The organism is Pseudomonas sp. LRF_L74 (genome assembly GCF_965644255.1).
Taxonomy (GTDB): domain Bacteria; phylum Pseudomonadota; class Gammaproteobacteria; order Pseudomonadales; family Pseudomonadaceae; genus Aquipseudomonas.
This window is the reverse complement of the sequence record NZ_CBFFRH010000012.1, coordinates 57399-113666: the sequence shown is the minus strand read 5'-3', so window position 1 is coordinate 113666 and position 56268 is coordinate 57399. Positions and strand designations below refer to the sequence as shown.

The window sequence follows — 56268 nt, the reverse complement described above, 5'->3', positions numbered from 1 at the left end:
TGCTCGCCCTGCCCGCTCAGCGGGATGTCCAGCACCTCGTCGACCTGGAAATCCTCGGCGCTCGCCTTCAGCACGGCACGTCCACAAGCCGGGCCATGGGCCCGTGGGCCCAGCAGTTCGAACTCGTCCATGCCACTCATGCCTTGAGCAACAGGGCCACGGCATGTACCGCGATACCTTCCTCGCGTCCGGTAAAGCCGAGTTTTTCGGTGGTGGTGGCTTTGACGTTGACCTGATCCAGCTCGACCTGCAGGTCGGCGGCGATCAGCTCACGCATGGCCTGGATGTACGGTGCCATTTTCGGTGCCTGGGCGATGATGGTCGCGTCGACGTTGCCAACCTGCCAGCCCTTGCCCTGGATCAGCCCCACGACGTGGCGCAACAGCACACGGCTGTCCGCGCCTTTGAAGGTCGGGTCGGTATCCGGGAAGTGCTTGCCGATATCGCCCAGGGCGACGGCCCCCAGCAGCGCATCGCTCAGTGCATGCAACACCACGTCGCCATCGGAATGAGCGACGAGGCCGAATCTATGGGCAATCCGTACCCCACCGAGCGTGATGAAATCGCCCTCGCCGAAGCGGTGGACGTCGTAGCCATGGCCAATACGCATGATCGTTTCCCTTTTGGACAGGGCGGCGATTCTACCCGAAAGGACAGCCGACGCGACTTGCTCGCAGATGGCGGCGACGAATAAGATGATAACCCTTCCTATTTGAGACGCTTTTGCCATGTCGAGCCAGGATGCCGACCTTCAGCAACAGGTCAGCCGGATCTACCGCGAGCACCACCTGTGGCTGCGTGGCTGGCTGCGCCCTCGGGTCGACTGCCGGGAGCTGGCTGCCGACCTGGTGCAGGACGTGTTCATCCGCGTGCTCAGCGCCGACGATGCAGCCGCACGCCTGGGCGCGGTGCGCGAACCCAAGGGCTACCTGGCGACCATCGCCCGACGCCTGATGATCGATCACTTTCGCCGCGCCCGATTGGAACGCGCCTGGTTGCAGGCCCTGGCCGAACAGCCTGAGTCTGAAGAGATTTCCGAGGAAACCCGGGCCATCCTCCTGGAAACCCTGTGCGAACTCGACGCCATGCTCGCCGGTCTTGGCGCCAAGGTGCGCCAGGCCTTCCTGCTCTCGCAACTGGACGGCATGCCTTACAAGAACATTGCCGAGCGCCTTGACGTCTCCCTGGTCACGGTCAACCGCTACATAGCCAAGGCTACGCAGCACTGCATGCTCTACAGCCTGCGCAACGGCCTATGAACAGCCTCGACGCACGCCGGCTTGCCGCCTTGGAACAAGCCGCCAACTGGTACAGCCAGCTCGCTTGCGAGGAAGCCAGCGATGCCGACCGAGCCGCCTGGCGCATCTGGCTAGATGCTTCGAGCGAAAACCACTGGGCATGGAGCCAGGCCGAACGCCTGCAGCAACGTATGCGCGGCATGCCGAGCCATCTGACAGGACGTACGCTGACCTTGGCCGAACGCGACAAGCTCAGCCGCCGCAGCGTACTCAAGGGCTTCGCGCTATTGATCGGCACAAGCGCAACAGTCTGGGGCGGTTACCGGCAAGCGCGGCAACAGGCCTGGCTGGCCGACTATCGCAGCGGCATCGGCGAACGCCTGGACCTGATCCTGGCCGACGGCTCGCTCCTGCAACTCGACACCGACAGCGCGGTGGACATCGCCTATGACACGAGCCAACGCCTGTTGATCCTGCGTCGGGGCGAGCTGATGCTGACCAGCGCCGTCGACCCGCTGGGTCGCCCGCTCTACGTGCAAACGCCGCAAGGTCGCGTGCAAGCACTGGGCACACGTTTCTCCGTGCGCATCACCGATGATTTCGCACAGGTCGCTGTATATGAACATCAGGTACGCATCACGCCCCAGCTCGGCCAACCACAGCTACTGAGTACCGGCGAACAATGCCGCTTCGATGCCTCGGGCGCAGCCCCCTCGCAAGCGCTGACACCAGGCCAGGACACCTGGAGCCGCGGCCTGCTGATCGCCAACGACCAGCGCCTGGACGACTTCATTGCCGAACTTGGCCGCTACCGCAGCGGCTGGCTGCGCTGCGACCCGAGCATCGCCCACCTGCGTATCAGCGGCACTTTCGCCCTCGACGACACCGACCAGGCATTGCGTGCGCTGACCAGCGCCCTGCCGGTGAAGATCGAACGACGTACACGCTACTGGGTGACGGTGACGGGACGCTGAAACCGTGCCCGCCGAAAAAACCTTGCATGCAGATGATATTTCTTCTCCTTCTCGTTCGACTCATTGGCAACGGGCTCACAACGCCCATCTGCCACTAGAAGAGAACGCATCGATGAAGACACCTTTCCCGGCTCGCCCGCTGTCGACCGGTATCCGCCGCGCCTTGCTCTGTTCGGTTTTTCTTGCGCCCATTGGCATGATCGATATCGCCGCTGCCGATAGCTCGCCACAGCGTGAGTACCATATTGCCCAGGGAGATCTAGGTCAGGCGCTGACGCGTTTTGCCGCCGAGGCGGGCGTGGTGCTGTCGTTCGATCCTGAACTGACTCGAGGGCACGGCACCTCGGGACTGCAGGGGCAATACGGGGTTATCGATGGCTTGGCCAAACTGCTCCAAGGCAGCGGCTTGCAAGCCGAGCCAGTGGGCGATGGACGTTACGCCCTGGTAACGCAAGCCACGCAATCCAGCGCCCTGGAGCTGGGCAGTACCAGCATCGTCAGCAACCAGCTCGGCACCATCACCGAGAACAGCGGTTCCTATACGCCCGGCACCATCGCAACGGCTACCCGCCTGGTGCTCACGCCACGGGAAACACCGCAGTCGATCACGGTAGTGACTCGCCAGGCGATGGACGATTTCGGTATGGAGAATATTGATGACGTGATGCGCCATACACCGGGCATCACCGTGTCGGCTTATGACACCGACCGTAACAACTACTATGCACGCGGCTTTGGTATCCAGAACTTCCAGTACGATGGCATTCCTACCACTCGCTCCGCACCTTATTCAGCGGGTCATACGCTGAGTGACATGGCCATCTACGACCGTGTCGAGATACTGAAGGGTGCCACCGGCCTGCTGACTGGGGCTGGAGCGCCGGGTGGCACCATTAACCTAGTGCGCAAGAAACCCACATCCGAGTTCAAAGGCCATGTCGAACTCGGCGCAGGAAGCTGGGACAATTACCGCTCCGAACTGGACGTAAGCGGACCACTTACCGAGTCAGGCAATGTACGCGGTAGGGCTGTGGCCGCGTATCAGGACAAACACTCCTACCTGGATCACTACGAACGCAAGACAACCGTCTACTACGGTGTCCTGGAATTCGACCTGGCTCCCGATACGCTGCTCAGCGTCGGCGCCGACTATCAGGATAACGATCCACGTGGTTCGAGCTGGTCGGGCGCAGTGCCTATCTACGACAGCCAGGGCAATCGCATCAGCACCTCGCGCTCGTTCAACAACGGTGCAGAATGGAGTCGCTGGGAGCAATACACCCGCACGGTATTCGCTACCCTGGAGCACAACTTCGCCAATGACTGGGTCAGCAAGGTCCAGCTTCACCATCAGATCAATGGCTATTACGCACCGCTGGGCTCGGCCCAAGGCAGGCCTAATGCAACGAGTGGCCTGACAAGCATCTATGGCAACAAGTACACCGGTGAAACAATCACCGACTCAGCGGACGTCTATTTCAGCGGCCCCTTTTCACTGTTCGGTCGTGAGCATCAGTTGGTGGTCGGCGCAGCAGCCTCCAAGGCGCACTGGAAGGGCAAGGATTACTGGAGCCCGACCTATCTCAATGGCAACGCCTACGACTTCTGGAGTTGGGATGGCGGAGACGGTATTGAGCCTGACTGGGGTACGGTCAATTACCGTACAGACCAGACCACCTGGCAGACCGGCGGCTACTTGACCTCGCGCTTCAGCCTGGCCGACGACCTGACCCTGATACTCGGTACGCGGCTGGCCAACTACAAGATCACCGGGACCAGTGACACTCGCGAAACCGGCCGCTTGGTACCTTACATCGGCGCCATCTACGACCTTACTGATGAACTGTCGCTGTATGCCAGCTACACCGATATCTTCCTGCCACAGACCGACTATCGCGATAGCTCCAACACAATGCTCGAACCCGATGAAGGCCAGAACTACGAATTGGGAATCAAAGGGGAGTTTTTCGATGGCCACGTCAACGCCAGCTTGGCGTATTTCGAAGTCCGCGAAGAAAACCGACCTGAGGAAGACAGCACCTATAACGCTGCCCCGACCAACCCGGCCATCAGCTACGCCTACAGAGGTATCAAGGCCACAACCAAAGGCGTTGAGGCAGAGCTGTCAGGCGAACTCACACCGGGCTGGAACCTGATGGGCGGCTATACCCACAAGATCGTGCGTGACGAGCATGGCGACAAGGTTTCGACCTGGGAGCCACAAGACCAATTCAATATCTACACCACTTATAAGCTGCAGGGACCACTGGAGCGTCTGACCGTTGGAGGTGGCGCGCGCTGGCAGGGTCAGGCCTGGCAAGTGCTGAGCAATCGGGCCAAGGGCACTCAGGAGAAATTCACCCAGGATGATTTCTGGCTGGTTGACCTGATGGCCCGCTACAAGATCACCGATAACCTGTCGGCCTCGGTCAATTTGAATAACCTGTTCGACAAGAAGTACTACACCAACGTCGGCTTCTATAACTCGGTGTCCTATGGCGATCCACGCAACGTAATGCTGAGCACACGCTGGGATTTCTGAGCTTATGAAGAAGGGCGCAGTTGGCGCCCTTCTTCATTTCTGTATCCACCGACCATGAAAATCCTGGAATGTTTTCCCTCCTTCGACGGTCGACAACAAGTACCGAAGCCAACGATGGAGATAACCATGGCCGTAGCACCCAAACCGAAGTCGAAAGCCGCACCGAAAAAGCTCAAGGGCGATGGCAAGTCCATCCATACCAGCGTCGATAACGCAGCGCGCGAGAAGGTCGGCGAAGCGCTGACCAAGGCGGTGGCGGACAGCTACACCCTCTATGTGAAAACCCTCGGTGTGCACTGGAACGTGCAGGGCGCCAACTTCTATGGCCTGCACAAGCTGACCGATGAGCAATACAACGAAATCCATCAGGCAGCCGACCAGATTGCCGAACGTATCCGCGCCCTGGGCAAGCTGGTGCCGACCGGCGGCGAGACCTTCCGTTCGCTGACCGTGATCGACAACGAAGCACCGCATGGAGCGACTCCGCAGATGATCAAGCAGTTGGTGCTGGACAACGAGACCGTCGCCCGGCGCATGAGCGAATTCGCCGTACTGGCCGATGAGGCGGGCGACCTGTTCACCCACGACATGCTGGTTGCGCGCATCGGTGTGCACGAGCAGAACGCCTGGATGCTGAGGTCCAGCCTGGGCGAATGACACTCGACAGCCGATAGATAAAAGGATGCTGCCGAGTTGATCGGCAGCACCCTTTTATTGCCCTAACCGTCTCATCGCGCCAACGATGCAAACGTCTCAGCCAACAAACGCCTCGGCATGGTGCCGCAGGTGATCCTCGATGAAGCTGGCGATGAAGTAGTAGCTGTGGTCATAGCCCGGCTGCAGACGCAGGGTCAGCGGATGGCCGGCAGCCTTGGCCGCGGCTTGCAGCGCCTGGGGCTTGAGCTGGCCGTCGAGGAAGTCGTCGCGGTCGCCTTGGTCGACCAGGATCGGCAGCTTTTCCGACGCCTCGGCGATCAACGCGCTGGCATCCCACTCGCGCCAGCGCGAACGGTCCTCGCCCAGGTAGTTGGAAAACGCCTTCTCGCCCCACGGGCAATTGAGCGGGTTGGTGATCGGCGAGAAGGCCGAAACCGACTGATAGCGACCCGGGTTCTTCAAGGCACAGACCAGCGCACCGTGGCCGCCCATGGAGTGACCGGCGATACCACGCTTGTCCGAGACCGGGAAATTGGCCTCGATCAGCGCCGGCAGCTCCTGCACCACATAGTCGTACATGCGGTAGTGACGGGCCCAGGGTTCCTGGGTGGCATTGACGTAGAAACCGGCACCCAGGCCGAAGTCGTAGGCGCCATTGGCGTCGTCCGGCACGCCTTCGCCACGCGGGCTGGTGTCCGGGGCGACGATGATGATCCCCAGTTCAGCGGCAATGCGCTGGGCACCGGCCTTCTGCATGAAGTTCTCGTCGGTGCAGGTCAGTCCGCTCAGCCAGTACAGCACCGGCAGCCTGGCGCCCTGCTCCGCCTGTGGCGGCAGGTAGACAGCGAACACCATGTCGCAGTTGAGGCTGCTGGAACGGTGCTTGTAGCGCTTGTGCCAGCCGCCGAAAGTCTTGTTGCTGGAAACGATTTCCAAGGTCATGACGAATCCTCACGGGCGGTGGATAAGCCGTCTGGCGACGACCTTATCCACCCTACTGATCAGTAGTGGATGACGGTGCGGATGCTCTTGCCTTCGTGCATCAGGTGGAAGGCTTCGTTGATCTCGTCCAGGCCCATGGTGTGGGTGATGAAAGTGTCCAGGGGGATTTCGCCGGCCTGCGCTTTCTCGACGTAGCTTGGCAATTCGGTACGGCCCTTGACGCCGCCGAAGGCACTGCCGCGCCAGACGCGCCCCGTCACCAGTTGGAACGGACGGGTGCTGATTTCCTGGCCGGCACCGGCGACGCCGATGATCACGCTCTCGCCCCAGCCCTTGTGCGCGCATTCCAGCGCGGCACGCATCAGTTGCACGTTGCCGACGCACTCGAAGCTGTAGTCGACGCCGCCGTCGGTGAGTTCGACGATCACGTCCTGAATCGGCTTGTCGTGGTCTTTCGGGTTGACGAAGTCGGTAGCGCCCAGCTCACGGGCGACCTCGAACTTGGCCGGATTGATGTCGACCGCGATGATGCGCGAGGCCTTGGCCATCTTGGCGCCGATGATCGCCGCCAGGCCGATGCCGCCGAGACCGAAGATCGCCACGGTGGCGCCCTCTTCCACCTTGGCCGTGTTGAGCACGGCACCGATGCCGGTGGTCACGCCACAGCCGAGCAGGCAGACCTTTTCCAGCGGCGCGTCTTTTGGAATGACGGCCAGGGACACTTCCGGCAGCACGGTGTACTCGGAGAAGGTCGAGCAGCCCATGTAGTGGTAGATCGGCTGGCCATTGTAGGAGAAGCGCGTGGTGCCGTCCGGCATCAGGCCCTTGCCCTGGGTCGCGCGCACCGAACTGCACAGGTTGGTCTTGCCGGACAGGCAGAACTTGCACTTGCGGCATTCGGCGGTGTACAGCGGGATCACGTGATCGCCCACGGCTACCGAGGTCACGCCCTCGCCAATCGCCTCGACGATACCGCCGCCTTCGTGGCCGAGGATCGACGGGAACACGCCTTCGGAGTCAGCACCGGAGAGGGTGTAGGCATCGGTGTGGCACACGCCGGTAGCGACGATGCGCACCAGCACTTCTCCGGCCTTCGGCGGCTCGACATCAACCTCGACGATCTTCAAAGGCTCATTCGGGGCGAAGGCAACGGCTGCACGTGACTTGATCATCGAAATGCTCTCCAGTGGATAAATAAAGGTCGGCAGTGTAGATCACCACTTTTTCAGGAATAATCCGACTCAAAGCAAAACATTATTGCCATTCAGGGATAATCAATGAACCGTTGGGAAGGCCTGGACGAATTCGTCGCCGTCGCCGAATGTGGACAGTTCACGGCTGCCGCCGAAAAACTCGGGCTGTCCTCATCCCAGGTCAGCCGCCAGGTGGCGAAGCTGGAAGAACACTTGCAGGCCCGCCTGTTCTACCGCAGCACCCGCAAAGTCGTGCTGACCGAGGCCGGCCAGACCTTCCTGCATCACTGCCAGCGCTTGCAGGATGCACGGGAAGAAGCCCTGCGCGCGGTCGGCGAACTGGCCGACGAGCCCAAAGGCTTGCTGCGCATGACCTGCGCGGTGGCTTACGGCGAGCGCTTCATCGTACCGCTGGTCAACCAGTTCATGGCCCAGCACCCGCAATTGCGAGTGGACATCGAACTGACCAACCAGACCCTCGACCTGCTGCACAGCGGCATGGACCTGGCCATCCGCCTGGGTCGCCTGCAGGACTCGAGAATGATCGCTGCGCGCCTGGCACCACGCGTCATGCACCTGTGCGCCTCGCCGCTTTACCTGGAGCGTTATGGCCGGCCGCACAGTCTCTCCGAACTGGCGCGACACAACTGCCTGATCGGCAACAGCGACCAGTGGACCTTCCAGCAGGATGGCCGAGAGCAATCGTTCCGCGTGCAAGGCAACTGGCGCTGCAACAGTGGCGAGGCCGTGCTCAATGCCGCCCTGCGCGGCTTCGGCCTGTGCCAACTGCCCGACTACTATGTCCGTCCGCACCTGGCCAGCGGTGCCCTGGTCGAACTGCTGGCCCAGCACAAACCGCCGAATACCGCGGTCTGGGCGCTTTATCCACAGCAGCGTCACCTCTCGCCCAAGGTGCGGCAGTTGGTCGATCTATTGAAGGAAGGCTTGGCGCAACGAGTGGAATACCGGGACTGATGCGGCACCGCCGCTTCAGCCTCACTTTCAAGCCGGCGTCAGGCACTCCGGCCCGTTGCATCTGGGATCGTTGACCAGATTCGCCAATACCCGCTCGCGCAGCGGCACAGAGGGAGCGATCAGCAGGTTCTGCAACTCGCCGAGCGGCGTATCCTCTGCCAGCCAGGCATGTTGTGCCGTTTCATCGAGCAGCAATGGCCGGCGCAGATGAGCGGCAGGCTGGGTAATCATCGCCACGCTCAGGTAGACATGCCCTTCGACCGGATAGGCTTCCCACAGCCCGGCGAGGTAAAGCAGAGAGCCCTCTCCTGTCATCCAGAACGGGCGCTTGCGATGGGTGCCGCGCCACTCATAGAAACCGTTGGCTGGCAGCAGGCAGCGACGCAGGCGAAAAGCTTCGCGGAACATCGGCTGCCCGCCGAGGGTTTCCGACCTGGCATGGGCGGGTGCCGTGGTCAGGTCACGCAACCAGGGCGGCGTCAGCCCCCAGCGGCCGAGCGCCAGACGCGTCTCGCCATCTACATGATGCTGGAAAAGCACCTGGGCGCCCGGCGCGATATTCCATTGCGGCAAATGCCCTTGTGGAAAACCGGGAATGGCGGCAAATGCCTGGGACCAGCGAAACAGCGCGTAACGACCACTCATGGATGACTCGAAGACAGATTGAAATCAGGACAGATAGTGCATGGATGAACGGCAGGTTCGAGGCAGAAGCGGACGTTTCGGTCCACCGTCACTCCCGCGAAGGCGGGAGCCCAAAAAAACGCTTCTGGATTCCCGCCTTCGCGGGAATGACGACTATGTGCACCGATCATCGGGCGAAGGTCCGCTCCTGCCTCAAACCGGACAGCCCGCTAACACAACAACATCCCCGGACAGGCGCCAGGCTCCTCGTCGCCCGGCAACGGCGCCGCGGCATTGTACTCACTGATCAGCCATTGCGCCTGCTCGGCCCGGGCGTCCTCGACCAGCAGGCCGAGCAGGCCCATGGCCGGAAGATCGCCCATGGCGCCCAGCAAATGGACGCCGGCCAGATAAGCATCGATACCTTCGCTGGCGAGCATGCCCACCAGCATTTCGGCCTCCAGCAGGTCACGGGGTTCATAGACTCTGCGCATCAGTCGTCCTCCCGATACGCGTCCATGCTCCAATTCACGCCGTCCGTACGCAAGTCAAAGACGATCGGCCGGCAACACACCGGGCAATCCTCGGTATAGGACTGGTCGCCCGCCGAAAGATCGAGCACCGCTTCCACCTCTTCCCCGCAATAAGGGCATTGGTATGCCTGAATTTCCAGCATCGCGGCCTCCGCTGTGACTTACAGGTATAATCGCCGGTCTATTGGCAAGCCCGGTGCTTGCGTACGTTGCGCGCCCGCCTTTCGGGCGCACTGTTTCCAGACTCATCCACGAGAGCATGATGGGCGAATTCGATTCCATCCGACCCTACGCTGACCACGAAGTGCCAGCCGTCCTTGATCGACTGCTGGGCGACGACAACCTGCTCAGCACCCTGACGCACTTCCGTTTCCCGCGCCTGGCCGGCCCGTTCCGCTGGCTGCTCAAACCTCTTATAGCTCATCGGCTGCGCCGTGAAGTGGCCGGGATCGAAAGCGTCGAAGCCCTGCAGGAAAAAGTCGAGATCTACGTCGACCGCACGCTGGAGAAAGCCACCGACGGCGTGACCTACTCCGGGCTCGAACAACTCAAGCCTGGGGCCGCCTACCTGTTCCTGGCCAACCACCGCGACATCGTCATGGACCCGGCCATCGTCAACTACGCGGTCTATCACGCCGGTCTGCCGACGCCGCGCATCGCCATTGGCGACAACCTCCTGCAACGCCCATTCGTCAGCGACCTGATGCGCCTGAACAAGAGCTTCATCGTCCATCGCTCACTGACCGGGCGCCGCGAGAAACTGGCCGCCTACCAACTGCTGTCGGCCTATATCAGCCACTCGATTCGTGTCGACAGCCAGTCGATCTGGATCGCCCAGGCAGAAGGCCGGGCCAAGGACGGCGACGACCGTACCGACTCGGCGATCCTCAAGATGTTCCACATGAGTCGCAAGGACGAGCCATTCGCCGAGGTACTGGCCTCGCTACGGCCCATTCCGGTGGCGATCAGCTACGAATACGACCCCTGCGACCTGGCCAAGGCCCGCGAGCTGTTCATCCGCGCCACCACCGGCAGCTACACCAAGGCCCCCGGAGAAGACGACGCCAGCATCGCCCTCGGTATAACCGGCTACAAAGGCCGTATCCACGTACATTTCGGTGCCCCGGTCATCAGCGGTTACGAAGACGCCAAGCAACTGGCAGCGCTGATGGACCAGCGAATCCTCGCCAGCTACCGGCTGTTCCCGGTGCACTATCTGGCTTACGCCCAGTGGAGCGAGTTCGATGCCAGCCTGGGCGTGCCGCCTGCCGAACAACTGTTCGACGCCGCGGAACTGAACAAGGCTCGTGGCGAATGGCAACGTCGCCTGGATCTCTGCCCTGGCGAACAACGTCCCTGGCTGATCCAGCAGTACGCCACGCCAGTGCGTAACCAGTATCGGGTCAAGGCCGGATTGCCACTTTGAGCCTCACCCCGGCAGGCAAACTGCCGGGGCCTGTAACCCGGTTGTAAGAAAGCCCTGGCAGACTGCGCGCCTTTCAAGCCGTAGAGCCGCCCCATGCTGCACGCCAAAGTCCAGGACCACCTTTACCGCATCGCTCACGATGACGAGCAACAAGCACTGGTCGATGCCTTCGCCTTCAACGTCCAAGACCCGCACTGGCTGGTGTACTGCGCCCTGGGCGGTCACAAACATGCCGCCATCGCCGATGTCGACGCCCATGCCGATTTCAGCCTGCCGTTGTTGCTGGATGCGGCCTGACCTGACGGGCCCACGATTCAGCGCTCATGAAAAAGCCCGGCACATTGGCCGGGCTCTCATTTACCGGTGACGTTCATTGCTGCGACAGGATCTGGCCGATGGTCGGGTCCTTGAACGCGCGGGTCAGGGCATCACTGAGTACATCGCTGATCAAGCGGGTATTGGTGTCCTGGTTCGGCGCCATGCCGAAGCGCTGATTCAGGGAGGCACCGTAGTTACCGGTATATCGACGGGCGCTGTTCTGCACATCGATGCGAATCTTGGCACCGATGTCGGCCTCGGTCACGTACAGGCCTTCCTTCGGCGACTGATAGGTCAGGCCAGCAAGCGTGACAGTGATCTGCGGCGCGTTGTAGGCATTCGGGCTGGGCGTGAAACCGAGCAGGCGAACCGCGGCTTCCGCTTGATTCTGCAGACGTGGCAGAACGTCCTGGCCCTGAACGACGACGTTGCTGGTTTCCGGGTACAGACCACCGCGAGTGCCGAGAACCGGCGAAGAGCGGCCATCGGCGACGCGAACGATCACCGGCTGTCCTTGGCCGACCGCAGCCAGCGGTGACAGCAGCTTGGGCTCCGGCTTGATTTGCTGAGGGCTGCTGGCGCAACCGGCCAGAACCAGGCTGAACAAAGCGACAACACCGAGCAACGCGCGGTTCATCATGCGGAATCTCTCCAGAAAATTGGGCGAAAACGGCCCGCAGTATAACCAGCGCGGGAACGCGCCGACAGTCGGTTTTTCTGACTATCGCGGTGCCCGCAGGTTCCTGTCATAGCCATGTAATCCCGGCATGCGATAAGGGCGGCTCGCCTTGGAGGGACCGCCCATGTTCAATCTCTGGAATTACTTGATCCTGCCACGCCGGATGCGGCGTTTCGTCTTGCTGGATGCCAGCGGTCGTTGCCTGGCGTTGCGTGAATGCAGCCGCCAGCCGAGCCAGGATGGCTGGGTGGAAGTGCAGGTTCTGTGCCCGAGCTGGCTGGGACAATGCCTGCCAGACGATGCCCGGGTCGGCACCAAGGCAACGCCCGCCTGGGCGGCCTGAACGAAGAAGCCGCCCAAGCAGACCGTGTGAAAACGTAGCGAGCGAAGGTCAGGCAAGGCAAAAAACGGCGAAAAAGCGCAGTTTACGAGCTGTAAATGAGCATTTTGAGCTGTTTTTTAACGCCACATGGCCGAGCACAGTAGTTTTCACACAGTCTGCAAGGGCGGCTTTCTCATGACTGGCAGCTCGGTCAGGCCTTGAGCTGCAACGTCGCGGCCGTGCTCGCCGTGGTCTGGCGATACAGGTCGGCATCCACTTCCAACTGCTTCTCGCGCGCCGGGAAAATTTCCTTCAGCTTGGCGCTCCAGCCTTCGCTGGCGGTCTGCGCGGCGAAGCAACGCTCGATCAGGTTGAGCATGATCGATACGGTCACCGAGGCGCCTGGCGAAGCACCGAGCAGCGCGGCGATGGAACCGTCGGCCGCCGACACCAGCTCGGTACCGAATTGCAGCACGCCCCCCTTCTTCGCGTCCTTCTTGATGATCTGCACGCGCTGGCCGGCAATCTCCAGGCGCCAGTCCTCGGCCTTCACCTCCGGATAGAACTTGCGCAGCGACTCCAGGCGCTGGTCCTGGGACTGCATCACTTCCTTGATCAGGTAGCGGGTCAGGTCCATGTTGTCGCGGGCCACGGCCAGCATCGGGCCAAGGTTGCCGGGGCGTACCGACAGCGGCAGGTCGAGGAACGAACCATGCTTGAGGAACTTGGTGGTGAAGCCGGCGTACGGGCCGAACAACAGCGAGGTCTTGCCATCCACCACGCGGGTGTCCAGGTGCGGCACCGACATGGGCGGCGCGCCGACCTCGGCCAGGCTGTAGACCTTGGCCTGGTGCTGCTTGACCACCTCGGGGTTGTCGCAACGCAGCCATTGGCCGCTGACCGGGAAACCACCGAACCCCTTGCCTTCCGGAATGCCGGACAGTTGCAACAGCGGCAACGCGCCACCGCCTGCGCCAAGGAAGACGAACTTGGCCTGAACGTTACGGTTTTCGCCGGTACGGGTGTTCTTGATATGAACGCTCCAGCCCGCGTCGGTGCGCGACAGGCCGGTGACCTTCTGGTTGTAGCTGACGCTGCTGCCGCCCTGCTTGTCCAGGTGAGCCAGCAACTGCTGGGTCAACGCGCCGAAGTTGACGTCGGTGCCGTTGAGCGAACGGGTGGTGGCGATGCGTTCGTTGGCATCGCGCCCCTTCATCATCAGCGGCATCCACTCGGCCATCACGGCCTTGTCTTCGGTGTACTCCATACCCGCGAAGGTGTGGTGCTGGCTGAGCTTTTCGTGGCGGGCCTTGAGGAAGGCGACATCTTTGTCGCCACGCACGAAGCTCATGTGCGGCACGGGATTGATGAAGTTCTTCGGCGAGCCGAAGCCTTCCTTCGCGCACAGGTAGGACCAGAACTGCTTGGAGACCTCGAACTGGGTGTTGATGCTGACGGCTTTCTTGATGTCGATCGAACCGTCCGCCGCCTGCGGCGTGTAGTTCAACTCGCACAGGCCGGCATGGCCGGTCCCGGCGTTGTTCCAGGGGTTGGAACTTTCGATGGCGCCGGACTCGCGCAGCTCGACGATTTCCATCGTCAGACTCGGATCGAGTTCCTTCAGCAGCACCGCCAATGTGGCGCTCATGATGCCCGCGCCGACCAGCAGCACATCCACCACGTCGTGTTTGTCTTGCGTCATTTAACGCTTCTCCAAGATCTGCAGTACCAAATCGATGACGACGGCCTTTTGAGCCGCTCATGGGCGTCTAATCACTGACAGCCGGGCAAATGCCCGGAATATCGGAGGGCGATAGTCTGGATCAGGCCGAACCGGACCCACATCTTCGCAACCTCTAATCGGGCCATGCGCGCCAGGCACGCATGCCCCTCGAACACCTGAAACTACAGCCGCACGCACCAGCACAGGGCACGCCGGCAATTTCCGGCGCGCACGATAGCATTAATGGAGCAATGACTGAATTCCACCGTCTTGAAGCCGGATTCAGCCGCGGGCCGCCTTGACCGCCTCGATATAAGGCTCGGCCTGGCGCTGATCCTGGATCAACGCGATGAAATCGTTGCCCTGGGCATCGGTCGCGCCCAGGTCATAACCGGCTTCCTTGAAAAAACCGAGGTAACGCTCGAAATCGTCAATGCGCAGGCCGCGGTAGGCCTTGACCAGTTTGTGCAGGGACGGCGAAGTGGCATCGGCCGGCTCCACCGCGAGGAACAGCTTGACGTAGTCGTCGCTGATCTCATCGCCAATCACCTGTTTCTTGTCTTTACGCATCACGCACTCCAGCCAAGCGGGCATCACCAACAGAGGGGCCGCAGTTTACTCCGAGGCCGCGGGCGGCTCAACGAGACGAAAGCCGTAATGCCGGCGGACGCGGGCCAAGTCAGAGCCCTTTCACGGCGAAAATGCCCGCCGCGTTACGCCAGTAGCCCTTGTAGTCCATGCCGTAGCCGAAGATGTAGCGATCCTCGCAAGGCAGGCCCACATAATTGGCCTTGAGATCGGGACGGGCCTTGCGGTCGTGGGTCTTGTCGATCAGCACCGCCGTGTGCACGGCGCTGGCGCCGGCATGGCGGCAGAAGTCGATGATCGCCGCCAGGGTGTGACCTTCGTCGAGGATGTCGTCGATGATCAGCACTTCGCGGTCGATGAAGGAGATTTCCGGCTTGGCTTTCCAGAACAGCTCGCCGCCGCTGGTCTCGTTGCGGTAGCGCGTGGCATGCAGGTAGGACAGTTCCAGCGGGAAATTCAACTGCGGCAACAGCTTGCCGGCGAAGATCAGGCCGCCGTTCATCACGCAGAACACCACCGGGTTGCGCTCGGCCAGTTCGCCGTTGATGGCGCCAGCCACCTGGGCGATGGCGGCCTCGACCTGGGCGTCGTCATACAGGCAGTCGGCTTCGGCCATGACTTGGCGGATGTGGGCGAGATCGGCGGGCATGGGCGTGGCTCCGGGGCAACTGGTTAAAAAATGGTCGGCAAAGGTACTCAGAGTCAAGCACGGGAGCAAGTCCGGGGATCGGATTACTTGCTCCATGCCTTCATCCCGGCATGCTTGGTGCTTTACTCTTAGCCACTTTTTTCGTGCGCCTCCGGAGCCCTCGCAATGCCCATCCGTGAAATCCGACACCCGCTGATTCGCCACAAGATCGGTCTGATGCGTCGCGCCGACATCAGCACCAAGAACTTCCGCGAACTGGCCCAGGAGGTCGGCGCCCTGCTGACCTATGAAGCGACCAACGACCTGCCACTGGAATCCTACGAAATCCAGGGCTGGGCCGGCCCGGTGCAGGCCGAGAAGATCGCCGGCAAGAAGATCACCGTGGTGCCGATCCTGCGTGCCGGCATCGGCATGCTCGACGGCGTGCTCAGCCTGGTCCCGGGGGCCAAGGTCAGTGCCGTCGGCGTCGCCCGCAATGAAGAAACGCTGCAAGCGCATACCTACCTGGAAAAACTCGCCCCGGAGATCAACGAGCGCCTGGCCCTGATCATCGACCCGATGCTGGCCACCGGCGGCTCCATGGTCGCCACCATCGACCTGTTGAAAAAGGCCGGTTGCAAGGAAATCCGCGCCATGGTCCTGGTCGCCGCGCCGGAAGGCATCAAGACCGTCAACGATGCCCACCCGGATGTGGTGATCTTCACCGCGTCCATCGACCAGAAGCTCAACGAAAACGGCTACATCATCCCCGGCCTGGGCGATGCCGGCGACAAGATCTTCGGCACCAAGCAGAAGGATGCCTGATCGATGAGCGATGAATTCAAGGACCCGCTCTGGCGCCAGGCGATCTCCGGCGCGCAGATGCTGTTCGTGGCCTTCGGCGCCCTGGTGCTGATGCCACTGATCACCGGCATGGACCCGAACGTGGCGCTGTTCACCGCCGGCATCGGCACCCTGCTGTTCCAACTGGCGACCGGGCGCCAGGTGCCGGTATTCCTCGCGTCGAGCTTCGCCTTCATCGCCCCGATCATCGCCGCCAAGGGTGAGTTCGGCCTACCGGCGGTGCTCGGCGGCGTGGTCGCCGCAGGCTTCGTCTACACCCTGCTCGGTCTCGCCGTGAAGCTGAAAGGGCCTGGCTTCATCGACCGTATCCTGCCGCCCGTGGTGATCGGCCCGGTGATCATATCCATCGGCCTGGCCCTGTCGCCGGTGGCGGTGAACATGGCCATGGGCAAGGCCGGCGACGCCAGCGCGCAACTGGTGCCCTACCAGACGGCGATGTTCATCTCCATGCCGGCCCTGGTCACCACCGTGCTGGTCGCGGTGCTCGGTCGCGGGCTGTTCCGCCTGGTGCCGATCCTCGCCGGGATCGCCGTGGGCTGCAGCCTTTCGGCGTTCCTCGGCGTGATCGATAGCACCGGCATCGTCGCCGCGCCCTGGCTGGCCATCCCCAATTTCGTCGCCCCGGAGTTCCACTGGGCAGCGATCCTGTACATGGTGCCGGTTGCCCTGGCGCCGGCCATCGAGCATATCGGCGGGGTAATCGCGGTGGGCGGCATCACCGGCAAGGACTTCGTACGCCAGCCCGGCCTGCATCGCACCCTGCTCGGCGATGGACTGGCCACGTCGGCGGCGGGTCTGTTCGGCGGCCCGCCCAATACCACCTACGCCGAAGTCACCGGCGCGGTGATGCTGACCAAGAGCTTCAACCCCAAGGTCATGACCTGGGCCGCCGTGTTCGCCATCGCCCTGGCCTTCATCGGCAAGTTCGGCGCGGCGCTGCAGGCGATCCCGGTGCCGGTGATGGGCGGTATCCTCTGCCTGCTGTTCGGCTCCATCGCCGTGGTCGGCCTGAACACCCTGATCCGCCACCAGGTCGACCTGTCCGAAGCGCGTAACCTGATCATCGTCTCGGTGACCCTGGTGTTCGGCATCGGCGGCATGGTCATCGGCGGCAGGGAGTTCGCCCTCTCGGGGATTTCGCTGTGCGCGATCAGCGCGCTGGCGCTGAATCTGCTGCTGCCAGGTGGCAGTGCGTGGCACAAGCATCCGCCGATCGATCCGGAAATCTGAGTTCACGCCTGCCGCCAGCGATCACAAAAGCGCCTGGCCTGATCCAGGCCCAGGCGCTATGGTCATCGCCCTGTCTTCGTCAGTGGCGCCATGCCCATGCTCGATACCCTCAAGCACGTCTTCGGTTTCTCCCAATTGCGCCCCGGCCAGGCCGAGGTGGTCGAGACCGTGCTCGCCGGCCGTTCGGCGGCGGCGATCTTCCCCACCGGCTCGGGCAAATCGTTGTGCTACCAGTTGCCGGCCCTGCGCCTGCCGCACCTGACCCTGGTCGTCTCGCCCTTGCTGGCCCTGATGCAGGACCAGCTCGCGTTCCTGCACAAGCACGGCATCCCGGCGGCCAGCATCGACTCGGCACAGAGCCGCGAGCAGGTCGCCGAGACCATGGGCAAGGCCAAGTCTGGCGAATTGAAGATCCTGATGATCTCGGTGGAGCGCCTGAAGAACGAGCGCTTCCGTAACTTCATCGCCCAGGTGCCGATCTCGCTGCTGGTGATCGACGAGGCGCACTGCATCTCCGAATGGGGCCACAACTTCCGCCCCGACTACCTCAAGCTGCCGGACTACCAACGCCAGTTCGCCATCCCGCAGGTCCTGCTGCTGACCGCCACGGCGACGCCACCGGTGATCGCCGACATGCGGAAGAAGTTCGCCATCGCCGCCGATGACGTCATCACCACCGGCTTCTACCGCGCCAACCTCAATCTGCTGGTCGAACCGGTCAGCACTGCCGACAAGCCCCAGCGCCTGCAGCAATGGCTGGCTGCCAAGGCCGGCCAGCCGAGCATCGTCTACGTCACCCAGCAGAAGACCGCCGAACAGGTGGCCGAACGCCTGAGTCGCAGCGGCATCGACGCCAGCGCCTACCACGCCGGCATGGGCCATGAACAGCGCGAGGCGATCCAGCGCCAGTTCATGGCCGGCCGGATCAACTGCATCGTCGCCACCATCGCCTTCGGCATGGGCATCGACAAGGCCGACATCCGCAACGTGGTGCATTTCGACCTGCCCAAGTCGGTGGAAAACTACAGCCAGGAAATCGGCCGGGCCGGCCGCGATGGGCAACCTTCCGACTGCCTGGTACTGGCCAACCGCGACAGCCTCAACGTGCTGGAAAACTTCGTCTATGGCGACACGCCCGAGCGGAAAGGAATCCGCACGGTACTCGACGAAATCCTCGCCAGCGCGGCGGACGGCCAGTGGGAATTACTGCTCAACACACTCAGCGGGCAGAGCAACATCCGCCAACTGCCACTCAAGACCCTGCTGGTGCAGTTGGAGCTGAGGAGCATCATTGCACCGCGTTACGCCTACTTTGCCGAGTACCGCTTCAAATACCTGATCGAGCCCGAGGCGCTGGTCGGGCACTTCGAAGGCGAACGCCGCCAGTTCGTCGAGGCCATCGTCGCCACCTCCAGCCGCGCGCGGACCTGGTGCACGGTGGATTTCGAAACGCTGTACAACGGGCACCAGGCCGAACGTAACCGCGTGGTCAAAGCGCTGGACTGGTTCCAGGAACGCGGCTGGATCGAACTGGAAAGCAAGCAGATGACCGAGGTCTACAGTGTGCTCGACGGAGACTTCGAGCCCCAGGCCCTCGCCCAGGAACTGCACGATTACTTCCGCCAGCAGGAACGTAGCGAGATCGCCCGTATCCACGCCATGCTCGACCTGTTCGCCAGCGAACGCTGCCTGAGCCAGCGCCTGGCCCACTACTTCGGTGACCTGAATGCGCCAGAGCATTGCGCTCACTGCTCGGTCTGCGCGGGAAAGGTCGCCCGGCTCCCCGAACCACCGCCGCTAAAACCGCTTGGGCAGTTGGATGCGGCAACCCTATGCGCGCCCTTCATCGAGCGCCATCAGAGCATCTGCCACACCGCGCCGAGCAGCGAATGCCTGACCCGCTTTCTCACCGGGATCAGCGCGCCCCTGCTGACCAGACTCAAGGCGCGACAGATCGAAGGGCATGCGGCGCTTGAAGACTATCCCTACGGTTCGGTGCGGCAGTGGCTGGAATCGGCCTCCTCGGGAAAGAGAGGCGACAAGGCTCCGACCGATTAACAGGCCGTTGAAAAACGTAGGCGAGGCAGGATGGCCAAGGCAAAAACCACCGAAAAAGCGCAGTTTACGTAGTGTAAATGAGCATTTTGACCGGGCTGGCGATCCAGGCGGTTTTTAACGAAGGCCAGCCAACGCAGGTAGTTTTTCAACGGCCTGTTAAAGCGTGCCGCCCTGCTCCCAGACCCAATGGGCCGCGTCTTCGGCCAGACGATCCGCCGCCCTGCCAAATGCCTCGACGACGGAAGAAACAGACGTGTCACTGGCGTTTTCGCTGATATCGAAACGGCGACTGGCCACGATGCGGCCCTCACGGACCAACTTGGCATCGTAGAGAATATGCGCGGCCGGGGCCCCATCGCGGTATTCGCTCTGGAAGGCGCGCAAATCACCGGCCAGCTCGACATCGGCCTGCAGGCGATTGTCATCGCTGCTTACCGACGCGATACGACCATCCACCAACAAGACATCCAACAGCCGGTCGCGCAGCAGTGCAGGCGCCCGGTCAGCCCAGCGCGCGCCTTGGTAGGCAGCGATCCGATCCCCGTCAGGGACCACGGCGATACGCGTGCTGTCGAGCAGCAGGCTGCTCTGGGGCTTGCTCACGCGCAGGCTCCATTGCGCAGTCGCCTGATGAGTCGCCACGGCCGGACGCGTCTGGCCAGGCAGCAGATAGACATCCAGCGGCTCGCTTTTGGGCAGAACGGAGCAGCCCCCCAGAACCAGCATCGCGCCAAGCAACAGTCGCTTCATGGTTTGAACTCCTTGACCGATTCACCGCGCAGCAGATAGCCGGACGGGTCTTCCTCCAGGCGACGCGAGAACGCACGCAAGGCATCCAGGGTGCCGCGCAGCTCGGTGATCGCCGGGCCCAGGTCGCTGAACCCCTGCATGCCGCCATTGATCGAATCGCGATTCTCATCGATCAGGCGTTCGATGGAACGGCTGCTGGTTTCCAGCGAGGAAAGGGTGCGCTGGGCGCTATTCAGGCTCTCGCGCCCGGGCCCGCTGAGCAGTTGGTTGGCGTTGCCCATGAACGCCGCCGCCTCGCGGCTGGCCACGCCGATCTGCTGCAAGGCCTGGCGCAGTTCGTCCCGCTGTTCGGCGACAGCCGCCGTGGTCTGGTCAAGGTGCTCCAGGGTCCGCGCGATACGGTCGGCGTTTTCCTGGGAGAACATCTGGTTGGCGCGGTCGAGCAGACGGCTGACGCCGATCATCACGCTCTCGCCATTGGCCATCAGCCGCGACAGCGGCGAGCGGTCGGCGATGATCCGCGCCGGCTTCTTGCCATCGCCCTTGAGCAGCGGGCTCTCCGGCGTGCCGCCATGCAACTGGATCACTGAATTACCGGTTATCCCGGTGATCGACAGGCGTGCGCGGGTATCCTGCTTGATCGGCGTCTGCCCGGTGATGCGCACCAATGCGCGGACCTGGCGCGGATCATTGGGATCGAGGGTCAGGCTGGCCACATCACCGACCTTGATGCCGCTGTACTGCACGGTGCTGCCCGGCGACAACCCGCTGACCCCGTCATCGAAGATGATCTCGTACTCGCTGAAGGCCTGGTCCGAACTCGACTTGCCCAACCACAGGGCGAACAGCAGCGCGGCCCCCACCGTGATCACGGTGAACAGGCCGATCAGGACATGATGGGCTCTCGGTTCCATTCCATTACTCCTTGATCGCAGCGCGCGCGGCATGCTCGGCGGCACGTCCACGCGGGCCGTGGAAATAGGCATTGATCCAGGGATCGTCGCTGGCCTCGACCACCTCCAGGCGGTCCGCCACCAGCACCCGGCGCTGAGCCAGCACCGCGACCCGGTCGCACAGGCTATAGAGGGTATCGAGGTCGTGGGTGACCAGAAACACGCTGAGGCCCAGGGCATCACGCAGGGTGCGGATCAGTTCGTCGAACGCCGCCGCGCCAATAGGATCGAGGCCGGCGGTGGGCTCGTCGAGGAACAGGATGTCCGGTTCCAGGGCCAGGGCACGGGCCAGGGCGGCACGCTTGACCATGCCGCCGGACAGCTCGGTCGGGTACTTGTCGCCAGCATGCTCAGGCAGGCCGACCAACGCCAGCTTGACCCGCGCCAGGCGTTCGGCCATCGCGCGCTTGAGCCCGGCGTGTTCGATCAACGGCAGGGCGATGTTTTCACTGACCGTCAGCGACGAGAACAGCGCGCCACGCTGGTACAGCACGCCGAAGCGTCGCTCCAGTTGCGAACGACGTTGCGCGGGCAACGCGTCCAGCACCTCGCCGAACACCCGCACACTGCCGGCCGTGGGCTGGCGCAGGCCGACGATGCTACGCAGCAGCACCGATTTGCCGGTGCCGGAACCGCCGACCACACCCAGCACCTCGCCACGATACAGATCCAGGTTCAGGCCTTCATGCACCGTCTGCTTGCCGAAACGGTTGCACAGGTCGCGCACCTCGATGACGGATTCGCCACTCACCAGCCCATCTCCATCAGGAACAGCGCCGCCAGGGCATCGAGCAGGATCACCACGAAGATCGACTGCACCACGCTGGAAGTGGTGCGTTCGCCGACCGACTGCGCGCTGCCGGTGACCTTGAAGCCCTCCATGCAGCCGATCACCGCGATCAGGATGGCGAAGATCGGCGCCTTGGCGATGCCCACCCAGAAGTGCCTGGCCTCGATCCCCTGCTGCAGGATCGACAGGTACATGGTCGGCGAGATATCCAGGGCCATGGCGCACACCACCGCGCCCCCGATGATGCCGCTGAGCATGGCGATGAAGGTGAGGATCGGCAGGGCGATCAGTAGCGCGAACACCCGTGGCAATACCAGCAACTCGATGGGGCTCAGGCCAAGGGTACGGATCGCGTCGATCTCTTCGTTGGCCTTCATCGAACCGATCTGCGCGGTGAAGGCACTGGCGGTACGCCCGGCGATGAGGATGGCGCTGAGCAGCACACCGAACTCGCGCAAGAAGGAAAACGCCACCAGGTTGACCGTATACAAGGTCGCACCGAAATCGGCCAGGATCGTCGCCCCGAGAAACGCCACCACCGCGCCGACCAGGAAGGTCAGCAGTGCGACGATGGGCACTGCGTTGAGCCCGCTCTGCTCCAGGTGGGCAACCAGCGAGGTCATGCGCCAGCGTCGCGGTCTCAGCAGGATCGCCAGCATCGAGCCGAGGACCAGGCCGAGAAAGCCCAGCAGGCCAACCGTGTGTTGCCAGAAGATATCCACCGACTGGCCGATATGCCCCAGCACTTCGCGCCAGGTCGCAGGCTTGGCGGTGACGCTGGGTTCGCGGCTGTCCAGCATGGCCTGGGCCACGCTGCGCAGCAGCGCGCGCCGCGACACGCTGAGGTCTTCGGCTTCGTCCGTCAGGGCCAGCAGCCTGGATGCGCCAAGCAATTCGAGCAGCAACGCCGCTCCCGAGGTATCCAGGGCTCCGAGCTCGGACCACCCGACATTCGAGTCAGGCGCGAGCCTGCCGCGCAGTTCGGTTATCTGCGGTTCGAGGATGGCGTAGTGCGGAAGCGTCCAGTCTCCACCGATCTGTACCACCGAAGCGGCATCCGTGCGGCCCGACTGCAACGGCTTGATGTAGGGGACCGTCGTCATGGCCGACAGCTTAACCGCTGGCAAGCCGCTCGCACACCCTTCGCAACATTTGGCCAGAAAGCCTGCCGGAACCTCCCGCGCCGGATGCGCCTCGAAGCTGTAGATCACCCACACGCGAGGACTACCATGCAGCTTCAAGTGAACAGCAATCACATCGAAGGCAGCGCACGCCTGCAGGAATGGATCAGCGCTACGGTCAGCGCCGAACTGGATCGATTCGACGATTTCCTCACCCGCGTCGAAATCCATGTCAGCGACGAGAACGGCCCCAAGGCGGGCGCGGACGACAAGCGCTGCCAGATCGAAGCGCGTCCCAAGGGCCACCAGGCCCTATCGGTCAGCCACAAGGCCGACTCGCTGAACCTGGCGGTCGAGGGGGCGGCGGAAAAAATGCGCCACGCCCTGGAGCACCTGGTCGGCAAACTCGATGTGAAAGCGACCTCGACCGGGCGCCAGGCCAGTCCGGTGGGTCGACGCGCCGAAGCGGACGCCCTGCTGGAAGAGGAATTCCTCGACAAGCAGGACGAACTGGATAGATAGCACGCACTTGAACGCTTCAGGCAGGGACAGGTTGCCCTGCCTGCAACCCTTCACTCCCTGCTGGTCAGCCCGATCAGGCTGTCGGCGACACCCTTGGTCCGCCGTGACGTATCGGCGGTCGATGCGCTGGACTCCTCCAGGGCGCCGAGCAGCCCGGTCAACGCGCCGACATCCACCGACTGGGTTTCGATATGACCCGCCACCGCCCGGATTTCCTCGGCCAGGCGGTCGATGTCGGTGTTGATCTCCTCGGCATTCTGCCGGGTCTTTTCCGCCAGCTTGCGCACCTCGTCGGCAACCACCGCGAAGCCACGCCCCATTTCCCCGGCACGCGCGGCCTCGATGGCGGCATTGAGCGCCAGCAGATTGGTCTGTCCGGCGATCTGCTGGATCACCTGCACCACCGACTGGATACGCTGGCTGGACTGCGCCAGGTCACGGGCGCTGCCTACCACCTGTTCGGCCTGGCCTACCAGTTGCTTGACCGAGTTGCCGGCCTGGTCGATCACCGAGGCCTGGCGGCTGATATTGGCACTCAGGTCATCCATCGACTGGTGCAGGTTCGTGGCGCAGTGGCGCAGTTCGCCATCGATGCTCCGTTGCTGTTCACGGGCTTGCTGCAGGACTTGACCGAGGTCGGCGAGGCCTCGGAAGACTGGCTGCAGCTTCTCGTCGAGACCACTCACATCCAGGTTGCTGTCGAAATCCTGGCGCTTGAACTGCTCGATCTGCTTGACCACCACATGGCTCAAGCCATTGAGTTTCTTGATCTGCCGACGCAGGAAGAAGGCGACGAACTCACTGTGGTAGGTCACGAAACTGTCGGTGTACTCATCGCGAAACGACGCGTTATCCGTGACCCGAAAGAAGAACACCGCGGTCAGCGTCTGGTTGAGATTGAGGCCAAGGATTTCCCCGAAGGTCGAGAAGCCGGTGACCGGTATGTTCTGGAACACGCCGCCCATGCCCCCCAGGTCACGCCCGTTGTTCAGCCGCCGCAGGATGCAGTCGTTGAGCAGGCCGGCCAGCGGACGCCCCTGCTTGCCCTGCATGAAACGCTCGAAGTCACGCCGGGTCGCCTCGATGATGGGCGTGCGCTTGACCATCACCAGTTCTTCGCCGGAAGCGACGTCGCAGAACAGATGGACCCTCTCCGCCTCCAGGTCGATCCGCGCGATGGAGCGCACGAACAGCTCCTCGCCGACCCGAATGGCGAACGAATAGTCGGCAAGCCGTGCCTCCAGCTCGCGAGGCTGGCAGGCCAGGCGCTCGCACAACGCGGCGACCATGCTGCGGATGTTGCCGCGCTCGTCCACGACCTGGCTGATGTAACGCTCCTCCAGTGAGGCACTGAGCACGCTGAGGCTGTAATTCGTGGGCTCGAAGTTCTGGCTCTTGAATACGCCGAAACGGGTGTTGCGCGCGCACTTGAGGAACACGATCAGCGCATGATTCTCGTAGCTGCGCTTGCCGTCATGCAGGCGCGTGCTCTTGAAGTCCAGCTTGCCGCCGGCAGAGCCGCCGACGAACAGGCAGGGAAAGCGCCCGGACTCGTACAACGCCTCCATGAAGAACGACTCGGAAGCCGACAGGCCATCGAACATCACGTAGGCCAGGGTATCCCGATGGTCGATGGGGGTACGGACCTGCAAGCGCTTGATCGATGCGGTGAGACGGGCGATCCGCTCGGCCATGTTCAGGCGTGAGCCCTGGCCACGGATATCCTGGCTTTCCAGCGGCACCTGAACGATCTCGGCGCTGGCGATGACACTGGCATCGAAGAATTGCAGGACAATCCGATCCCACTGGTTGCCAGTCTCGCAATACAACCGCTCGCCTTCGCCGCACAGCTCGCCAGATGTCGTGCACAGGCTCAGCGCCGCCTGCGGAAAGCGTTGGTTCACCAGCCGCGCAACCGCGTCCACATCCAGGTGAGGGGACACGAAGCCAGCGATATAAGTGGGAACCAGGCGTACGGCGGCCAATTGCTCGGGCAAACACGACAGGCTGCCGTGCAGGCTGAATACGCCTTCGTTCTTGCTGGAGGTCCGGGTAAAACTGAGCATGCAATGCGCTCCCGAGGATGATACCAGGCGTGTCGGCTCGAACGGAGCGTTCTTGAGCGCTGAAAGGACTGTAGCCGAGGTGATTTTTTTCGACACTCCTTCGAAAGAACTAGCCGGCGCCGTTGCGCACCCCGCACCGCCAGCTCCAGGCCCAAGCGCCCATGGCCATGGCTTGCGGCTCAAACCATTTCCTTGCTCCAGATCATTTCAATGTCCGTCACAGCGACTAGGGTTAAGGATAAGTAGGCTTCGGAGGAAGCGGATCATGGACCACTACGACATCATGCTGTTGTTACTGTGCATAGGATTCTTGCTGCTGGGAATCGGCTTCAGCTATCGCGAGCGGGAATGGGGCGTGAGCCTGATCGGCTTCGGCGCCCTGGTGATGCTGGCGCCCATCGCCTTGAAGATGTACCTGGTCCTGCACTTGCCCGGTTGATCAACTGCGGCCCCAGCGCTCCAGGGCGGCCTGATCCGAGGCTCGCCCCTCGACCCAGCGTGGCCCTTGCGCGGTGTCTTCACGCTTCCAGAACGGGGCGCGGCTCTTGAGAAAATCCATGATGAAATTACAGGCGTCGAACGCGGCCTGACGGTGCGTACTGGCAGTGCCGACGAAGACGATGGGTTCGCCCGGCAGCAAGGCTCCGACCCGATGCAGCACCTCGACCCTGAGCAACGGCCAGCGCGCCTCGGCATCGCGGATGATCTTGTCCAGGGACTTTTCGGTCATGCCCGGATAGTGTTCGAGGAACAGTCCGGCCACCTCATCGCCATCGTTGAAATCACGCACGTAGCCGGTGAAGCTCGCCACCGCGCCGATACCCAGGTTGGCGGCGTGCAGGGCATTGAGCTCGGCGCCGGGATCGAACGGCTCGGCCTGGATACGAATGCTCATGCTCAACCTCCGGTCACGGTAGGAAAGAACGCCACTTCGTCGCCATCGACCAGGGCGCTGTCGAGGCTACAGAGTTCTTGATTGAGCGCACACATCAGGTTCTTCTCGGCCAATACCTGCCACGCACCGCCACGCGCAAGCAGCCGCTCACGCAGGTCGTCGAGCGTGGCCAGGCCATCGGCGGCGACCTGCTCGCCATCGGTAGCCAATGCCTCGCGGTAACGGGCGAAGAACTGCACGCGGATCACGATGCCTCCTGCGCCTTGAAACTGCCGCTCTTGCCACCGGATTTCTCCAGCAGGCGCACCGACTCGATGGTCATGCCACGGTCGACGGCCTTGCACATGTCATAAATGGTCAACGCGGCGACACTGGCGGCGGTCAGCGCTTCCATCTCCACGCCGGTCTGTCCGGCCAGCTTGCAACGCGCCTGGATATGCACCAGGTCATCGCCCTCGGCCCGCAGCTCCAGCTTGACGCTGGTCAGCATCAACGGATGGCACAGGGGGATCAGGTCAGCGGTCTTCTTTGCCGCCTGGATGCCCGCGATGCGCGCCACGGCGAATACGTCGCCCTTGGGATGGCCGCCTTCGACGATCATCCTCAGGGTCGCCGGCAGCATGCGCACCCGCGCCTCGGCGACGGCCTCGCGCGAGGTCACGGCCTTGTCGGTGACGTCGACCATGTTGGCGCGGCCTTGGGAATCGAGATGGGTCAGCACGGCATCGCTCCAGGAGGTAGATGCCGCGATTGTAGGGGGCGGGGTCGCATCGGGGAACCATCGCGCGACCGGCAGGGCACAAACGAAACGCCGCAGCCCGGTCGCCCGGACTGCGGCGCTCTGCTTGCCGCGCTGACTACATGTGCGCTTCGGCGTACTCAGCGAGGATCGAACGCGGCACGCCCTGCAGGGTGATGTGCACGCCGTTGGGGAAGTCCTTGAAGCACTCGGTCAGGTAGGTCAGGCCCGAGCTGGTGGCGGACAGGTACGGCGTATCGATCTGTGCCAGGTTGCCCAGGCACACCACCTTCGAACCGTTGCCGGCACGGGTGATGATGGTCTTCATCTGGTGCGGGGTGAGGTTCTGGCACTCGTCGATGAGGATCAGGCTCTGCTGGAAGCTGCGGCCGCGGATGTAGTTCAGCGATTTGAACTGCAACGGCACCTTCTGCAGGATGTAGTCGACGCTGCCGTGGGTGTTCTCGTCGTCCATGTGCAGGGCTTCGAGGTTGTCGGTGATCGCGCCGAGCCAAGGCTCCATCTTCTCCGCCTCGGTGCCGGGCAAAAAGCCGATTTCCTGGTCCAGGCCCTGCACGCTGCGGGTGGCGATGATGCGCCGGTAGCGCTTGCTGACCATGGTCTGCTCGATGGCGGCGGCCAGGGCCAGGATGGTCTTGCCGGAACCGGCGGCGCCGGACAGGTTGACCAGGTGGATGTCCGGGTCGAGCAAGGCGAACAGCGCCAGCGCCTGGTGAATGTCACGCGGCTTGAGGCCCCAGGCTTCCTGGTGCATCAGCGGTTCCTGATGCAGGTCGAGGATGGTCAGCTTGCCGCCCTCGATCCCCTTGACCCAACCGACGAAGCCCTGTTCGTCGATGATGAACTCGTTGATGTGCACCGCCGGCAGGTTGTCGGTGAGCTGCACCTCATGCCAGGTGCGACCGTGGCCCTGGCGGGTCTCGACCTTGTTCACGCGGTCCCAGAACGAGCCGTCCATGGTGTGATAGCCACGGGACAGCAGGTTGATGTCGTCCACCAACTGGTCGGTGTGGTAGTCCTCGGCGGCGATGCCGCAGGCACGCGCCTTCAGGCGCATGTTGATGTCCTTGGTCACCAGCACCACGGGAGCGCCACGGCGACGGCTCTGCAGCTCGACCAACTGGTTGATGATCTTGTTGTCGTTCAGGTGTTCGGGCAGCCAGGTCATTGGCTCGGCCCGCTTGCTCATGAGAATCGACAGGAAACCGTGGGGGCCGGTCTTGCCGCGTTGGATGGGGACGCCGTCCTCCACCTCCTCGGGAGAGGCTTCGCCCAGCACCTTGTCGATCAGGCGGATGGCCTGGCGGCACTCGGCGGCAACCGTGTGCTTGCCGGTCTTGAGCTTGTCCAGCTCTTCGAGCACGGTCATGGGAATGGCGACGTGGTGTTCTTCGAAATTCAGCAGCGCGTTGGGATCGTGGATCAGGACGTTGGTGTCGAGGACATAGAGGGTGGGCTGTGTGGAGCGGTTGCGTCCGTGATCATCCATACTCGGTCACCTTATCGAGAGGCCAGACGACGGGCATCGAGCACCGTCGCGAAGGGCCGCCGACCTCCCGGGAAACCGGGTGGCGCGAGCAAAGGTGAGGGCCGGTGGCCGCCACCTGTGCTGCAGGGTCCGGCGGTCTGTCTTCGTTAATACTCCAATCCAGATGACAGGAAAAAGATTTTTTTCGCCTACAAGACAGTTTTTTTGCATCTCGACGAATAGCCCTTGGAAGCGTAGGGACTCGGGTCTACAGTTCTAAGTCGCCTCGCCCTCCTCTTTCGTCATACGACAGCCATTCACCATGATCAGCCGCTCGGGCAGCCAATTCCTAGATGATGCTTGAGGCTTGGCGCTCATAGCTGGAAAATCCCCCTCCTGACTCAGGAGACGACTACCCATGCTGATGGTGATTTCCCCCGCCAAGACCCTGGATTACGAAACGCCGCCGGTTACCGGTCGCTTCACCCAGCCCGAACACCTGGACGCCGCCGAAGCCCTGATCGGCCAGTTGCGCGACCTGAGCCCGCAGCAGATCGGCGAACTGATGCACCTGTCGGACAAGCTCGCCGCCCTCAACGTCGCCCGCTACGGCAGTTGGCAGCGGCCGTTCGATCCGTCCAACGCCAAGCAGGCGCTGCTGGCTTTCAAGGGCGATGTGTACACCGGCCTGAATGCCGAGGATTTCAGCGCAGACGACTTCGATTTCGCCCAGCAGCATCTGCGCATGCTCTCCGGGCTGTATGGCGTGCTCCGGCCACTCGACCTGATGCAACCCTATCGCCTGGAGATGGGCACCAAGCTGGCCAACCCGCGCGGCAAGGACCTCTACGCCTTCTGGGGCAAGAACATCAGTGGCTGGCTGAACCAGGCGCTGGCCGAGCAAGGCGACGACGTGCTGCTCAACCTCGCTTCGAACGAGTATTTCGGCGCGGTGAAACGCAAGGCGCTGAATGCGCGGATCATCGACACCGAGTTCAAGGACCTGAAGAACGGCCAGTACAAGATCATCAGCTTCTACGCCAAGAAAGCGCGGGGCATGATGGCCCGCTACGTGATCAAGGAGCGCCTGCGCGATCCGGCCGGGCTCAAGGACTTCAGCTACCAGGGCTATCGCTTCAGTGCCGAACAGTCGAAGCCGGACAGCCTGGTTTTTCTTCGCGACCAGCCGTTGGATTGATCCTCGGAGCGGTCGAGGGCGGCTTTGAGGCAGGAGCGGACCTTCGTGCGATGACCATATTACGCGGTGTGTTTAACCGTCATTCCCGCGAAGGCGGGAACCCAGAAGCGTCTTTTATTTGGGTTCCCGCCTTCGCGGGAATGACGGAAGAACGAATGTCCGCTGTTGCCTCAATCCCGCCCTTCAAATCAGTACGAAAACAGACCTCTTCGCACCTCTCAAATGCAATCCACGCCACTCTTTCGCCATCAACCCTCAAGCCCAGTAGTTACGCGGAATAACTTTATATAACGGTCGTAATTACACTCCATCATATTAATGTTAATTAAACACCCGGGAACTTTTTAGTTCTGACCTTATAGTCAAATATTAATTAACACCTGCCATCATTTTGAAATTATTTGCTGCTAGCAGGGAAACCGAGGCGCTGCAAAAAAAATAGGATGAGCGGTAGGAACTATTGCAAAAACCGACGACTCTTAGCTCGCGTAACACATTTCTTCACGACACTTCTTCGTGATTCAAAACTGCCCAGTTTGTTCGAACGCAAGTTCGACGGGTTCGTGTTACCCGAGAAAAGTAGTCCGGAATCAAAAGAGGAGACGTTCCGCCGGCCGCAAGGCCACTGGAACCCATGAGCAGCGGCCTTTACAGGCCATACAGCTCCAGCACTTCAAGGGCAGGCTTCATATTAAAAGCCCGTATATCGAGTTCCAGACCGGCAACTCGATACTTCATCAGCCTGGAATTAGCTACTCGATTAACGAGACGAGCTGAATAACCGACGGTGGTCTTACGCCACTGTTCAAGCGAAACGAATTGACGAGGTGAATGCGATGCGTATCAGCATCTTTGGTTTGGGTTATGTGGGTGCAGTTTGTGCCGGTTGCCTGTCGGCTCGCGGCCATGACGTGGTTGGCGTCGATGTTTCCACCACCAAGATCGATCTGATCAACCAAGGCAAATCGCCGATTGTCGAACCCGGCCTGGAAGAGCTGCTCCAGAAAGGCCTGGCCACCGGTCGCCTGCGTGGCACCACCGATGTCGCCGCCGCCGTGCGCGACACCGATGTATCGTTCATCTGCGTCGGTACGCCGAGCAAGAAGAACGGCGACCTGGAACTGGATTACATTGAAGGCGTGTGCCGCGAAATCGGCTTCGCCCTGCGCGACAAGCCGGGCCGCCACACCGTGGTGGTGCGCAGCACCGTACTGCCGGGCACCGCCAACAACGTGGTGCTGCCGATCCTCGAAGACTGCTCCGGCAAGAAGGCCGGCAAGGACTTCGGCCTGGCGGTGAACCCGGAATTCCTCCGCGAAAGCACCGCGATCAAGGACTACGACTTCCCGCCGATGACCGTCATCGGTGAATACGACGCGGCTTCCGGCGACCTGCTGTCGAGCATCTACGAGGAACTCGACGCGCCGATCATCCGCAAGCCCATCGAAGTGGCCGAGATGATCAAGTACACCTGCAACGTCTGGCACGCGGCCAAGGTCACCTTCGCCAACGAGATCGGCAACATCGCCAAGGCCTGCGGTGTCGATGGCCGCGAAGTGATGGATGTGATCTGCCAGGACCACAAGCTGAACCTGTCCAAGTACTACATGAAGCCCGGCTTCGCCTTCGGCGGCTCCTGCCTGCCGAAGGACGTGCGCGCCCTCTCCTACCGCGCCGGCTCGCTGGACGTGGAAGCGCCACTGATCGGCTCGCTGATGCGCAGCAACGTCAACCAGGTGCAGAACGCCTTCGACATCGTCGCCGGCTTCGACAAGCGCAAGGTCGCCCTGCTCGGCCTGTCGTTCAAGGCCGGCACCGACGACCTGCGTGAAAGCCCGCTGGTGGAACTGGCCGAGATGCTGATCGGCAAGGGCTACGACCTGAGCATCTACGACAGCAACGTCGAGTATGCCCGCGTACATGGCGCGAACAAGGAATACATCGAGTCGAAGATCCCCCACGTCTCGTCGCTGCTCAACAGCGACTTCGACGCGGTGGTCGACAACGCCGATGTGATCATCCTCGGCAACGGCGACAAGCGCTTCGCCGACATCGCCAAGGGCGCTCACCCGGACAAGCAGGTCGTCGACCTGATCGGCTTCATGCCCGGCGTGACCCACGAAGGCGCCACCGGCATCTGCTGGTAATCCACGGAACCGGACTCAGTCGGACGTAATCCGCGGCGCGGGCAGTGCAGTGCATCACGCCCACGCCACGGGTTCGCCTGACGGAAACGATGGATATGCATATGGAAAAGCTCAAGAAAGGCTTCAACGAGGCTACGGGCTGGCTGCTCTACCTGTCGCTGCTGATGCTGCTGGCGATGGCCTTGCCGAAAACGGTATTCAACCCGGATTCCAAGGACTTCATCCTGCTCATCGGCCTGGTCGGCATCTGGCGCTACTCCATGGGCGCCCTGCACTTCCTGCGCGGCTGCCTGTTCCTCTACGTGGTATTCCCCTATTACCGGCGGCAGATTCGCAAGCTCGGCAAACACGCCGCACCGTCCCACGTGTACCTGATGGTCACCAGCTTCCGCATCGAAGCGCTGACCACCGCCCAGGTCTACCAGTCGGTGATTCGCGAAGCCATCGACTGCGGCTACCCGACCACGGTGGTCTGCTCGATCGTCGAATACTCGGACGAACTGCTGATCAAGAACCTGTGGGATCGGATGACCCCACCGGAACATGTCAAGCTCGACTTCGTGCGCATCCCCGGCACCGGCAAGCGCGACGGCCTGGCCCACGGTTTCCGCGCCATCTCGCGGATGATGCCCGACGCCCATGCCGTGGTCGCGGTGATCGACGGCGATACCGTGCTCGATCACGGCGTGGTCAAGAAGACCGTGCCCTGGTTCAAGCTGTTCCCACGGGTCGGCGGCCTGACCACCAACGAGTTCTGCGAGGTACGCGGCAGCTACCTGATGAGCGAATGGCACAAGCTGCGTTTCGCCCAGCGCCACATCAACATGTGCTCCATGGCCCTGAGCAAGCGCGTGCTGACCATGACCGGACGCATGTCGGTGTTCCGCGCCCAGGTCGTCACCGACCCCGGTTTCATCGCCGACGTCGAGAGCGACCACCTGGACCACTGGCGCCTGGGTCGCTTCCAGTTCCTCACCGGTGACGACAAGTCCAGCTGGTACAGCCTGATGCGCCTGGGCTACGACACCTTCTACGTGCCGGATGCGGCGATCAACACGGTCGAGCACCCGCCGGAGAAGAGTTTCATCAAGGCCAGTCGCAAGCTGATGTTCCGCTGGTACGGCAACAACCTGCGGCAGAACTCCCGGGCCCTGGCCCTGGGCGTGCGCCGCCTGGGCCTGTTCACCAGCGTGGTGCTGTTCGACCAGCGCCTGTCGATGTGGACCTGCCTGCTCGGCCTCGGCGTGGCGATCATCGCCAGCATCAAGTACAGCATCGCCTACCTGCTGATCTACCTGCTGTGGATCGGCGTGACCCGGCTGATCCTGACCCTGCTGCTGAGCCTGAGCGGCCACCGCATCGGCCCGCTGTTCCCGACCATGCTCTATTACAACCAGATCGTTGGCGCCCTGGTGAAGATCTACGTGTTCTTCCGCCTCGACCAGCAATCCTGGACTCGCCAGAACACAAAACTGAACCGGGACCTGGCCAGCTTCTCGCGCTGGTTCAACACCTGGTCCTCCCGTGCCATGACCTTCTCCGCCACCAGCGTATTCGTCGCCACGCTACTGGTGCTGGTTTGACCGCTCTCGAACAGGAATTTGCAACCATGAATACAGCCGCGAACATCAATGTGGTCCATGAGTCGGAAGCCCAACGCCAGCACGCCCGGGTCAAGCTGCCCGCCCTGCTGCGCTTCCAGTCGAAGAACAAGGAACGCATCGAAACCCGCGTCCTCGATCTCTCCGCCGGGGGCTTGAGCTTCAGCATCGGCAAGAATCAGTTCAGCGTCGGTGACTTCTACAAGGCCCGCCTGCAGTTCCAGATCGACAGCGTCAACCTCGGCCTCGACGTCGAGCTCCAGGTACGCACCGTCGATACCGCCAACGACCGCGTCGGCTGCCAGTTCCACAACCTCAGCCAGCAGGACATCGCCACCCTGCGCCACCTGATCAGCGCCCACCTGGGCGGCGAGATCATCAGCGTCGGCAACCTGCTGCACACCCTGCAGCGCGAGAACTTCACCAAGGCGCGCAAGTCCGGCGGCGGCGGTGGCATGAGCGCGTTCGGGCGCTTCCGTGCCGTGGCGTTCAGCGCGGCGATCTTCGTCATCGGCGTAGCCGCCTTCGCGTTCATCCTGCAGTCGCTGTACAACCTGTATTTCGTCACCCACGCCCAGTCGGCCAAGGTCAACGTCTCCAACATGCAGGTCACCATGCCGCGTGAGGGCACGGTGCAGAGCCTGCTGCCGGAAGGCACCGTCGATGTCGAGAAAGGCGCGCCCATCGCCTCCTTCTCCGCCAGCATGCTGGAGATGCTCAAGGGCCATCTGGCTGACGACCAACTGAGCCCGGCCAAGGTCGAGGAGCTGTTCGGCAAACAGATGAAAGGCACCCTGACCAGCCCGTGCAACTGCAAGGTGGCACGCCAGTACGTGGCCGACGGCCAGTTCGCCGCCAAGGGCGACGTGATCTTCGAACTGGTGCCGCAAGACACCACCGCCACCATCACCGCCAGCTTCCCCTACCGCAGCCTGAGCCAGGTCAAGCCCGGCACCCGCGTCAGCTTCTGGCTGCCCGACGAATCCGAGCCGCGCCGTGGCCGCATCGTCAGCACCGACCTGCACGAAGGTGGCCTGTCCTCCGACATCCGCGCACAAATCAAGCCGGAGCAGCCGGTGCCCAGCACCCTGGCCAACCAGCCGGTGGAAGTGGTGGTCGACCGTGGCCCGACCTTCGACTGGATGATCGACAAAGCCATCGCGGCCGGTCTCTGAGGAGGACGCCAGCGTGCGCACACAAGAAACCACGCCCCCGCGCCTGACCACGCCCCTGCTGGCGCTGGTCCTGGCCATGGGCCTTGGCGGCTGCGGCCTGCTGCCGGACCAGCGCCTGGCCAACGAAGCGCTGAAGAACGGCGACACCGCCACCGCCGAGCGCAATTTCCGCCAACTCGCCGACCTCGGCTACGTCGATGCCCAGGTCGGCCTGGCCGACCTGCAACTGGCCAGCGGCACGCCCGAGGCCCTGGCCGAAGCCGAGAAGACCTATCGCCTGGCCCTGGACGAGTCGCCGCGCGCCAAGGCACGCCTCGGCAAACTGCTGGCCGCCAAGCCGACCGCCACGTCGGCCGAGCGTCACGAAGCCGAGAAGCTGCTCGACGAGTCCTTCGCCGCTGGCGAGGAAAGCTCGCTGATGCCGCTGGTGATGCTCTATCTGCAATATCCACAGGAATTTCCCGGCATGAACGTACAGGAACGCATCTCGACCTGGCGCCAGCAGGGCCACCCCCAGGCCGAACTGGCGCAGATCGTCTTCTACCGCACCCAGGGCATCTACGAGCAGCACCTGGGCGAGGTCGAGCGCATCTGCCAGAACCTGATCGCCCAGGACAGCGTGTGCTACGTCGAGCTGGCCACGGTGTATCAGGTCCAGGAGAAAACCGACGCCCGCGACAAGCTGATCGAACGCATGATGGCCGGCTATCACGGCGGCAGCGTATCGGCCCAGCGCGTCGATGCGGTGGCGCGGGTGATCGCCGACGCCGACCTGGGCGGCAAGCCCGATGAAGGCAAGGCCCAGGAGCTGCTGGAAGAAATCGCCCCGTCGTATCCGGCGGCCTGGGTCAGCCTGGCGCAGTTGCTCTACGACTATCCGGGCCTGGGCGACAGCGAGAAGATGATGAGCTACCTGGACAACGGCCGCGCCGCCGCCCTGCCCCGCGCCGAGCTGCTGCTGGGTCGCCTTTACTACGAGGGCAAACTGGTACCGCAGGCCCCGCAGAAAGCCGAAGAGCATCTGCGCAAGGCCGCGCCCAGCGAGCCGACCGCCAATTACTTCCTCGGCCAGATCTACATGCGCGGCTACCTCGGCGACATCTACCCGCAGAAGGCCCTCGACCACCTGCTCAGTGCCGCCCGCGCCGGCAACATCAACGCCGACTTCGCCCTCGGCCAGATGTACTCGCAGGGCAAGGGTTTCCAGCCGGACCTGGTCAACGCCTACGTATTCAGCCAACTGGCGCTGCCCAAGGACACCCCGCAAGCCCACGAACTGGCCACCAGCGTCTCCAGCCAGCTCAGCCCCGAGCAGCACGCCCGTGGCGAGCAACTGCTGCGTGAAGAACGCCAGTTGCGCGGTAGCGCCTGGCAGCGCGACGAACAGCTGAACGCACAGACGCCCTGAGCAAGGAATTACAGGATGAAACTGAATCGGATCACCCTTGGATTGGGCCTCGGCATGACCTTGCTGAGCAGCAGTTCGGTATGGGCGGTGCAATTGACCGACCAGAACTTCGGCCTCGACATCAAGATCACCGCGCAGTCGGAAGACGATCGCGACCTGGGCACCGCCAACGGCGGTGACGTCAACGGCATCGGCCTCGACCTGCGCCCCTGGGTCTACGGCCAGCGCGGCAACTGGAGCGCCTACGCCATGGGCCAGGCCGTGACCGCCACCGACATCGTCGAGACCGACACCATCGAGTCCAGCGACGTCGGTGACAGCGGCTCCAGCAACGACGCGCGCCAGGCCGACAAGAGCTACCTGGCGCTGCGCGAGTTCTGGATCGACTACGCCGGCCTCACCGAATACCCCGGCGAGCACCTGCGTTTCGGTCGCCAGCGCGTACGCAGCAACGACGGCACCTGGTGGGACACCAATATCGAAGCCTTGCGCTGGAGCCTCGACACCACCCTGCTCAAGGCCAACGTCGGCATCGCCCAGCGCTTCTCCGACTACCGCACCGACCTCGACGAACTGGCCCCCGAGGACGAGGATCGCCAACACCTGTTCGGCGATGCCTCGGTGCAGTGGACACCCGGCCACTGGGTCGGCGTGAAGCTGCAACACAGCCACGACAGCGGCAGCCTGGCCAAGCCCGGCGAAGAGGTCGACAGCCTGGACAAGCGCTACACCGGCGACCTGACCTGGCTGGGCCTGAACGTCGACGGCGACTTCTTCAACCCGAAGTCGAAGAACCCGCTCAACTACTGGGGCCAGGTCAGTTGGCTGACCGGCGACACCGACCAGCTGGAACAGGTGGTGGTCGATGACCAGCGCATCGCCACCGGCAAACGCAACCAGGACGTCAGCGCCTGGGCCGTGGACCTCGGCCTGCGCTACAGCCTCGACGAACAGTGGAAGGTCGGCGGCGCCTATGCACGCGGCAGCGGCGGCGGCAACGACGGCAAATCCAAGCAGTACATGCAGACCGGCCTGGAGAGCAACCGCTCCAGCTTCACCGGCGTCGAGTCGCGCCTGCACCGTTTCGGCGAGGCCTTCCGTGGCGAGCTGTCCAACCTCCAGGTGGCCAGCGCCTTCACCTCCTGGAAACCCAACGAAAACTACGACGCCAGCCTGGTCTACCACCGCTTCTGGCGGGTGAATGGCAACCAGGACGTCGGCGACAGCGGCATCACCGCCGCCCTTGAAGACGGCAGCAAGGACATCGGCCAGGAAGTCGATCTGGTAGTGACCCGTTACTTCAACCAGGGCCTGGTGTCGCCGGGCATGGCCGAACACCTGGACGACAAGTCGGCACTGGTGCGTTTTCGTGGCGGCGTGTTCAAGCCGGGCAACGCCTACGCCAGCGGCACCGATTCGCTGATGCATCGCGCCTTCGTCGATTTCATCTGGCGCTTCTGAGGGTCATGAGCATGAACCAGACACGCCCGAATTTCCCACTCAGCCTGCTCGTCGGCGCCCTGCTCTGCGGCGCCCTGAGTGCAGGCCCGGCCTCGGCGGAAGTGGAGCAGAGCGGCCCCAACGTGGCCAAGGAACTGGGCACGCCCGACAAATACAACATCACCAGCGCGCCCATCGACGCGCTGCACCTGGAAACACCCAAGCTGCCCGACCTGAGCGGCTACACCCGCGCGGCCATCGAAGCCAAGATCGAGCGCAAGGCCGGCGGCAAGGTCGTGGTGCGGCGCATGCTGCAACAGGACGCGCTGAAGGACTTCCTCGGCGGCGACGACCGCATGAGCGAGTGGGTGGTGCGCCAACGCGGCATCCCGCAGGCGATCTTCGTCGAGGGTGGCTACGTGACGCTCAAGGACCTGGCGCGCACGCTGCCGAAGAGCCAGTTCGAGGAAACCGCGCCGGGCGTGTACATCGCCCGCCTGCCCATCGTCGTGACCCAAGGCGCGACCCTGCACATCGGCGCGGAAACCAAGGAACTGCGCCTGTCCCAGGAAAAAGGCGCGTTCCTGGTCAACGACGACAAGCTGTTCATCATCGGCACCAAGGTCACCGCCTGGCGCGAGCAGGACAACGCCCCGGCCAGCTTCCGCAGCCCCAAGGACTTCCGCCCGTTCGTGGTGTCCTGGGGCGGCGCCGAGCTGTACATCGCCGACAGCACGCTGACCAGCCTCGGCTACAGCCAGAGCAAGTCCTACGGGGTCAGCGTGACCCAGTACAGCCCGGACATGAAGAAACGCCTGAACCGTCCGGACGCCAAGGGCTGGATCATCGACTCGGAGTTCGACGACATCTGGTACGGCTTCTACTGCTACGAAGCCCAGGACGTGGTGATCAAGGGCAACACCTACCGCGACAACATCGTCTACGGCATCGACCCGCACGACCGCTCGCACGGCCTGATCATCGCCGAGAACACCGTCTACGGGACCAAGAAGAAGCACGGCATCATCATCTCCCGCGAGGTCGACAACAGTTGGATCTTCAACAACAAGACCTACGACAACAAGCTGTCGGGCATCGTCATCGACCGTAACAGCGTGGACAACCTGATCGCCTACAACGAGGTCTACGAGAACCACGCCGACGGCATCACCCTGTACGAAAGCCCGAACAACCTGCTGTGGGGCAACAAGGTCATGCGCAACCAGCGCCATGGCATCCGCATCCGCAACAGCACCAACATCCGCCTGTACCAGAACGTCTCGGCAGGCAACCAGCTGACCGGCGTCTATGGCCACATCAAGGACCTCAGCGACACCGACCGCGACGTCAACCTCGACCCGTTCGACGCCCAGGTGTCGATGATCGTGGTCGGCGGCCAGCTCACCGCCAACGGTTCCAGCCCGCTGTCGATCGACTCGCCGCTGTCCGTCGAGCTCTACGACGTCGACCTGATGGCGCCGACCAAGAGCACCGGCATCAGCTTCGCCGGCGTGCTCGGCGACAAACAGGAACAGATCCTCGACATGATGGTGCGGCGCAAGCAAGCCGTGCTGATCGACCCGGTCGACGACAAGACCGAGCTGCAGGATTGAGGGAGAACCGCATTCGATGAAACGTCATTTCAACTTCCGCCGACTGGCCCTGGCCACCGCCCTGCTCGGCGCCGCCGGCAGCGCCATGGCCGATCCGCAGTTCCAGGTGCAACGCGTCGGCCCGCTGTGCGCCGTGGCCCAGGACCCGGCGCAGTACAACACCAAGTACCTGAGCTTCTTCACCGCGCTGGTGCAGGGCAAGGGCGACTGGCTGTTCCGTAGCCGCTACGACCTGCGCACCGACTTCGGCACCACGCCCGAGGGCTACCAGGAGTTCAAGCGCCTGCGCGACGCGCTGAAAGCCAAGGGCATCGAGCTGATGATCGTCTACCAGCCGACCCGTGGCCTGGTCAACCGCGAGCAGCTCACCGCCGAAGAGAAGGCCAGCTTCAACTACGAGCTGGCGAAGAACAACTACCTGGCCGCCGTGGAGAAATTCCGCAAGGCCGGTATCTGGGTCACCGACCTGTCGCCGCTGTTCGACGAGAGAGACAAGGACATCGACTACTACTTCAAGGCCGACCACCACTGGACCCCGGCCGGCGCCGACCGCACCGCCGCCCTGGTGGCCGAGACGCTGAAGCAGGTGCCTGGCTTCAACGACATTCCGAAGAAGCAGTTCGAGAGCAAGGTGGTCGGCCTGCTGCCCAAGGCCGGCACCCTGCACAAGACCGCCGCCAACTTCTGCGGCACCACCTACGCCACCCAGTACGTGCCGCGCTACGAGACCGAGCCGGTCGGCGAAGCCAGCGGCGACAGCCTGTTCGGCGATGAAACCGATCCGCAGATCGCCCTGGTCGGCACCAGTAACAGCGGCCCGGCCTATAACTTTTCCGGCTTCCTGGAACAACACACCGGCGCCGACGTCCTAAACCTGGCAGTCAGTGGCGGCGGTTTCGATAGCGCCCTGCTGCAGTACATGAGCGGTAAGGAATTCCACGAAAAGCCGCCGAAAATTCTGATCTGGGAATTCGCCACGCACTACGACCTGGCGCAAAAGAGCTTCTATCGACAAGCCCTGCCCCTGGTCGACAACGGTTGCGAAGGACACCCGGTTGCCATGAAGAACACCGTCAAACTGAAACCCGGCGCCAACGAAATACTGGTCAACGGCCAGGACAAGCTGCGTCACCTGCGTGGCGGCGACTACCAGCTCGACCTGACCTTCAGCGACCCCGGCGTGCACCGTGCCGAAGCCACCATCTGGTACCTCAACGGTCGCCGCGAGAACTTCAAGATCGAACAGAGCGACCGCGTCGACACCGGTGGCCGCTACGCCTTCGAACTGCGTGACGACGAAGACTGGCCAGACCTCAACGTGCTCGCCGTGGAAATCCACAGCCCCGAGCAGATGCCGGACAACCTCAGCGTGCAAGCCACCCTGTGCAAGCGTCCGGATGCCGGCGGCAAACCCCTCACGGCCCAGGCCCAGTGAGGACGGAGGCAACTATGAATCGCCCCACACGATGGCTCCTCGCCCCCTGCGTTCTAGGCGCGGCCCTGCTCGCCCAAGCGGTCAGCGCCGCCAGCCTGGTGCCGCCCCAGGGCTACTACGCCCCGGTCGACCAGGACAAGAAAGCGCCGCGCGAGTGCAGCGCACCGCCCAAGCCGTACACCGAGAAGCTGCAGTTCCGCAGCAAGTACGAAGGCTCGGACAAGGCGCGCTCGACCCTCAATGTCGTCGCCGAAAAAGCCTTTCGCGATGGCACCAAGGACATCACCGACATGGAGAAAGGCGTGGCCGACCAGGTCACCGACTACATGCGCGAGGGCAATCGCGAGCAGCTCGAATGTGCGTTGCAGTGGATGACCACCTGGGCCCAGGCCGACGCCCTGCTCAGCACCGACTTCAACCACACCGGCAAGTCGATGCGCAAATGGGCCCTGGGCAGCCTGGCCGGTTCCTACCTGCGCCTGAAGTTCTCCGAGAGCCGCCCGCTGGCGCCCTACCAGCAGCAGGCCCGGTTGATCGAGTCCTGGCTCGACAAACTCGCCGAGCAAACGGTCAAGGACTGGAGCGACCTGCCGCTGGACAAGACCAACAACCACAGTTATTGGGCCGCCTGGTCGGTGATGGCCACCGCCGTCGCCACTGACCGCCGCGACCTGTTCGACTGGTCGGTGAAGCAGTTCCGCATTGCCGCCAACCAGGTCGACAGCGACGGCTACCTGCCCAACGAACTCAAGCGCCGCCAGCGCGCCCTCGCCTATCACAACTACGCCCTGCCGCCGCTGGCGATGATCGCCGCGTTCGCCCAGGCCAATGGTGTCGATCTGCGTGAAGAGAACCACGAAGCCCTGCGCCGCCTGGCCGAACGGGTGACCGGCGGTGTCGACGACCAGGATGCGTTCGACGACAAGACCGGCGAAAAGCAGGACATGGAAGACCTCAACAAGGACTCGAAATATGCCTGGCTCGAACCCTACTGCACCCTCTACGCCTGCAACAACGAGCTGCAGGAAGAACGCAAGGACAAGGGGCCGTTCAAGACCTTCCGTCTCGGCGGCGACGTGACCCAGGTGTTCGACCCGAACGAGGAAAACCACAAGCACTAAGAACCTGTTCACGATCCTTTCGAGCTTGTTCGAATGGCTACTCCGAGGCAGGAGCGGACATCATTACTCGGTGTGTTTAGCCGTCACTCCCGCGCAGGCGGGAGCCCAAAAAAGCGCTTCTGGGTTCCCGCCTTCGCGGGAATGACGGAGGAAGAACGAATGTCCGCAATTGCCTCAACGCTGCCAAAAGAGCCGATCTGAGATCGTGAACAGGTTCCAAGGCTGACTGGCCTGCAATGAACTTCCGCTCCGAAAGGCGCGGCGGTGTGGGAACGTCATTTCCCGAATTCGGCCCAGGCAGCGCTTGGCGCCAGCCCGACTCGCGCGATAGACGCGGGCGGGCAGTGAAACTTGCAACACCCCGGGGAGGAATGGGTGGGCCGCATGGCCCTGACAATTCTTCAATGGAGAAAGGCGGATGGTCTTTTCATCCAACGTGTTCCTGTTCTTGTTCCTACCGGTCTTTCTCGGCCTGTACTACCTGAGCGGCAACCGTTATCGCAACCTGCTGCTGCTGGTCGCCAGCTACATCTTCTACGCCTGGTGGCGCATCGACTTCCTGGCGCTGTTCGCCGGGGTCACGCTGTTCAACTACTGGATCGGCCTGCGCATCGGCGCGGCTGGCGTGCGCACCAAGGCCGCGCAGAAGTGGCTGATCCTCGGCGTGGTGGTCGATCTCTGCGTGCTCGGCTACTTCAAGTACGCCAACTTCGGCGTCGACAGTATCAATGCGATCATCGAGTCGTTCGGCATGCAGCCGTTCATCCTCACCCACATCCTGCTGCCGATCGGTATCTCGTTCTACGTGTTCGAGTCGATCAGCTACATCATTGATGTGTACCGCGGCGATACCCCGGCGACCCACAACCTGATCGACTTCGCCGCGTTCGTGGCGATCTTCCCGCACCTGATCGCCGGCCCGGTGCTGCGCTTCAAGGACCTGGTCGATCAGTTCAACCACCGCACCCACACCGTCGACAAGTTCGCCGAGGGCTGCTCGCGCTTCATGCAGGGCTTCATCAAGAAGGTGTTCATCGCCGACAGCATCGCGCCCATCGCCGACCATTGCTTCGCCTTGTCCGACCCGACCACCGGCGATGCCTGGCTCGGTGCACTGGCCTACACCGCGCAGCTGTACTTCGACTTCTCCGGCTACAGCGACATGGCCATCGGCCTCGGCCTGATGATGGGCTTCCGCTTCATGGAGAACTTCAACCAGCCCTACATCAGCCAGTCGATCACTGAGTTCTGGCGGCGCTGGCACATCAGCCTGTCGACCTGGCTGCGCGACTACCTGTACATCAGCCTGGGCGGCAACCGCGGCAGCACCTTCAATACCTACCGCAACCTGTTCCTGACCATGCTCCTCGGTGGCCTGTGGCACGGCGCCAACTTCACCTACATCATCTGGGGCGCCTGGCACGGCGCGTGGCTGGCCATCGAACGCGCGCTGGGCGTGGACGCCGCGCCACGGCGCATCCGTCCGCTGAAATGGGCCTTCACCTTCCTCCTGGTGGTGCTCGGCTGGGTGATCTTCCGCGCCGAGAACCTCGACGTGGCCTGGCGCATGTACGCGGCGATGTTCAGCTTCGGCGACTGGCGCCTGTCGGAACTCAATGCCGCGCAACTGACCAGCCTGCAGGTAGCGACCCTGGTGCTGGCGTACCTGACCCTGGCGTTCTTCGGTATCCGCCAGTTCTACAAGGAGCCGCTGCAATCGCGCGCGCCGAAGGCCGAGGCCAAGGTCGATGCCAACGGCCCGGCCACTGCGCAGCCGCGCAGCCAGGCTTCGGCCGAGACCGATCCGGCCGCCGTCGCCTACTCGCCGAGCGGCGAGATGGTTTACCAGCAGTCCTGGCTCAGCCAGTTGCCGGTCATCGCCACGCGTATTGCCCTGCTGCTGTTGTTCGCCGCCTCGGTGCTGAAGCTGTCGGCGCAGAGCTTCTCGCCCTTCCTGTACTTCCAGTTCTGAGGAGGCTGCCATGAACAGAACCGCAAATCTCGTTTACTCCGCCGCCTTCGGCGCCACCCTGATCGGGCTCGGCCTGTGGTCGCTGAAAGGCTTCACCACCTTCTCGGTGGCCGAGGGTACGCCCGTGCTCAACGGCAAGCTGAGCCACGCCTTCGAGAAGCACTACGACGACGAATTCCCGGTCAAGAAGCTCGGCACCAACGTCTGGGCTGCCGTGGACTACACACTGTTCGGCGAAGGCCGCCCCGGTGTGCTGATCGGCGAGGACGGCTGGCTCTACTCCGACGAGGAATTCAAACCGGTGGTCGACGGCCGCCAGCACCTGCAGGACAACCTGGCGATCATCCAGGGCGTAAGCGAGGAACTGGCCAAGCACAACGTCAAGCTGATGCTTGCGGTGATCCCGGCCAAGTCGCGGCTCTATCCCGAACACGTCGGCGAGAACAAAGCCACGGCCATGCGCGCCAACCTCTACCAGCGACTGCACAGCACCGCTGGCGAGGCGCAGATTCTCGCGCCCGACCTGCTCTCGGCGCTGAAGGAGGCCAAGCAGCGCGGCCAGGTGTTCCTGCGCACCGATACCCACTGGACGCCCATGGGCGCCGAGGTCGTGGCCCAACGCCTGGCCGATGCGGTGCGGCAGAACGTGCAACTCGACGGCGATACGCAAGAGTTCGTCACCGAAGCGGTGAAGCAGGAAGACTACAAGGGCGACCTGACCACCTTCCTGCCGCTCGATCCGCTGTTCGCCAACATGCTGCCCAAGCCGGACCAGTTGCAGATACGCCAGACCCGCGCGGCCGACGACAGCGAAGCCGGTGGCGATGCGCTGTTCGCCGATACCGGCGCCCTGCCCGTGGCCCTGGTCGGCACCAGCTACAGCGCCAATCCCAAGTGGAACTTCGCCGGTGCCCTGCGCCAGAGCCTGCAACGCGACCTGAGCAACCAGGCCGAGGACGGCCATGGCCCGGTCCTGCCGATGCTCAAGTACCTGCAGAGCGACGAGTTGAAGAACTCGCCGCCGCAGTTGGTGATCTGGGAGTTCCCCGAGCGCTACCTGCCCATGGCCAACGACCTGAGCGGCTTCGACCCGGCGTGGATCGCCGAACTGAAAAACAGCCAAGGCAACGAAAACCTGGCCCACGTGGCCAGCAACTGACAGCGCACGCTTGCGTGCAACGCATTCCAAGAAGATGGAGAAACACCATGAAAAAACAGATCAACCGTAGCTGGACATCCATGACCTGCGCCATCGCCCTGGCCATCGGCAGCATCGGCATTGCCCAGGCCGACGAGGGCGGCCTGTACGGTCCGACCGCGCCCAAGGGTTCGGCTTTCGTACGTGCCTACAACGCCGGCAGCAGCGAGCTGAGCGTCAATGTCGGCAACACCACGCTGAACGACATCGCCCCGCTCGCCTCCAGCGACTTCAAGTTCCTCCCGGCCGGCAGCTACGCCGCCCAGGTCGGCGGCGCCAACCTGCCGGTCAAGCTCGACTCGGACAGGTACTACACCCTGGTCAACCAACCAGGCGCCACGCCCAGGCTGGTCGAGGAACCGGCCTTCAAGAACAAGCAGAAGGCCCTGGTCCGCGTACAAAACCTGTCCGACACCAAGCTGACCCTGAAGACCGCCGACGGCAAGACGCCAGTGGTCGATGCGGTCGCGCCGAACAGTCACGGTGACCGCGAGATCAACCCGGTGAAAGTCAGCCTTGCCCTGTTCGACGGCAACCGCAAGGTCAGCGACCTCAAGCCCGTGGTGCTGGAGCGCGGCGAAGTGGTGTGCCTGTACGTCACCGGCAAGGGTGCCAACCTGTCGCCGGTGTGGGTGAAACGTCCGGCGGAAAGTTGATGAAAAAGACCGGGGGTCAGTGAACCTCCGGCCGCTCACGAAGACGAATACCTCGTGTTCGTAAACAAGAACCAGACGCACCCGCTCATCATCGAACAAAGGCGGGGCAGCAAAACCGATTGGAACAGTGGGGATTGGCAATGACTACGTTTTCAGGAGAGAAACCATGATTCCAGTGATCCTTTCAGGGGGCAGCGGCTCCCGTCTCTGGCCGCTGTCGCGCAAACAGTATCCGAAGCAGTTCCTCGCCCTCACCGGTGAGCAGACGATGTTCCAGCAGACCATCCAGCGCCTGGACTTCGAAGGCATGCAGCCGGCGGTGCTGGTGGCCAACGCGGAACACCGTTTCATCGTCCTGGAGCAGCTCGAGCAGTTGCAGTTGAAATCGCAGCTCCTGCTGCTCGAGCCGTTCGGTCGTAACACCGCGCCAGCCGTGGCCATCGCCGCCATGCAATTGATCGCCGAAGGGCGTGACGAACTGATGCTGGTGATGCCCGCCGACCACGTGCTGGAAGACCAGCGCGCATTCCAGCAGGCCCTGGCCCTGGCCACCGTCGCCGCCGAGAAAGGCGAGATGGTGCTGTTCGGCGTACCGGCGCTGAAACCGGAAACCGGCTACGGCTACATCCGCGCCGAAACCGAGCGCAGCGAACTGCCGGAAGGCGTGTCCCGCGTCGCCCAGTTCGTCGAGAAGCCGGACGCCGAGCGCGCCCAGCAATACGTCGAATCCGGCGACTACTTCTGGAACAGCGGCATGTTCCTGTTCCGCGCCAGCCGCTTCCTCGAAGAGCTGAAGAAGCACGACGTGGACATCTACGACACCTGCCTGCTGGCCCTGGAACGCAGCAAGCGCGACGGCTCGCAGATCAGCATCGACCCGGCGACCTTCGAGTGCTGCCCGGACAACTCCATCGACTACGCGGTGATGGAAAAGACCGACCGCGCCTGCGTGGTGCCGCTGAGCGCCGGCTGGAACGACGTCGGCAGCTGGTCGTCGATCTGGGAAGTGCATGACAAGGACGAAGCCGGCAACGTCACCAAGGGCGACGTGGTGGTACACGACAGCCACAACTGCCTGGTCCACGGCAACGGCAAGCTGGTATCGGTGATCGGCCTGGAAAACATCGTCGTGGTCGAGACCAAGGATGCCATGATGATCGCCCACCGCGATCGCGTGCAGGACGTCAAGAAACTGGTCAACGAACTCGACGAGCAAGGCCGCAGCGAAACCAAGAACCACTGCGAGGTCTATCGCCCGTGGGGCTCCTACGACTCGGTGGACATGGGTGGGCGCTTCCAGGTCAAGCACATCACCGTGAAGCCGGGGGCGCAGCTGTCGCTGCAGATGCACCACCACCGCGCCGAACACTGGATCGTGGTATCCGGCACGGCTGAGGTCACCTGCAACGACAAGGTGTTCCTGCTCACCGAGAACCAGTCGACCTACATTCCGATGACGGCGGTGCACCGCCTGACCAACCCGGGCAAGATCCCGCTGGAAATCATCGAGGTGCAGTCCGGCAGCTACCTGGGCGAAGACGACATCGAGCGTCTGGAGGACGTCTACGGTCGTACCCCCGCAGCGACGGCGCGCGCTGCCAGTTGATCCGTCGCGCTCGTTGCTCTGGTCGGGTGGACGACGCTTTTTTCGTCCACCCTTGACCCGGTGTAGTGGTGGACGAAAAAAGCGTCGTCCACCCTACGCGCTGCCCCTATCGAACGTCCCCCGCTCTGCTACGATCCTCTTCCCCTTTGTCGAAGGATCGCCATCATGCCCATCCCTGTCGCCCTCATCACCGGCTGTTCCAGCGGCATAGGTCGTGCGCTGGCCGATGCCTTCAAGTCGGCGGGCTACCAGGTCTGGGCCGGCGCCCGGCGCGCGGAAGACCTGGCCGAACTCGCAGCCGCCGGATTCACCGCCGTCCCCCTGGACGTCAATGACCCACAGGCCATCGGCGAAGTCGTCGCCCATCTGGAACGCCAGGTCGGCGGCCTCGACGTGTTGATCAACAATGCCGGCTACGGCGCCATGGGCCCGCTGCTCGACGGTGGCGCGCCGGCCTTGCGCCGCCAGTTCGAAACCAATGTGTTCAGCCTGGTCGAGCTGACCCGCGCGTGCTTCCCGTTGCTGCGCACCAGCCGTGGCCTGGTGATCAATATCGGCAGCGTTTCCGGTGTATTGGTGACGCCATTCGCAGGGGCCTATTGCGCGTCCAAGGCGGCGGTCCATGCACTCTCCGATGCCTTGCGCCTGGAACTGGCCCCCTTCGCCATCCACGTGCTGGAAGTCCAGCCCGGCGCCATCGCCTCGCACTTCGGCGACAACGCCAGTCGCGAGGCCGAAGCCATGATCGACGAAACCTCGCCCTGGTGGCCGCTTCGCCAAGGCATCCGCGCCCGGGCCGGCGCCTCCCAGGACCAACCCACGCCCGCGGAAACCGTGGCTCGGCAAATCCTCGCCGCCGCCCAACGCGGCAAACCACCGCGCCTGCTGCGCCTGGGCAACGGCAGCCGGGCCTTGCCGTTACTCGCGGCACTGCCCGGCAGCCTGCTGGATCGCGTGCTGAGCAAGCGCTTCGGCCTGGATGTGAAGCTATGAAACTGATGCTGCGTTATGCCGTGGCCGCCACCGTCGCGGTGATACTGCTCAACCTGCTGCTACGCAGCCTGGTCAAGGTCGGTGGCGTATTCGGCACCTTGGTCATCGCCCTGCTGGTCGCGATTGGCCTGACCCTGGGCTTCGCCTGGCGCGAAGGCCGGCATCCAACCCGCCTCGAACGCTGGCAGTTGAACCTCTTCTACGCCGCGATTCTTGGCGTGCTCTACCTCGGCCTGCTGGTGATGATGGCCTTCCAGCAAGACCCCGGCTTCATGGCTGTCGCCCTGTTCGTGCTGCATTACCTGAGTTACCCGGTACTGATGTGGATCGTGCTGGCCCGCCCTTGGGCCAAGTAAGCGCCAAGCCGCAAGAGAAAGGCAGAACGCCGGGGCAGAGACGTTTACTTGTTGCTTGAGGCTTGCAGCTTGCCGCCGCCCCCAGCCACAATCGGCGGCTGTTCATTGGCTCCCTGCTGTCATGCTCACGATCAAGACCCCGCATCCGGAACACCATCCATGACGCTGGATATCCTCAAGCTGCGCATAGAGGACTGGCGCTCGGAATTCGGTGACGGCGACCTGCGTCGCGGCCTGGCCTACGCGCGGGAAAGACGCAGCCGCCTGATTGCCCTCGACGGCAACCACCTGAAGGCAAGCTGCAGCGGCTCGGCCGATGCGCATTACCGGCAGAGCATCACCCTGCATTCCCAGGGCTACAAATGGGGCGTGGTCGGTCATTGCACCTGCCCGGTGGGCACCAACTGCAAGCATGTGGTCGCCGCACTGGTGACCCTGGAAGAGCGCCAGCGCAGCGGGCTTGGCTTGCAGGACGTGATCGTGCCGTCGCTGCCGATCACCGAGGAACGCCTCGAAGGCATCGCCCCACGCCCCATCCTCAAGCTCGCCAGCCATGTACGCATGCACTACGACAGCCGTCGCGGACGCATGCAGGAGCAGACCCAACACCGTGCGGCGCTGGTCTTCGACTATGCCGGCCACGAGGTGTTCGGCAAGCCGGCCCGTGATCTGCTCATGCGCAACGGCCCGACCCACAACCTGCGTCTGGTACGCGATGGCAGCGCCGAGGCGGCCTTGCGCAGACGCCTGGAAGACCTTGGCCTGCAGATCGCCCTGCGGCGCAGCGAGGCACTGCCGGAATCCGCGGGCGAACCTTATGAGCTGGCCAATGACGCCGCCTGGTTGAGCTTCACCCAGAAGGAGCTGCCGACACTGCGCGAAGCCGGCTGGGAGATCCGCATGCAGCCGGACTTCCACTTCAACCTGGCCCAGGTGGACGACTGGTATGCCCACGTCGATGAAGAGCCGGCCCAGGACTGGTTCGAGCTGGAGCTGGGTATCGAGGTCGACGGCCAGCAGATCGACCTGTTGCCGATCCTGCTGCAAAGCATCCGCCGCGCGCCCTGGCTGCTCGACCGTGAGAGCGTGGCGCAACGAGGGGACGAGGACGTGCTGCTCGCGCCGCTGCCACACAGCAACCGGCGTATCGCCCTGCCTTTCTCGCGGCTGCGCCCCTTGCTGGCGACCCTCGGCGAACTGTACCTGCGTGATCCCGGTGAATACGGCGGCCGGCTGCGCATTGCGCGTGCCGACGTCTCGCGCCTGGCCGCGCTCGATCATGGCCCGACCTTCAGTTGGCAAGGCGGCGAAAAACTGCGCGACCTGGCGCGCAGGCTACAGGGCCTGAGCGAATACAGCGCACGCCTGCCCAGCGGCTTGCAGGCCCAGTTGCGCGATTACCAGGCCCAGGGCGTAGCCTGGATGCAGGCCTTGGGCGAACTGGGGTTCGGCGGCATTCTCGCGGACGACATGGGCCTGGGCAAAACCCTGCAAGTGCTCACCTACGTGCTCGCGGAAAAACAAGCCGGGCGTTTGCAGAAACCTGTACTGATCGTCCTGCCGACCAGCCTGGTGGCCAACTGGGAAGATGAAGCCAGGCGCTTCACCCCCCAGCTCGAAGTGCTGGCCCTGCATGGCTCACGCCGGCGCGCACTGTTCAAGACCATCGCCGCCCACGACCTGGTGCTCACCACCTACGCCCTGCTGCCCCGCGACCTCAAGGCATTGGCCGAACACGCGTTTCACCTGCTGATCCTCGATGAAGCGCAGAACATCAAGAACCCGCGCAGCAAGGCGGCCCTCGCCGCCGCGCAGCTCAAGGCCGGGCAGCGCCTGTGCCTGAGCGGTACGCCGCTGGAAAACCACCTGGGCGAGCTGTGGTCGCTGTTCAACTTCATCAATCCGGGCTGGCTGGGCGACGCCAAGTCCTTCACCCGTGACTACCGCACGCCCATCGAGCGTGGCGGCAACCAGGCGCGCATGGCGCAACTGGTCGGGCGTATTCGTCCGTTCATCCTGCGCCGGACCAAGGAGCAGGTGGCGACCGAGCTGCCGGCGAAGATCGAGATCACCCAATGGGTCGAACTGACACCGCTGCAGCGTGATCGCTACGAAACCCTGCGCCTGGCCATGGACAAGAAGGTGCGGGCGGAAATAGCCCGCCTTGGCCTGGCACGCAGCCAGATCGTCCTGCTCGAAGCCTTGCTGCGCCTGCGCCAGAGCTGCTGCGACCTGCGCCTGCTGGAAGATGAGGCGAGTACCAGCGAGCTGAGCGCCGCGGACTCGGGCAAGCTCAGCGTACTGCTGGACATGCTCGAAGAACTGACCGGCGCCGGGCGCCGGGTCCTGCTGTTCTCTCAGTTCACCCGCATGCTCGGCCTGATCGAAAAAGAATTGCAAGCGCGCGGCATCGGCTACACCCAGCTCACCGGCAGTACCCGTGACCGGCGAACGCCAGTGCGCGAATTCCAGGAAGGCCAGCACCCGGTATTCCTGATCAGCCTGAAAGCGGGTGGCGCCGGCCTCAACCTGACCGCCGCCGACACGGTGATCCACTTCGATCCCTGGTGGAACCCGGCCAGCGAAGCCCAGGCCAGCGACCGTGCCTATCGCATCGGCCAGGACAAGCAGGTGTTCGTCTACCGCCTGCTGGCCCGTGGCAGCGTCGAGGAAAAGATCCAGCACCTGCAACAGGCCAAGGCCGGCCTCGCCCGAGGCCTGCTGGAGGGAGGCGACCAGCCCTGGCGGATCGAGGAAAGCGATATCGAGGCGCTGTTCGCGCCGCTGGGCTGATCAGGCCTCGCCGGCCTCGTGCACCTTCTTGCGGCCCTGGCGCGACTCGGACTGGAACGATGGGAAGCGCGAGGAGGCGAAACGCACCACCAATACCGCCAGGCCCAGCAACAGGATCGCCCCTGAGACGTAGACCACGCCCATGTCGGGGCGGTTGTGGTGGGACACATCGGAAATCAGCAGGCGGGTTAGCGCGGTGATCGCCACATAGATCAGGAAGCGCACCGGCATGTGGTTGGTCTTGAAGTAGATACCGACCATCGCCCCCAACTCGAGGTAGATGAACAACAGCAGGATGTCGTCTACCGTGATGTGGCCCTTGTCGAGCATGCCAAGGAACGCCACCACCGACGCCCAGGCAATGATGCCGCCAATGGCGAACAGGGCCAGGTAATGGAATGCTTCCACCAGCAGGTTGCCCAGGGATTGCGCCAGGCTGTGCATCTCCTCGCGCAGGTCGTCGACTTTTTTCAGGCTCACCGGTACTACTCTCCTATGACGCGCGGCATGCGCCAGCAGAGTATGCCTAAGGAAAATGAAAGCGAAAGCACGGTGAATAGCCTTGCATGGCCCCGCACACGGATATACTGTATGCACATACAGTTTTCGTTCAGATGAACAGGAATGAGGTGATGAATGGCCGTCGAAGTGGTGTACCGCAGCAGTCGCGATCCGGAGCGTCTGTTCATGGATAAGGCTGAAGCGGATCGTTACGACAAGATGCTGGAGTTGGCCGAAGCGCTGGCCGAGGCGCTGCACAAGGCCGTTCCCTCGCTCGAAGAGAAACAGCTCGAAGAGCTGGGCATCTTCATGGCCAAGAACCGCGACATCTTCGCCAAGGCCTTCAAGAACCAGCCTGACGCCCTCGCCGAGCTGGACGCCGCCGGGGAAGAATGACCGCGACCTGCCAGCCTGCCTGTGGCAGCACAGGATGGCAGGCGCCCCGGATGCACTTCAGGCTTGTTCCAGCGCCTCCACCAGCACCTTGAAGAAGCGCGCCGCCTCGCCGCCGGTGACGGCGCGGTGATCGAAGGTCAGTGATAGCGGCAACACCGGATGCACGGCGGGCTTGCCCTGCCACGCCACGACCTCGTCGCGGATGCCCCCGGCACCGATGATCGCCACCTGAGGCGGCACGACGATGGGGTTGGCATAACGCCCGAACAACGTACCGAAGTTGGACAGGGTGATGGTCGCCCCCATCATTTCCTGCGGCGGGATCGACCTCGCCTTCACATCGGCCCGCAGGCGCGACATGCCTTCCTTCAGGTTCTGTGCATCACGCTTGCCGACATCGCGCAGCACCGGCACGAACAGGCCATCCGGCGTGTCCACGGCAATGCCCAGGTCGATCTTGTCGTGGTGGCGAATCGACGGTCCCTTGCCATCGAACCAGGCATTCATCAACGGCTCGGCCTCGCAGGCGGCGGCGATGGCCTTGGCCAGGCGAATCAGTGGATCGCGCGCCTCGCCCCAGCGATGCAGGTTGGCGTCGCCATAGATGGTCACCGGCACCACCTCGGCATGCGAGCGGGCCATGTTGATCGCCATGCTGCGGCGTACGCCACGCAGGCGTTCGCCGCCGAAGCGATCCAAGGCCCCTTGCGCAGCCGCCTCGACATCGGCGGCGCTGATCCGGCCATGCGGCCCGCTGCCAGTGAGCGTTGTCAGATCGACATCCAGCTTGCGTGCCAATTGACGCACTGCTGGCGTCGCCCGAGGCGCCATGTGCTCGCGAGTCGAGGGCGCGGCGCCAACGAAAAAGGCATCCTCATGGACCGATTGGCCACCTTCCAGACGGCCGACCACCGTGCCGCCATCCTCGTCGCCTTCGTAGCCCATCAGCGGTTCGCCGACATGCAGAATGTCGCCCTCGCCGCCAAAACACTTGCTGACCACGCCGTCATAGGGTGCCGGGATGTCGACGATGGCTTTGGCTGTTTCCACCGACACCAGCAGTTGGTCGGCCTTCACCATGTCGCCAGCCTTGACGTGCCACTCGACGATCTCGGCTTCCTGCAGCCCTTCCCCAAGGTCGGGCAATTTGAAGTATTTCATTGTTGTTCTCCTTCGACGCGGCAGCCCGCAGGCGAGCCGCGCGCACCTGTCTCAGGCGTAGTTCAGGGTCTGCTCGCAGGCCGCCAGAATGTCCTCGACATCCGGCAGGTAGATCGGCTCCAGGCGGTACAGCGGCGGCGGAATATCCAGGGCCGCGACACGCTGGATCGGTGCCTGCAAGTCGAGCAACGCCCGTTCGTAGAGGCTGGCGGCGATCTCCGCGCCAACCCCGCAGGTTTTCGGCGCCTCGTGCACGATCACGCAACGGCCGGTCTTGCGCACCGAGGCTTCGAGGGTGTCGATGTCCAGCGGCTTGACGCAAGCGACGTCGATGACCTCCGCCGACACGCCCTGCTCGGCCAGGCGCTGCGCGGCCTGCAGGGTTTCGTGGACACTCGCGCCCCAACTGACTAGGGTGATGTCGTTGCCCTCACGCAGGGTGAAGCAACTGTCCAGCGGCAGGCGTTTGCCGTCATCCACGAGAGGCTGCGGGTTCATCCGGTACAGGCGGGTTGGTTCGAGGAAGATCACCGGATCGGGATCATCGATAGCCGCCAGCAACAGACCGTAGGCACGTGCCGGCGAGGATGGGATCACCACCCGCAGGCCCGGGATGTGGGCGAACAGCGCCTCGGTGCTTTCGCTGTGATGCTCCGGCGCGCGGATACCGGCGCCCATCGGACTGCGCACCACCAGCGGGCAGCTCATGCGGCCACGGGTACGATTACGCAGGCGACTGGCATGGGAGACCAGATGCTCCATGGCGGCGTAGATGAAACCGAGGAACTGGATTTCCATCACCGGCTTCAGGCCCTGGCTGGCCATGCCCACGGAAAGCCCGCCGATCATGGCTTCCGCCAAGGGCGTATCGAGTACGCGCTTGAAGCCGTAGCTATCGCGCAGGCCAGCCGTGGCGCGGAACACCCCACCGTTGACACCGACATCCTCGCCGAGCACGACGACGTTCTCATCTTCGCCCATGGCCCGATGCAACGCCAGGTTGACCGCTTCGAGCAAGGTGTATTTCCTGGACTCACTCATGGCTGGCACCTCCGCTGCGACGGGCGATCCGCTCACGCAATGCCTCGCGCTGATCGGCAAGAGCGGCAGGCCAGGCGGCGTAGACATGCTCCAGGATCGACTCCAGCGGCTGCTCGGCGATGGCCTCGAAGCGCTCGACGGCAGCCTGCAACTGGTCCTGGCACTCGGCGACCAACGCCTGCTCGCGTGTCTCGTCCCATACCCGATGGTTGGCCAGGAAGGTCTGCAAGCGCTTGATCGGCTCCTCGTCCCAGGCTTTCTTCACCTCGTCGGCATTGCGATAGCGCGTGGCATCGTCGGCCGTGGTGTGGTCGCCGAGCCGGTAGGTGATGCACTCGACCAATGACGGCCCCTTGCCCTGACGGGCACGATCGAGGGCGTGGGCGATCCGGTCGTACACCGCGATCATGTCGTTGCCATCCACCTGCTCGCCATGAAAGCCCGCACCGATGGCCTTTTGCGCCAGGGTCGGCGCGCCGCACTGGATGCGCCGTGGCACGGAGATCGCCCACTGGTTGTTGTTGACCACGAACACCACCGGCAACTGCCAGGCGCCGGCGACGTTGAGCGCTTCGAGGAAGTCGCCCTTGCTGGTCGCGCCGTCGCCGCAGGTGGTCACCACCACCCGGTGCTCGCCACGGATCTTGAACGCCGTGGCCACGCCGCAGGCATGCAGCGATTGGGTGGCGATCGGCACCGACAGGGGAAAATCCCGGGACGCCAGCGGATCGCTGAACACACTGCCGCGCTCGTCGCCGCCCCAGTAGAGCAGGATTTCCTCCATCTTCACCCCGCGCAACAACTGGATCGGGGTATCGCGGTAGTAAGGCACCAACACATCCTCGGCCTGCATCAGGCTGCCGACGGCCACGCCGATGGCCTCTTGGCCAAGGGTCGGCGCGTAGGTGCCGATACGCCCGGTGCGCTGCAAAGCCACGGTCTTCTGGTCGAACAGACGGGTCATCACCATCTGCCGATAGAGCCGGGTCAGCAGGTTGAAGTCATCGGCCCAGGCAGGCAGCTCGCCGATCAGGCGACCATCTGGAGACAAATAGCGGGTAAACGGGAGATCGATCTTGTGGGAGGTCATTGCAGCTTCCTTCGTACTCGCACCGGGTAGGCGCGCTGGCGATACCCCGCTGCTTGTGGCGGCGGGAGGGAATAAAGCTAGACGCGATACAGCAGTCTTTCGGCCAAGGCGTCGGCGATTCGCGCGGGCGAGCGCTTGTCCGCCTGGGCATGGGCATAGATCTCGGTCAGTCGCTGGCCGATACGTGAGAGATGTGCGGTGATTGCGGCAAGGCCGGCATTCTTGTGCATCAGCGCCGCGTGGATCAGGCCGCCGGCATTGATCACATAATCGGGGGCATAAAGGATGCCGCGAGCCTCCAGTTGATCGCCCGCCTCCGGGGAGGCGAGCTGGTTGTTCGCCGCACCGGCCACCGCTGCGCAATGCAGGCGCCGCACACTGTTCTCGTCGAGCACACCCCCCAGGCCGCAGGGCGCAAGGATTTCACAGGGTGTCTCGAGCAACGCTGCGCAGGCGACCCCATGGGCGCCGAACTGCTCCTCAGCCAGGCGTACCCGGCCAGGGTCGAGGTCGCTGACGAACAGCTCG

54 protein-coding genes and 2 pseudogenes (2 of these 56 running past the window's edge) are annotated in these 56268 nt (G+C 63.2%); 30 read left to right on the top strand and 26 right to left on the bottom strand.

The genetic code is table 11. From position 1 onward, the window contains the following. Together truD and ispF are read right to left on the bottom strand one after the other, a co-directional pair. Window positions 1-131: the 5' portion of a tRNA pseudouridine(13) synthase TruD gene (truD, locus tag ACSZPK_RS24330; protein ID WP_437884179.1), read on the bottom strand. The gene continues 928 nt to the left of window position 1, outside the view; the window shows 131 of its 1059 coding nt (coding positions 1-131); the start codon lies at window positions 129-131; the stop codon falls past the left edge of the window. A gap of 5 nt (window positions 132-136) precedes the next feature. Beyond that, a complete protein-coding gene (gene ispF / locus ACSZPK_RS24325; RefSeq protein ID WP_437884178.1) occupies window positions 137-610 on the bottom strand; it encodes a 2-C-methyl-D-erythritol 2,4-cyclodiphosphate synthase in 474 nt (157 codons plus the stop codon). A 118-nt stretch (window positions 611-728) separates the two neighbouring features. Between ispF and ACSZPK_RS24320 the strand changes: the two genes are divergently transcribed. From ACSZPK_RS24320 to ACSZPK_RS24305, 4 genes are all read left to right on the top strand, one after another. Beyond that, on the top strand, window positions 729-1259 hold the full coding sequence (locus ACSZPK_RS24320) for a sigma-70 family RNA polymerase sigma factor (RefSeq protein WP_437884177.1): 531 nt from the start codon (window positions 729-731) through the stop codon (window positions 1257-1259). Further along, window positions 1256-2212, top strand: coding sequence for a FecR domain-containing protein (locus tag ACSZPK_RS24315; protein ID WP_437884176.1), 957 nt, complete (start codon window positions 1256-1258; stop codon window positions 2210-2212). Before ACSZPK_RS24320 ends, ACSZPK_RS24315 begins: the two co-directional genes overlap by 4 nt. A 112-nt stretch (window positions 2213-2324) precedes the next feature. Next, a complete protein-coding gene (locus ACSZPK_RS24310) occupies window positions 2325-4754 on the top strand; it encodes a TonB-dependent siderophore receptor (protein WP_437884175.1) in 2430 nt (809 codons plus the stop codon). Between the two features lie 126 nt (window positions 4755-4880). Then, complete coding sequence (locus ACSZPK_RS24305; RefSeq protein WP_437884174.1) at window positions 4881-5411, top strand: Dps family protein; 531 nt, start codon at window positions 4881-4883, stop codon at window positions 5409-5411. Window positions 5412-5507: 96 nt separating this feature from the next. Here the strand turns inward: ACSZPK_RS24305 and fghA are convergent, their stop codons facing one another. Both fghA and ACSZPK_RS24295 read right to left on the bottom strand, forming a co-directional pair. Then, window positions 5508-6353 carry an S-formylglutathione hydrolase gene (fghA, locus tag ACSZPK_RS24300; RefSeq protein ID WP_437884173.1) on the bottom strand — a complete coding sequence of 282 codons (846 nt, stop codon included), beginning with the start codon at window positions 6351-6353 and terminating at the stop codon, window positions 5508-5510. Between the two features lie 59 nt (window positions 6354-6412). After that, window positions 6413-7525 (bottom strand): S-(hydroxymethyl)glutathione dehydrogenase/class III alcohol dehydrogenase, encoded by a 1113-nt coding sequence (locus ACSZPK_RS24295; RefSeq protein ID WP_437884172.1) that lies wholly within the window; start codon window positions 7523-7525, stop codon window positions 6413-6415. A 105-nt stretch (window positions 7526-7630) separates the two neighbouring features. Here ACSZPK_RS24295 and ACSZPK_RS24290 point away from each other — a divergent pair, with 105 nt between their 5' ends. Then, window positions 7631-8521, top strand: a complete 891-nt coding sequence (locus ACSZPK_RS24290; protein WP_437884171.1) for a LysR substrate-binding domain-containing protein — start codon at window positions 7631-7633, stop codon at window positions 8519-8521. A 27-nt stretch (window positions 8522-8548) separates the two neighbouring features. Here ACSZPK_RS24290 and ACSZPK_RS24285 read toward each other — a convergent pair whose 3' ends face one another. The 3 genes from ACSZPK_RS24285 to ACSZPK_RS24275 form a co-directional block, all read right to left on the bottom strand. After that, the gene (locus ACSZPK_RS24285; protein ID WP_437884170.1) at window positions 8549-9166 is read right to left on the bottom strand and encodes an SOS response-associated peptidase; all 618 of its coding nucleotides are present in this window, start codon (window positions 9164-9166) and stop codon (window positions 8549-8551) included. A 209-nt stretch (window positions 9167-9375) separates the two neighbouring features. Then, window positions 9376-9639, bottom strand: coding sequence for a putative signal transducing protein (locus tag ACSZPK_RS24280; RefSeq protein WP_437884169.1), 264 nt, complete (start codon window positions 9637-9639; stop codon window positions 9376-9378). Further along, a complete protein-coding gene (locus tag ACSZPK_RS24275) occupies window positions 9639-9821 on the bottom strand; it encodes a CPXCG motif-containing cysteine-rich protein (protein ID WP_437884168.1) in 183 nt (60 codons plus the stop codon). The genes ACSZPK_RS24280 and ACSZPK_RS24275 overlap by 1 nt, the downstream gene beginning before the upstream one ends. 116 nt (window positions 9822-9937) lie before the next feature. Here ACSZPK_RS24275 and ACSZPK_RS24270 point away from each other — a divergent pair, with 116 nt between their 5' ends. Beyond that, complete coding sequence (locus tag ACSZPK_RS24270) at window positions 9938-11104, top strand: 1-acyl-sn-glycerol-3-phosphate acyltransferase (protein WP_437884167.1); 1167 nt, start codon at window positions 9938-9940, stop codon at window positions 11102-11104. Window positions 11105-11197: 93 nt separating this feature from the next. Further along, window positions 11198-11401, top strand: coding sequence for a hypothetical protein (locus ACSZPK_RS24265; RefSeq protein ID WP_437884166.1), 204 nt, complete (start codon window positions 11198-11200; stop codon window positions 11399-11401). 73 nt (window positions 11402-11474) lie between these two features. On the opposite strand, the gene ACSZPK_RS24260 is transcribed toward ACSZPK_RS24265, so the two are convergent. After that, the gene (locus ACSZPK_RS24260) at window positions 11475-12062 is read right to left on the bottom strand and encodes a YajG family lipoprotein (protein WP_437884165.1); all 588 of its coding nucleotides are present in this window, start codon (window positions 12060-12062) and stop codon (window positions 11475-11477) included. Between the two features lie 163 nt (window positions 12063-12225). On the opposite strand from ACSZPK_RS24260, the gene ACSZPK_RS24255 reads away from it, so the two are divergent. Continuing rightward, window positions 12226-12444, top strand: a complete 219-nt coding sequence (locus ACSZPK_RS24255; protein ID WP_437884164.1) for a hypothetical protein — start codon at window positions 12226-12228, stop codon at window positions 12442-12444. Between the two features lie 190 nt (window positions 12445-12634). Here ACSZPK_RS24255 and mqo read toward each other — a convergent pair whose 3' ends face one another. The 3 genes from mqo to ACSZPK_RS24240 form a co-directional block, all read right to left on the bottom strand. Beyond that, window positions 12635-14125, bottom strand: coding sequence for a malate dehydrogenase (quinone) (gene mqo, locus ACSZPK_RS24250; RefSeq protein WP_437884163.1), 1491 nt, complete (start codon window positions 14123-14125; stop codon window positions 12635-12637). A 303-nt stretch (window positions 14126-14428) separates the two neighbouring features. After that, a complete protein-coding gene (locus tag ACSZPK_RS24245; protein WP_437884162.1) occupies window positions 14429-14716 on the bottom strand; it encodes a PA4642 family protein in 288 nt (95 codons plus the stop codon). Window positions 14717-14825: 109 nt separating this feature from the next. Continuing rightward, complete coding sequence (locus ACSZPK_RS24240; RefSeq protein ID WP_437884161.1) at window positions 14826-15383, bottom strand: hypoxanthine-guanine phosphoribosyltransferase; 558 nt, start codon at window positions 15381-15383, stop codon at window positions 14826-14828. Between the two features lie 165 nt (window positions 15384-15548). Between ACSZPK_RS24240 and upp the strand changes: the two genes are divergently transcribed. The 3 genes from upp (at window position 15549) to ACSZPK_RS24225 (ending at window position 19514) form a co-directional block, all read left to right on the top strand. Continuing rightward, a complete protein-coding gene (gene upp / locus ACSZPK_RS24235) occupies window positions 15549-16187 on the top strand; it encodes a uracil phosphoribosyltransferase (protein WP_437884160.1) in 639 nt (212 codons plus the stop codon). A 3-nt stretch (window positions 16188-16190) separates the two neighbouring features. Next, window positions 16191-17456, top strand: a complete 1266-nt coding sequence (locus ACSZPK_RS24230; RefSeq protein ID WP_437884159.1) for a uracil-xanthine permease family protein — start codon at window positions 16191-16193, stop codon at window positions 17454-17456. A 96-nt stretch (window positions 17457-17552) separates the two neighbouring features. Continuing rightward, complete coding sequence (locus ACSZPK_RS24225; protein WP_437884158.1) at window positions 17553-19514, top strand: RecQ family ATP-dependent DNA helicase; 1962 nt, start codon at window positions 17553-17555, stop codon at window positions 19512-19514. 156 nt (window positions 19515-19670) lie between these two features. On the opposite strand, the gene ACSZPK_RS24220 is transcribed toward ACSZPK_RS24225, so the two are convergent. The 4 genes from ACSZPK_RS24220 to ACSZPK_RS24205 are packed head-to-tail and all read right to left on the bottom strand — an operon-like array spanning window position 19671 to window position 23110. Continuing rightward, complete coding sequence (locus ACSZPK_RS24220) at window positions 19671-20264, bottom strand: ABC-type transport auxiliary lipoprotein family protein (RefSeq protein WP_437884156.1); 594 nt, start codon at window positions 20262-20264, stop codon at window positions 19671-19673. Beyond that, on the bottom strand, window positions 20261-21178 hold the full coding sequence (locus ACSZPK_RS24215) for an MlaD family protein (protein WP_437884154.1): 918 nt from the start codon (window positions 21176-21178) through the stop codon (window positions 20261-20263). Before ACSZPK_RS24215 ends, ACSZPK_RS24220 begins: the two co-directional genes overlap by 4 nt. Before the next feature lie 4 nt (window positions 21179-21182). After that, entirely contained in the window at window positions 21183-21968 is a 786-nt protein-coding gene (locus ACSZPK_RS24210) for an ABC transporter ATP-binding protein (RefSeq protein WP_437884153.1), read from the bottom strand. Further along, entirely contained in the window at window positions 21965-23110 is a 1146-nt protein-coding gene (locus ACSZPK_RS24205) for an MlaE family ABC transporter permease (protein ID WP_437884152.1), read from the bottom strand. The genes ACSZPK_RS24210 and ACSZPK_RS24205 overlap by 4 nt, the downstream gene beginning before the upstream one ends. Before the next feature lie 126 nt (window positions 23111-23236). On the opposite strand from ACSZPK_RS24205, the gene ACSZPK_RS24200 reads away from it, so the two are divergent. Further along, window positions 23237-23650, top strand: coding sequence for an HPF/RaiA family ribosome-associated protein (locus ACSZPK_RS24200; RefSeq protein WP_437884151.1), 414 nt, complete (start codon window positions 23237-23239; stop codon window positions 23648-23650). Window positions 23651-23700: 50 nt separating this feature from the next. Here ACSZPK_RS24200 and ACSZPK_RS24195 read toward each other — a convergent pair. Further along, window positions 23701-24054: pseudogene (locus ACSZPK_RS24195) on the bottom strand (methyl-accepting chemotaxis protein); the annotation flags it as partial. 516 nt (window positions 24055-24570) lie between these two features. Further along, a pseudogene (locus tag ACSZPK_RS24190) lies at window positions 24571-25716 on the bottom strand (FIST signal transduction protein); the annotation flags it as partial. Between the two features lie 265 nt (window positions 25717-25981). Between ACSZPK_RS24190 and ACSZPK_RS24185 the strand changes: the two are divergent. After that, window positions 25982-26155 (top strand): hypothetical protein, encoded by a 174-nt coding sequence (locus ACSZPK_RS24185; RefSeq protein WP_437884150.1) that lies wholly within the window; start codon window positions 25982-25984, stop codon window positions 26153-26155. Here the strand turns inward: ACSZPK_RS24185 and moaE are convergent, their stop codons facing one another. The 4 genes from moaE to ACSZPK_RS24165 form a co-directional block, all read right to left on the bottom strand. Further along, window positions 26156-26611 (bottom strand): molybdopterin synthase catalytic subunit MoaE, encoded by a 456-nt coding sequence (moaE, locus tag ACSZPK_RS24180; protein ID WP_437884149.1) that lies wholly within the window; start codon window positions 26609-26611, stop codon window positions 26156-26158. 2 nt (window positions 26612-26613) lie between these two features. Beyond that, on the bottom strand, window positions 26614-26859 hold the full coding sequence (locus ACSZPK_RS24175) for a MoaD/ThiS family protein (RefSeq protein ID WP_437884148.1): 246 nt from the start codon (window positions 26857-26859) through the stop codon (window positions 26614-26616). Next, window positions 26856-27332 carry a cyclic pyranopterin monophosphate synthase MoaC gene (moaC, locus tag ACSZPK_RS24170; RefSeq protein WP_437884147.1) on the bottom strand — a complete coding sequence of 159 codons (477 nt, stop codon included), beginning with the start codon at window positions 27330-27332 and terminating at the stop codon, window positions 26856-26858. Before moaC ends, ACSZPK_RS24175 begins: the two co-directional genes overlap by 4 nt. 136 nt (window positions 27333-27468) lie before the next feature. Then, the gene (locus ACSZPK_RS24165; protein WP_437884146.1) at window positions 27469-28860 is read right to left on the bottom strand and encodes a PhoH family protein; all 1392 of its coding nucleotides are present in this window, start codon (window positions 28858-28860) and stop codon (window positions 27469-27471) included. Between the two features lie 397 nt (window positions 28861-29257). Between ACSZPK_RS24165 and yaaA the strand changes: the two genes are divergently transcribed. The 16 genes from yaaA (at window position 29258) to ACSZPK_RS24085 (ending at window position 51551) form a co-directional block, all read left to right on the top strand. Further along, window positions 29258-30037, top strand: coding sequence for a peroxide stress protein YaaA (gene yaaA, locus ACSZPK_RS24160; protein WP_437884145.1), 780 nt, complete (start codon window positions 29258-29260; stop codon window positions 30035-30037). Between the two features lie 836 nt (window positions 30038-30873). Further along, window positions 30874-32184 carry a GDP-mannose 6-dehydrogenase gene (gene algD, locus ACSZPK_RS24155; protein ID WP_437884144.1) on the top strand — a complete coding sequence of 437 codons (1311 nt, stop codon included), beginning with the start codon at window positions 30874-30876 and terminating at the stop codon, window positions 32182-32184. A 101-nt stretch (window positions 32185-32285) separates the two neighbouring features. Then, window positions 32286-33767, top strand: coding sequence for a mannuronan synthase (gene alg8, locus ACSZPK_RS24150; protein WP_437884143.1), 1482 nt, complete (start codon window positions 32286-32288; stop codon window positions 33765-33767). A 26-nt stretch (window positions 33768-33793) separates the two neighbouring features. Then, a complete protein-coding gene (locus ACSZPK_RS24145; protein WP_437884142.1) occupies window positions 33794-34960 on the top strand; it encodes an alginate biosynthesis protein Alg44 in 1167 nt (388 codons plus the stop codon). Window positions 34961-34973: 13 nt separating this feature from the next. Continuing rightward, window positions 34974-36368, top strand: coding sequence for an alginate biosynthesis TPR repeat lipoprotein AlgK (gene algK / locus ACSZPK_RS24140; protein WP_437884141.1), 1395 nt, complete (start codon window positions 34974-34976; stop codon window positions 36366-36368). Window positions 36369-36383: 15 nt separating this feature from the next. Next, entirely contained in the window at window positions 36384-37829 is a 1446-nt protein-coding gene (locus ACSZPK_RS24135) for an alginate export family protein (protein ID WP_437884140.1), read from the top strand. Window positions 37830-37840: 11 nt separating this feature from the next. Then, a complete protein-coding gene (gene algG, locus ACSZPK_RS24130) occupies window positions 37841-39421 on the top strand; it encodes a mannuronan 5-epimerase AlgG (RefSeq protein ID WP_437884138.1) in 1581 nt (526 codons plus the stop codon). Window positions 39422-39437: 16 nt separating this feature from the next. Continuing rightward, on the top strand, window positions 39438-40856 hold the full coding sequence (locus tag ACSZPK_RS24125; RefSeq protein ID WP_437884137.1) for an alginate O-acetyltransferase: 1419 nt from the start codon (window positions 39438-39440) through the stop codon (window positions 40854-40856). A 14-nt stretch (window positions 40857-40870) separates the two neighbouring features. Then, window positions 40871-41977 carry a mannuronate-specific alginate lyase gene (locus tag ACSZPK_RS24120; RefSeq protein ID WP_437884136.1) on the top strand — a complete coding sequence of 369 codons (1107 nt, stop codon included), beginning with the start codon at window positions 40871-40873 and terminating at the stop codon, window positions 41975-41977. A 418-nt stretch (window positions 41978-42395) separates the two neighbouring features. Then, window positions 42396-43949 (top strand): MBOAT family O-acyltransferase, encoded by a 1554-nt coding sequence (locus ACSZPK_RS24115; RefSeq protein WP_437884135.1) that lies wholly within the window; start codon window positions 42396-42398, stop codon window positions 43947-43949. A 10-nt stretch (window positions 43950-43959) separates the two neighbouring features. Continuing rightward, on the top strand, window positions 43960-45108 hold the full coding sequence (locus ACSZPK_RS24110; protein ID WP_437884134.1) for an alginate O-acetyltransferase: 1149 nt from the start codon (window positions 43960-43962) through the stop codon (window positions 45106-45108). Window positions 45109-45188: 80 nt separating this feature from the next. Further along, window positions 45189-45803 (top strand): alginate O-acetyltransferase AlgF, encoded by a 615-nt coding sequence (locus ACSZPK_RS24105; RefSeq protein WP_437884193.1) that lies wholly within the window; start codon window positions 45189-45191, stop codon window positions 45801-45803. Between the two features lie 166 nt (window positions 45804-45969). Then, complete coding sequence (locus tag ACSZPK_RS24100; RefSeq protein ID WP_437884133.1) at window positions 45970-47409, top strand: mannose-1-phosphate guanylyltransferase/mannose-6-phosphate isomerase; 1440 nt, start codon at window positions 45970-45972, stop codon at window positions 47407-47409. A gap of 165 nt (window positions 47410-47574) precedes the next feature. Continuing rightward, window positions 47575-48402, top strand: coding sequence for an SDR family oxidoreductase (locus ACSZPK_RS24095; RefSeq protein ID WP_437884131.1), 828 nt, complete (start codon window positions 47575-47577; stop codon window positions 48400-48402). After that, on the top strand, window positions 48399-48758 hold the full coding sequence (locus tag ACSZPK_RS24090) for a hypothetical protein (RefSeq protein ID WP_437884129.1): 360 nt from the start codon (window positions 48399-48401) through the stop codon (window positions 48756-48758). The genes ACSZPK_RS24095 and ACSZPK_RS24090 overlap by 4 nt, the downstream gene beginning before the upstream one ends. A 159-nt stretch (window positions 48759-48917) precedes the next feature. Continuing rightward, window positions 48918-51551, top strand: coding sequence for a DEAD/DEAH box helicase (locus ACSZPK_RS24085; RefSeq protein ID WP_437884128.1), 2634 nt, complete (start codon window positions 48918-48920; stop codon window positions 51549-51551). Here the strand turns inward: ACSZPK_RS24085 and ACSZPK_RS24080 are convergent, their stop codons facing one another. After that, window positions 51552-51995 (bottom strand): phosphate-starvation-inducible protein PsiE, encoded by a 444-nt coding sequence (locus tag ACSZPK_RS24080; RefSeq protein WP_437884192.1) that lies wholly within the window; start codon window positions 51993-51995, stop codon window positions 51552-51554. 192 nt (window positions 51996-52187) lie between these two features. Here ACSZPK_RS24080 and ACSZPK_RS24075 point away from each other — a divergent pair, with 192 nt between their 5' ends. Beyond that, on the top strand, window positions 52188-52448 hold the full coding sequence (locus ACSZPK_RS24075) for a YebG family protein (protein ID WP_437884127.1): 261 nt from the start codon (window positions 52188-52190) through the stop codon (window positions 52446-52448). Window positions 52449-52505: 57 nt separating this feature from the next. Here the strand turns inward: ACSZPK_RS24075 and ACSZPK_RS24070 are convergent, their stop codons facing one another. The 4 genes from ACSZPK_RS24070 to ACSZPK_RS24055 form a co-directional block, all read right to left on the bottom strand. After that, window positions 52506-53609: a dihydrolipoamide acetyltransferase family protein gene (locus tag ACSZPK_RS24070; RefSeq protein ID WP_437884125.1), complete on the bottom strand. Its 1104-nt coding sequence runs from the start codon at window positions 53607-53609 to the stop codon at window positions 52506-52508. Between the two features lie 51 nt (window positions 53610-53660). Next, on the bottom strand, window positions 53661-54650 hold the full coding sequence (locus tag ACSZPK_RS24065) for an alpha-ketoacid dehydrogenase subunit beta (RefSeq protein ID WP_437884124.1): 990 nt from the start codon (window positions 54648-54650) through the stop codon (window positions 53661-53663). Continuing rightward, window positions 54643-55740, bottom strand: a complete 1098-nt coding sequence (pdhA, locus tag ACSZPK_RS24060) for a pyruvate dehydrogenase (acetyl-transferring) E1 component subunit alpha (protein WP_437884123.1) — start codon at window positions 55738-55740, stop codon at window positions 54643-54645. Before pdhA ends, ACSZPK_RS24065 begins: the two co-directional genes overlap by 8 nt. A 77-nt stretch (window positions 55741-55817) precedes the next feature. Continuing rightward, window positions 55818-56268: the end of a Leu/Phe/Val dehydrogenase gene (locus ACSZPK_RS24055; protein WP_437884122.1), read on the bottom strand. 572 nt of this gene lie beyond the right edge of the window; 451 of the gene's 1023 nt are visible here — the last part of the coding sequence; its start codon lies beyond the right edge, outside the window; its stop codon occupies window positions 55818-55820.

Coding starts and splice junctions, on each gene's coding strand:
- ACSZPK_RS24075 (WP_437884127.1), top strand. CDS start 52,188: ATGGCCGTCGAAGTGGTGTACCGCAGCAGTCGCGATCCGGAGCGTCTG.
- ACSZPK_RS24225 (WP_437884158.1), top strand. CDS start 17,553: ATGCTCGATACCCTCAAGCACGTCTTCGGTTTCTCCCAATTGCGCCCC.
- yaaA (WP_437884145.1), top strand. CDS start 29,258: ATGCTGATGGTGATTTCCCCCGCCAAGACCCTGGATTACGAAACGCCG.
- ACSZPK_RS24090 (WP_437884129.1), top strand. CDS start 48,399: ATGAAACTGATGCTGCGTTATGCCGTGGCCGCCACCGTCGCGGTGATA.
- pdhA (WP_437884123.1), bottom strand. CDS start 55,740: ATGACCTCCCACAAGATCGATCTCCCGTTTACCCGCTATTTGTCTCCA.
- fghA (WP_437884173.1), bottom strand. CDS start 6,353: ATGACCTTGGAAATCGTTTCCAGCAACAAGACTTTCGGCGGCTGGCAC.
- moaE (WP_437884149.1), bottom strand. CDS start 26,611: ATGAGCATTCGTATCCAGGCCGAGCCGTTCGATCCCGGCGCCGAGCTC.
- ACSZPK_RS24315 (WP_437884176.1), top strand. CDS start 1,256: ATGAACAGCCTCGACGCACGCCGGCTTGCCGCCTTGGAACAAGCCGCC.
- ACSZPK_RS24260 (WP_437884165.1), bottom strand. CDS start 12,062: ATGATGAACCGCGCGTTGCTCGGTGTTGTCGCTTTGTTCAGCCTGGTT.
- ACSZPK_RS24255 (WP_437884164.1), top strand. CDS start 12,226: ATGTTCAATCTCTGGAATTACTTGATCCTGCCACGCCGGATGCGGCGT.
- ACSZPK_RS24280 (WP_437884169.1), bottom strand. CDS start 9,639: ATGCGCAGAGTCTATGAACCCCGTGACCTGCTGGAGGCCGAAATGCTG.
- ACSZPK_RS24295 (WP_437884172.1), bottom strand. CDS start 7,525: ATGATCAAGTCACGTGCAGCCGTTGCCTTCGCCCCGAATGAGCCTTTG.
- ACSZPK_RS24065 (WP_437884124.1), bottom strand. CDS start 54,650: ATGAGTGAGTCCAGGAAATACACCTTGCTCGAAGCGGTCAACCTGGCG.
- ACSZPK_RS24165 (WP_437884146.1), bottom strand. CDS start 28,860: ATGGATGATCACGGACGCAACCGCTCCACACAGCCCACCCTCTATGTC.
- ACSZPK_RS24110 (WP_437884134.1), top strand. CDS start 43,960: ATGAACAGAACCGCAAATCTCGTTTACTCCGCCGCCTTCGGCGCCACC.
- ACSZPK_RS24200 (WP_437884151.1), top strand. CDS start 23,237: ATGCAGCTTCAAGTGAACAGCAATCACATCGAAGGCAGCGCACGCCTG.
- ACSZPK_RS24305 (WP_437884174.1), top strand. CDS start 4,881: ATGGCCGTAGCACCCAAACCGAAGTCGAAAGCCGCACCGAAAAAGCTC.
- ACSZPK_RS24245 (WP_437884162.1), bottom strand. CDS start 14,716: ATGCGTAAAGACAAGAAACAGGTGATTGGCGATGAGATCAGCGACGAC.
- ACSZPK_RS24265 (WP_437884166.1), top strand. CDS start 11,198: ATGCTGCACGCCAAAGTCCAGGACCACCTTTACCGCATCGCTCACGAT.
- ACSZPK_RS24070 (WP_437884125.1), bottom strand. CDS start 53,609: ATGAAATACTTCAAATTGCCCGACCTTGGGGAAGGGCTGCAGGAAGCC.
- ACSZPK_RS24095 (WP_437884131.1), top strand. CDS start 47,575: ATGCCCATCCCTGTCGCCCTCATCACCGGCTGTTCCAGCGGCATAGGT.
- mqo (WP_437884163.1), bottom strand. CDS start 14,125: ATGACGCAAGACAAACACGACGTGGTGGATGTGCTGCTGGTCGGCGCG.
- ACSZPK_RS24270 (WP_437884167.1), top strand. CDS start 9,938: ATGATGGGCGAATTCGATTCCATCCGACCCTACGCTGACCACGAAGTG.
- ACSZPK_RS24080 (WP_437884192.1), bottom strand. CDS start 51,995: ATGCACAGCCTGGCGCAATCCCTGGGCAACCTGCTGGTGGAAGCATTC.
- upp (WP_437884160.1), top strand. CDS start 15,549: ATGCCCATCCGTGAAATCCGACACCCGCTGATTCGCCACAAGATCGGT.
- ACSZPK_RS24215 (WP_437884154.1), bottom strand. CDS start 21,178: ATGGAACCGAGAGCCCATCATGTCCTGATCGGCCTGTTCACCGTGATC.
- ACSZPK_RS24115 (WP_437884135.1), top strand. CDS start 42,396: ATGGTCTTTTCATCCAACGTGTTCCTGTTCTTGTTCCTACCGGTCTTT.
- ispF (WP_437884178.1), bottom strand. CDS start 610: ATGCGTATTGGCCATGGCTACGACGTCCACCGCTTCGGCGAGGGCGAT.
- ACSZPK_RS24230 (WP_437884159.1), top strand. CDS start 16,191: ATGAGCGATGAATTCAAGGACCCGCTCTGGCGCCAGGCGATCTCCGGC.
- ACSZPK_RS24240 (WP_437884161.1), bottom strand. CDS start 15,383: ATGCCCGCCGATCTCGCCCACATCCGCCAAGTCATGGCCGAAGCCGAC.
- ACSZPK_RS24100 (WP_437884133.1), top strand. CDS start 45,970: ATGATTCCAGTGATCCTTTCAGGGGGCAGCGGCTCCCGTCTCTGGCCG.
- ACSZPK_RS24085 (WP_437884128.1), top strand. CDS start 48,918: ATGACGCTGGATATCCTCAAGCTGCGCATAGAGGACTGGCGCTCGGAA.
- ACSZPK_RS24205 (WP_437884152.1), bottom strand. CDS start 23,110: ATGACGACGGTCCCCTACATCAAGCCGTTGCAGTCGGGCCGCACGGAT.
- algD (WP_437884144.1), top strand. CDS start 30,874: ATGCGTATCAGCATCTTTGGTTTGGGTTATGTGGGTGCAGTTTGTGCC.
- ACSZPK_RS24310 (WP_437884175.1), top strand. CDS start 2,325: ATGAAGACACCTTTCCCGGCTCGCCCGCTGTCGACCGGTATCCGCCGC.
- ACSZPK_RS24105 (WP_437884193.1), top strand. CDS start 45,189: ATGACCTGCGCCATCGCCCTGGCCATCGGCAGCATCGGCATTGCCCAG.
- ACSZPK_RS24135 (WP_437884140.1), top strand. CDS start 36,384: ATGAAACTGAATCGGATCACCCTTGGATTGGGCCTCGGCATGACCTTG.
- ACSZPK_RS24285 (WP_437884170.1), bottom strand. CDS start 9,166: ATGAGTGGTCGTTACGCGCTGTTTCGCTGGTCCCAGGCATTTGCCGCC.
- ACSZPK_RS24290 (WP_437884171.1), top strand. CDS start 7,631: ATGAACCGTTGGGAAGGCCTGGACGAATTCGTCGCCGTCGCCGAATGT.
- ACSZPK_RS24120 (WP_437884136.1), top strand. CDS start 40,871: ATGAATCGCCCCACACGATGGCTCCTCGCCCCCTGCGTTCTAGGCGCG.
- ACSZPK_RS24320 (WP_437884177.1), top strand. CDS start 729: ATGTCGAGCCAGGATGCCGACCTTCAGCAACAGGTCAGCCGGATCTAC.
- ACSZPK_RS24185 (WP_437884150.1), top strand. CDS start 25,982: ATGGACCACTACGACATCATGCTGTTGTTACTGTGCATAGGATTCTTG.
- ACSZPK_RS24125 (WP_437884137.1), top strand. CDS start 39,438: ATGAAACGTCATTTCAACTTCCGCCGACTGGCCCTGGCCACCGCCCTG.
- ACSZPK_RS24275 (WP_437884168.1), bottom strand. CDS start 9,821: ATGCTGGAAATTCAGGCATACCAATGCCCTTATTGCGGGGAAGAGGTG.
- ACSZPK_RS24220 (WP_437884156.1), bottom strand. CDS start 20,264: ATGAAGCGACTGTTGCTTGGCGCGATGCTGGTTCTGGGGGGCTGCTCC.
- ACSZPK_RS24145 (WP_437884142.1), top strand. CDS start 33,794: ATGAATACAGCCGCGAACATCAATGTGGTCCATGAGTCGGAAGCCCAA.
- algG (WP_437884138.1), top strand. CDS start 37,841: ATGAACCAGACACGCCCGAATTTCCCACTCAGCCTGCTCGTCGGCGCC.
- alg8 (WP_437884143.1), top strand. CDS start 32,286: ATGGAAAAGCTCAAGAAAGGCTTCAACGAGGCTACGGGCTGGCTGCTC.